The organism is Mesorhizobium sp. P2_E6 (genome assembly GCF_056403835.1).
Window position 1 is genome coordinate 230,171 of sequence record NZ_JBFUEQ010000002.1, and the last position, 53,740, is coordinate 283,910.

Genomic DNA, 53,740 nt, shown 5'->3' on the forward strand with positions numbered 1-53,740 from the left:
GCATTTCGGCGGAATCGGGTGCCGCAATGTTGCTCGACTCTGTGGAGGTCTGGGCCAAAGACGGCGCATTCCAGCCGAATCCATGTCGGCACCTTGAAGCGAACACAATCCACGTTAAGAAATTATTAAGTCTCTAACTGCCTGGGCTGCCTTTTGCGCACGAACGCAGCACCAGCTTCCTGGTTGCGGCGGTGTTTTGGCAATGCGGCATGTCCCCGGCGTTCTCACTTCCTCTTTCCTACTTGGCTTCGTTTCATTGATTGGTGCGACATCGCTGCAGGCCAGTCCGGCGGAAGCACAGTCGACATTGTTCAAGTCGCGATCGACGCAATCTTCCCTGCAAGGGCTGCGCTCTGCCACCGTCGGTGCAAGCACCAGCGTCCCCTACGGTTGGGTCGATTTCTGCCATCGCCGACCAAAAGAGTGCAAGGTGCCCGCTCTGCCTGCCGCGAATGTCAAGCTGACCGCGCAGAACCTGCGCATCCTCAAGCGGATAAATCAGAAGGCGAACAGCTTCATCAAACCGGTCAGCAATTTCGACCACTGGGGCACGATGGTGGACCATTGGGATTACCCCGTGGACGGCAAGGGCGACTGCAAGATCTACGCCCTCTACAAGCGCAAGCTTCTTCTGGAGGCGGGATTCCCCCGGCAGGCGCTGCTGATGACCGTGGTGCGCGACCTGGACAATGAAGGCCACACCATCCTGACGGTGAAAACCGATAAGGGCGATCTTGTCCTGGACAACCTGGTCGATGAGATCAGACCTTGGAATGCGACGGGCTATTACTTCCTCAAACGCCAGTCCCAGCAGAACCCAAACACATGGGTGTCGATCAACCAACGGGGCGGCACGTCGAAAACCCTTACGAATGTTTCCAAGCTGGTAGACTGAGCGGCCTGCCAGACCAGAGCGCTTCAGCTTTTTGAAAGTTCGGTGCCCGGCGACCGGCGGGCAATCCCTGCCTCACTCCTGCCTACTGCTTGCATGGAGGCTCGCCCGGGTGTCCGCAGGCAGGCTTCTTGTTGCCTCGCGGCGGCTGCTGATTGGGCTGTTGCGGCGGACGCCGCTCCTGGACCTGGGGCCTGGGCTGAGCATGGAACTCCGGCTTCTGCGGCTTGGAGAACACCCTCACGTTCGGCTTCTCCTGCAGCTTGAGTTGGCGCTGCGGATTCTCGTTCGGCTTGTTGACCTTGAAATTCCGCTGGACGTTGACTTGCGGGCCGGCGGAACCTCCACCGCCGTTCTGCGGCTTGCGGAACTTCTTGTTCCCGTTTCCCGGAGCCTGATCGCTCGGTCCGACAACGGCCTGGCCGGCGGACAGATCCTTGCGCGTCAACTTCTTCGGCTTGCCGCCACCCTGGTCGGAGAAGACAGCTGGATTGTTCTTCTTGATCCTCTCCTGCACGTTCGGGCGCTGCCCGGCCGGTGCACCGTTGACGGTCGGCAGCTTGTTGAGCTTGCCGTTCTTGCCCTGCCCATTGCCGGCTCCGTTCTGCTGGCCATTGCCCTGTCCGGTAACGGCAGCGCCGGCATTTCCCGTAGCTTGCTGGTTGCCGCCCGAGGTGCCTTGCTTGCCAAGCAGCTTCTTGGACTTGTTGTTTGGCAAATTCTTGTTGTTTGGCAGATTGTGGCCGTTGAGCACCGGCGGTTTGCCATTGACGAGTGGCAGCGTCTTGCCGTTCGCTCCCGGCAGGGTGTGATCAGTTGAGAGCGTCTTCGAGACCGGCTTTGCGCCGGAAGGCTGCCGGCCTTGCGTCATACCCTGGCCGAGTTTGCCCGGGGCGGAAGGGTTCTGGTTAGAGAGCACGGCCTTCTTATGCAGCAGCGGCGGCAGCGCCACCTTGGTCGCGAGCGCTGCGGCGCCCAGTCCAACAGCGGCGCCGGTCAGCTTCTGGCCGGTGGTGAGGCCGCCGCCCTGCCCTGCCTGATTGTTCTCGGTATTGATCGTCGTGTTGTTGATGACGGTCGTGTTGTGGATGTTGTTGAAGATGACGTTGTCGGGCGGCGGCGCAATGTCGTGCGGCGGGTTGACCCACACCGGCACCGGCACGAAGACCGGCACCGGCAGGACAAAGACATCGACTGCCGGCCGCGGCGGCGCCAACACGACAAAATCCGGCGGAGGCGGCGGCAGGAAGATCACCGCGACAGGCGGTGGTGGCTCAAAGTCGAAATCGGGATCGTCGAAATAGAGCACGGGCCGGTCGACATAGATGATCTCTTCCGGTGGCGGCGGCGGCACGTCGTAGTCATAGACGGCAAAATCCTCCGGCGGCTCCAGCGCTGCGTCGAAATGCTCCAGCCGGCGGCGGGCATCCCAGGCATGCGGGCCGTGCGGATAGCGATCGAGGTAGGACCAGTAGGCTTCCGGGGTGTCCCGGAGCCAGGTTTCGCGCCAAGTGATTGCTTCGCGCCGAGCAGCGATGATGGCACGCACGCGCTTGGCCATTGGATCGCGCGGGTAGGCGTCGACGAAATCCTCGTAACCGCTGAGCGTGTCGCGGTCGAGGGCCGCGACATAGGCATCGCGGGCGTCGAAGTCGTGGATCTCTCTGGTCCGGTTGGCTTGGGACTCAGCCTCCGAGACCCTGGGCGCGGGCGCGTCCGGAGCCCGGTCGAAGAAGACGAAGGGCGCCGTGATCTTTGAGGCGCTCCACGGAACCTCCGCGCCCTGGGTCACCTCGTTGACGCGCAGGCGCGTGCGATCGAAGACATCGTCAAGCGGCAGGCCGCCTTCGCGGATCATCTCCGCCAGCGCCTGGGCATAGGCACCGTATGGACCTTTGCCTTCAGGCGCGACCGTACCCGGGGCGGCATTGAACGCAACAAGCATGTTCGGATCGGGATCGACCAGTGCAAGACCTCCGGCCAGCGGCTGGTTCGTCTGCGGGAATGCATTCGGCCGCGCCGCATCGAGCACGACGATATTGACCTTCGTCGGCAGTCCAGCCAGCGACTTGGTGACATCGGAGAGCCGCATCCCCTGAAGCGGGACGTCGGTTGGATTGGCGATCTGGGCATCGACAGGCAAGAAGTAATTCTCGCCTTCGAACTGTACGCCCTGGCCGGCGAGATAGATGAAGACCACCGCGTCGGGACCGGCAGCAGAAACCTTGCCAAGGAAATCGCGTAGCGCGCCGCGCAGCGATTCCTGGTCGACGTCGCGGGCACCGACAACATCGAACCCTGCTGCCTGCAAGGTCTGGCCGATCAGCCCGGCATCATTGGCGGGCGTCGCCAGCGCACCAGACGGATAGGCCGCATTGCCGATGACGAAAGCGAGGCGTTTTTCGCTCTGCGCGAGGGCACCGGTCACCGAAGCGGCCACGAAAATGAAGAGGAGGAAGAAGCCTAGGAATTTCTGGAGCGTCCGCATTTCTGGCCACCAAATATGGAAACGGTGATGGAGCAGGATGGTTCCTTCCTCCAGTGATTTCCAAAATAGACGGGCGCAAAGAGGCGGCTTCGCGGCGCGATTTCGGCAAACCCGCCTGACGCCGAAACCTCAAGAAAATGTGATCATTTTCGGTTCGCGCGTGAACCGAAGGAAATGCGAACAGCGCTACCGCCTTCGTTTGGGCTTCTCCAGAAGCGCCACGGCCTCGACATGCGGCGACCACAGGAACTGGTCGATCGGCGTCACGCTTTTCAATGTATAGCCGCCGTCGAGCAGGATTCGCAGGTCGCGAGCCAGCGTGACCGGATTGCAGGATACGGCGGCGACAAACGGAACGTCCGAGCGTGCGATCTGCTTCGACTGGTCCTCGGCGCCGGCGCGTGGCGGATCGAACACCAGGCCGTCGAAGCCATTCAATTCCTTGAAGGTCAGCGGCCGGCGGAACAGGTCGCGGCGCTCGCCCGTCACCCGCTTCAGGCCGGTCGCGAAGCGCGAGCCCCGGTCGAGCGCCGAAAGGGCTGCCGCATCGCCTTCGACCGCATGGACCTCCGACTTCGCTGCCAGCCGCAAGGCAAAGCTGCCGCAACCGGCGAACAGATCGGCGACCTTCTTGGCGCGCTTCAGATGTCCGCCGACGATATCGGCCATGGTCTGTTCGGCGGCCTCGGTCGCTTGCAGGAAGGCGCCCGGCGGCACGGCGACAGCGACATTGCCGAACATGACCACAGGCTTCCTTGGCTCGATGATGATCTCGTCATCGATGGACAGCCTGGCAAATCCCTGAGCCAATACGAAGTTGGAGGCGATCCGACGCTGGTGTTCGCCCAGTTTGCCGGACTCGTAGACTGCGACGTCAAGGCCCGATCCGGTCACGGTGACCGCGAGCCGGAACGATTTGGTGGTGGCGCACACCAGTTCGGCGAGCGCCTTCAGCCGATCGAACGCGCTGACGATCTCGGGCAGCGAGATCGGGCATCCCGATATCGAGATGATTTCCGGCGACAGATGGCGATTGAAGCCGAGCAGCATGCCTGTGTCGGTGCGCCGCGCGGCGAGCACGACGCGGCGGCGCGTGTGCGGCGCGCAGGCGACCAGTTCGCCGATGTCGCAATCGATGCCCTTGCCCTTCAGCGCGTGCACCACCTTTTCGCGCTTCCATTGGCGATAGGCTGCGGCTTCGAAATGCTGGAGCGCGCAACCGCCGCATTCGGTGAAATGGCGGCAGGCGGGATCGATGCGCAGCGGCGAAGCCTCTAGCACCGCCATCAGCGTGGCACGGTCTTTTTCACGCGCGGCGGTGACGACCTCGCCGGGTAGTGTGAAGGGAATGAACAGATCGCCGCTCTCGGTCTCGGCGATGCCGTCGCCCTGGGCGCCAAGTTTCCTGATGCTGAACCGCGCGCTCATCTATCCTTGATCCCACCGAGCAGGAATTCGCGATTACCGTCGCCGCCTTCGATGGGCGACAAATGCAGGCCCAGCGAACGCCAGCCTGGAACAGCGTCCAGCCAATCCTGCAGCAGGCCGGCGACACGGGCGGCGTCGTAGGGATCCTTCAACAGGCCGCCCTTGCCGATCGCTTCGCGGCCGGCCTCGAATTGCGGCTTGACCAGAAACATGGCACAGGCACCAGCCTTCGCAAGGCCAAGCGCCGGCGGCAGCGCCAGTTTCAACGAAATGAAGCTGACATCGGAGACGACGAAATCCGGGATGCGGCCGGCCAGATCATCGACTGTGAGATCGCGCGCGTTCAGGCCTTCGATGACAGTTACACGCGGATCGCCGCCGATATCGGCATGCATCTGGCCGTGCCCGACATCGATGGCGGTGACGTGGGCCGCGCCGCGCTCGAGCAGGACCTGGGTGAAGCCGCCGGTCGAGGCGCCGATGTCGAGCGCTTCACGGCCGGCTGGATCGAGTCCGAAATGGTCGAGCCCGCCGATCAGTTTCAGCGCAGCACGCGACACATAGCCTTGCGCCGGATCATCGATGGCGATCAGGCATTGCGGCGAAACGTTCTGGCCGGGCTTTCGGGCTATGACGCCGTCCACCATCACCGTGCCACGCTCGACCGCGTCGCGGGCGCGCGAACGGCTGGCAAAAAGGCCCCGCTGGACGAGCAGGTCGTCGAGCCGCTGGCGGGGGCTGGCTGGCAAAGGCGAGTTCATCGGCCTTCATGGCGAAAGCCGGTCGCGAAGGCAAGGATATTGGGGCCGGACAAGGAACATCGTTGGAAAGCATGCGAACGCTTCAAGCCGCTGCGGCGCTTGCGAGCATCGCATCGGCCCGGCACAATGCTAAGCAGGAGTGCCGTTACTGTCCGAACGCGAGGAAGGACAAATGCTGAGGGGAACCTGCCACTGCGGTGCGACCCACTGGACCCTGGAGGGCGATCCCGGGCCGATCACGGCGTGCAGTTGCACGCTTTGCCGCCGCTATGGCGCGCTCTGGGCTTACGATTATGTCGACGAACGCATCCGCGTCGCGGGGCCGATGAAAAGCTACACGCGCGCCGGAAAGGATGCGCCCTCGCTTGAGATCCTGTTCTGTCCCACTTGCGCTTGCGTGCTCGCCTGGCGTGGCTTGCGCTCCAGCGCCACCGGCCAAACTCGAATCGCCGTCAATGTAAGGCTTGCGCCGCCGGAGGCCGTCGCCGACTTGCCAATCGACCATTTCGATGGGCTCGACACTTACGACGACCTGCCGCGCGATGGCCGCTGCGTGCGCGACATGTGGTTCTAAAGGGCGCCGCGCTTGGACGGCGGCATGCTCTAGAAAATGGTTCGCGAAACCCGGCGATCGACGGCTGGAGACAAACCGTCATCCCGATTTCCCGAAGCCTGCTCGCCCGGATGCTCGGTCGCAGGCGCAGGCGCCGGCACAGGGTCCGGCAGGACCACCAGCTGCGGCACCTGCTTGTAGGAAAATCCGCCGCGAATATCGCCCATCTTGCCGGCGATGATGCCCATGGCCGCCTTTTCGAGACTGCGATCATAGCGCGTTTCGGCGGCGGCCGGCGCGACGATGACCGCTGAAAGCGCCACGCCGCACAGAAGCGTTCTCATTGTTTTTGTCTCCCTGCCTGGTCACGATCTAGCAGGGCGCCGTTGAAAAACGGCCAAGAGACACGGTAAGCAAAGCGCCAAACGGCAGCGTTAACAATGCGTTAAAGCATCAAGCCGGCAAACTGATTCAAGCCCTTGAGATATTGATTCAGGCGCGCTGGGCGCGGGCTGTATGGCCAAGCGCGACGAACACCGTGCGCACGATGCCGGCGGCATCAAGCCCGGCATCGGCATACATCTTTTCCGGCTTGGCGTGGTCGGTGAACGCGTCGGGCAGCACCAGCGGGCGTACCTTCAGGCCACTTTCAAGCAAGCCCTCATGGGCGAGGAACTGCAACACATGGCTGGCGAAGCCGCCGACGGCGCCCTCTTCCACCGTCACCAGAACCTCGTGCGAGCGGGCCAGCCGGCGGATCAGATCCTCATCGAGCGGCTTGGCGAAACGGGCATCGGCGACCGTGGTGGAAAGCCCGGCCGCGCCAAGCTCCTCGGCGGCGATCAGGCAATCCTGCAGCCGCGTGCCGAAGGACAGGAGTGCGACCTTGGTGCCTTCCCTGACGATACGGCCCTTGCCGATTTCGAGCACCGCGCCGCGCTCCGGCATGTCGACGCCGACGCCGTTGCCACGCGGATAGCGGAAGGCGATCGGGCCGTCATCATAGCTTGCCGCGGTGCGCACCATGTGGCGCAGTTCCGCCTCGTCTGCTGCTGCCATCACCACGAAACCGGGCAAGGTTGCCAGGAAGGTGGTGTCAAAGGCGCCGCAATGGGTGGCGCCATCGGCGCCGACGAAGCCGGCGCGGTCGATGGGAAAGCGCACCGGTAGTTTCTGGATCGCGACGTCGTGGACGACCTGGTCGTAGGCGCGCTGCAGGAAGGTCGAATAGATCGCGGCGAACGGTTTGTAGCCTTCGGTGGCGAGGCCGGCGGCGAAGGTCACCGCGTGCTGTTCGGCGATGCCGACATCGAAGATCCGCGACGGAAACGCTTCGCCGAACAGATCGAGGCCGGTACCACTCGGCATGGCGGCGGTGACGGCGACGATGCGGTCATCCTCGCGACCCTCCTGGACCAGGCTTTCGGCGAACACCTTGGTGTAGGCCGGCGCATTAGCCGGCGCCTTGGCCTGCGCACCGGTGATGACATCGAATTTGTTGACACCGTGATATTTGTCAGCGGCGGCTTCGGCCGGCGCGTAGCCCTTGCCCTTCTGGGTGACGACATGGATCAGCACCGGGCCTTCGCCATTGTCGCGGACATTCTTCAGGACCGGGATCAGATGCTCGAGATTGTGACCGTCGATCGGGCCGATGTGATAGAAGCCCAGTTCCTCGAACAGCGTGCCGCCGGTGACGTAGCCGCGTGCATGCTCGACCGCCCGGGTGATCGCACGGTCGGCGCGCTTGCCGAGATAAGAGGTCAGTTTCTTGCCGAAGTCGCGCAGGCCGACATAGGTCTTGCCAGAGGCCAGACGTGCCAGATAGGCGCTCATGGCACCGGTCGGCGGCGCAATCGACATGTCGTTGTCGTTGAGGATGACGATGAGCCGGGCATCGAGCGCGCCGGCATTGTTCATCGCCTCGTAGGCCATGCCGGCCGACATGGCACCATCGCCGATAACGGCGATGACATTGTTGCGGCCGCCGGAGAGATCGCGGGCGGCGGCCATGCCAAGGCCGGCCGATATCGATGTCGAGGAGTGAGCGGCGCCGAAGGGATCGTATTCGCTCTCGGCGCGGCGGGTGAAGCCCGACAGCCCGCCCTCCTGACGCAAGGTGCGGATACGGTCACGGCGGCCGGTCAGGATCTTGTGCGGGTAGGCCTGGTGGCCGACATCCCAGATCAGCCGGTCATCCGGGGTGTTGAAGACATAGTGCAGCGCGACCGTCAGTTCGACCACGCCAAGGCCGGCGCCAAGATGGCCGCCTGTGTGTGACACGGCGTCGATCAGTTCGGCACGAAGCTCGGATGCCAGTTGCGGCAATTCGCTCTCGGCAAGCGTGCGCAGGTCGGCCGGGATGCGGACCTTGTCGAGAAGGGGCGTATGCGGCGTTGAATTCACGGGTAGGCCTGCTCAGGCTTTCTGTTCATGGGCGGGATAGGCCGGCCGCCGGCGAAAGTAAATGCGTGTCTGTGACGCGGATCAGGCTTTAGGTCCCAAAACCCGGCCACTTTTGGGCGACATGCATCAGCTTTCCGGCAACGGGATGAATTCTTCCTCATCTCCGGGAACGATATCGAAGCGGCCGGTCTTCCATTCCTGCTTGGCCTGCTCGATGCGCTCCTTGGAGGACGAGACGAAATTCCACCAAATGTAACGCTTCGAGCCGAGCGAGGCGCCGCCGAACAGCATGAAATGGGCGCCGCCTTCCGACGATACGACGATCTCGTCGCCTGGCCGGAACACCAGCAGTCGCTCGGCTGGAAAAACATCGCCTGAAATCGAAAACGTCGCCTTCGAGCGTGTAGATGGCGCGCTCTTCCGCATCGGCCGGGATTTTCACGCTGGCGCCCGGCGCCATCCTAAGGTCGGCATAAAGCGTCTCGGAGTGAGCCCTCACCGGCGACCGCAGTCCCTGGAAGTCGCCGATGACGACGCGACCGCTGACGCCTTCGGCATCGATCTCGGGGAGCCGCAAGGCAGCGGTGTTCTCGAAAACCGGAGCCACTTCCTCCTTGCCGTCCGGCAGTGCCAGCCATGTCTGCAGGCCGGAGACCGACATCGGCGCGCCACGCAATTCCTCCGGCGTGCGCTCGGAATGGACGATGCCGCGGCCAGCGGTCATCAAATTCACGTCGCCGGGCTGGATGACCATTTCGGTGCCGAGTGAATCGCGATGCCTGATCTTGCCGTCGAACAGATAGGTCACCGTCGACAGCCCGATATGCGGATGCGGACGGACATCGAGCGCCTGGCCCGCGCGCAGGATCGCCGGGCCCATGCGGTCGAAGAAGATGAAAGGCCCGACGAGCCGCCTTTTGGCGGTCGGCAATGCGCGGCGTACCTGGAAACCGCCAATGTCCTTGGCGTTCGGAATGACCATCAGCTCGATCTGGTCGCTGGCAAAGGCGTCGCCGACTTCAGGGTCTTTCCCGGGGAAGAAGCTCATGGACTCTCCTTGTCAGCGGCCGTCGCTGGTTGTCGGATCAGGCAAAACGGATCGCCGATTTTGCCCGCGCCTTGGCGGCCACCTCTTCGCGATTGCGAGGATGCTGATGGGTTTCGAGGGAATCGAGAAGCTCACGCGCCGATGCCGCGATGGCTTCGACCGCATGATCGAAGGCGTGCTGGTTCTGCTTCGAAGGTCGCGTCGTTCCGCTCAATTTGCGGACAAACTGAAGTGCGGCGTCGCGCACCTCGTCATTGGTTGCCGGCGGATCAAAATTGAACAGGGTCTTGATGTTTCTGCACATCGTTTCCGAACCTCCTCTTGTCCTGAAGCCGTTTCAATCGGGACGGCTACTATCCTCGACCATGATCATGTCCAAAAGCCGGTGAGGCAAGACCATCGTTCGGGAGCATGACTCAGTCGGCGTCGAGCGGCTCCGTTCCAACCGGCTTGCCGTCGCGCGACAGCCTGATCTTCTCGACCTTGTCCTCGGCGGCCTTCAGCAGCCGGTCGCAATGCGCCTTCAGCGCCTCGCCGCGCTCATAGATCCTGATCGACTGGTCGAGCGGCACGTCGCCACGCTCCAGATCATCGACGATCTTTTCCAGCGCATCGAGTGCCTGCTCGAAGCTCATCGCCTTGACGTCTTCGTTGGTCTCACCAGCCATCATTCATCCTTTCATCAGTCGCCCGACATGGGCGGCGACCGAAAATGCCAGTCCCTGCAGATCGTAGCCACCCTCTAGCAGGCTGACGAGCCGGTTGCCGCTGTGGCGCGTGGCGCGCTGCATAAGCTGGCCGGTCGCCCAGTCGAAATCATCCTCTGTCAGGTTGATTTCGGCCAGCGGATCGCGATGGTGCGCGTCGAACCCCGCCGAAATGATGATCAGGTCGGGCGCGAAATTGTCGAGCGCCGGCAGGATACGCGACAGCAAGGCATCACGAAAAACCTCGCTGCCGGTCTGCGGCGCCAGCGGCGCGTTGACGATGTTGCCGGCGCCGGTTTCGCTCTTCGCCCCGGTGCCGGGATAAAGCGGCATCTGGTGCGTCGAGCAATAGAGCACCGACGGATCGTCCCAGAAAATGTCCTGCGTGCCGTTGCCGTGATGCACGTCCCAGTCGACGACCGCAACGCGCTCGACGCCATGTTTCTTCTGCGCGTAGCGCGCGGCGATCGCCGCCGTGTTGAAGAGGCAGAAGCCCATGGCCGTGGTTTTTTCGGCATGGTGGCCGGGCGGCCGTGCGGCGACGAAGACATTGTCGGCGCGGCCGGCAAAGACATCGTCTACGGCGGCGTTGGCGGCGCCGATCGCGGTTATGGCCGCTTGCCAGCTCTTCGGGCTGACTGACGTGTCGGCGTCGATGCGGGCGATGCCCTCGTCGGGAATGGCGGCGCGGACGCGGGCGACGAAATCGGCGGGATGCGCGTAGAGAATGGTGGCCTCGTCGCCTTCAGGCGCCTTGATGCGATCGAGCCCGACAAAAGCCTCATCGTCGAGCACCCGTTCGATGGCGCGCAACCGGTCCGGCCGCTCGGGGTGACCGGGCGGCGTGATGTGTTCAAGGAAGATCGGATGGGTATAGAGACGAGTGGCCATCTCCCCTATCTAGTGCCCCGACGTCGCGATGGCCATGCGTTGTGGCCTGATGGCTGGGGAAAATCACACATGCGTCCATCGGTGTCGCTGCAGGCATTGGCGTCGTCAGCGCTTCGGCGTAAGGTCGCTGCCACTGCCTGGTGCCCGCCGCAAGCGGGAGAATCGGGAACACGGTTGAACTCCGTGGCGTGCCCAACGCTGTAAGGGGGACCGCGCCGGTAAATGCCACTGTCGATAACGGGAAGGCACCGGACGCGGGTTGATCCCGAGCCAGAAGACCGGCCTGGCAGGCATCGTCATCCGCATGGTCAGGCGGATGAAATGGATTGCAATCGCAAGGGGACACGCGATGCCGGAACACATGACCGCCTCTGTTGGCGACGGATTTGACCAGAATGCGCGCGATGCGGTCTATCGCGCCATGTTCACGCGGCGCGACGTGCGTAGCCATTTCCTGCCAACCGCGCTCGACGATGAGGTGCTGGCGCGGCTGCTGCTTGCAGCTCACCATGCGCCCTCGGTCGGCTTCATGCAGCCTTGGAATTTCATCGTTATTCGCGATGCCGAGCGACGGGAAAAAGTGCGTGACCTGTTCCTGGCGGCGCGTGAACAGGAACTGCCGGCCATCGCGGAAGAGCGACAGGCGCTTTACCGCAAGCTCAAGCTGGAAGGCATCTGCGAAAGCGCGCTCAACATCTGCATCACCTGCGACCGGCAGCGCTCGAAGGGTTCGCCACTGGGGCGCTGGCACAATCCGGAGATGGACCTCTACAGCACGGTCTGCGCGGTGCAGAATTTCTGGCTGGCGGCGCGCGCCGAGGGTGTCGGAGTCGGCTGGGTCAGCATCATCGAGGCGCAGGCATTGAAAAGCCTGCTGTCAATTCCCGAGCATGTGACGCCGGTCGCCTATCTCTGCGTCGGCCGTGTTTCTGAGTTCGCGCCAAAGCCGGACCTCGAAGCACATGGCTGGGGCCGCCGCTTGCCACTGCCGGAACTGATCATGAGCGAGACCTTTTGCGGGCAAGGTGAAGCGTCGCTCAAATCGACCGTGGCGCGCCTCAACGGCTTCGATGCCGCGCCGGCGACCACTGCCGATCAGCGCGTCGCGCCGGCCGTGCCCCAGCGCGAACCGCCGAAGGAGGCCAGCGCCTTGTCCTTGAGTTCCCTGAACTTCGACGACGCCTCGGCCAGCCGGGCGTCCCAGGCGGGATCGGGCACCTGGCCCTCGATGGTCCTGAAATAGACCTGCATCAGGCAGGCGATGGCGAAGGGTTCGATGAACGCCGCCTTGAAGGCCCAGGCGAAGACGATGGCGAGCACGAAAGCCCAGCCGGCAAGCTGCCCGGGCATGAGGAAAAGAATGGCGCCGGCAGGCGCCAGCATCAGCAGGAAGATGACAAACGAGACGCCCCACATGATGACCGCCAGCCAAACGGCGTTCTTGATCATGATCTTGCCGTTCTGGGCATAGAGCACGACGCCTTGCCGCGCAGTCTCGAACGGCGAGGTTGAATTGATGCGGATGTTGTAGCCGAGGATGATCTCGTCGACATAGGTCAGCGACAGGCGGATCACCGTGTTGACGAAGCTGACCAGGCCGCCCAGGCCCGGGATCGGCAGGAAAGCGGCGATGCCGCCGAGCAGCCCGGTGATGGCGCGAATGGCGCCCTTGACCAGCTGGTCGACGACGAAAAGGATGTTGGCCTCGGCAAAACGCTGGGTCACGATGTCCTTGGCATAGGCAATCTGGTCCTGGCCGTCGGGAATGTCGCGGCCGTCGACCAGATGGACCATGACGGCGATATGGCCGGCCTTGACGACATAAAGGATGTATTCGCGGATCCAGTAGACGGCGATCAAGACGATGCCGAAGCCGACCACACCGCCCCACAGGGCAAAGGACAACGGCCCGTCGGGATCGGTGGAGATATGGCCAATGCCGTAGCCAACGGAGGCGCCCGTGCCGGTCGCCACGATATAGGCCAGCGTGATGCCGAAATAGACGATCATGCGGAAGACGATGAAGGGCCAGGTCCGCATCATGATGGACACCGACCTGCCGATATCGAAATCCCACATGCCCCGAATCTCCGCTCAGAGATGGCGCGAGAGGATGCGCTGAAACCGGCTGTTGTCAATCGTGGGAGTGGCGCGCCAGACCAGCAATGGGGATTTCAGGCCGGCTGCGAATCCTGCTTCTTGAGCAAGCCTTCGAGCAACTGCTTGAAGGCCGCCACCACCTTCTTCGACGTCGCTTCGGGGTCGCTCGAATTGGCGATCCGCTGCGCTGCCTGGCTGCTCGCCCCGTTGATCAGCCGCGAGGCGGTCTCGGGGTCGAGGCTGGGAACGACCACGCCCTCCTCCTGCAGCCTGGTCAGATGATCGGTCATTGAACCGACACATGCATTGGCATTTGGCCATTGTGCAGGATCCCCCAGCACGGCCGGGCCATCCCGGAACATTATGCGCTGGATTTCCGGCTCCAACGCCATCTCGATATAGGTCGTGCATTCGTCGACGAAATGCTGCCAGCGGGTCGGTGCTCTCGACGCCACTTCGTTCACGCGCGCCGCCATCTCGCCGTCGATTTCGGCGATGACCGCCTGCAGCAAGCCCTTCTTGTCGCCGAAGTGATGATAGAGTGCGCCGCGCGTCAGCCCGGCCGATGCGGTGAAATCATCCATCGACGACTGGGCATAGCCGATCGTGCCGAAAGCGTGGCGGGCGGCCGCGATCAGCTTGGCGCGCGTCTCGGCGATCATCTCCTTGCGAGGTTTGTGCATGGCTTCTGGACCTACTAACATACGCTTCGTATGCCAATTGACATACGCGGCGTATGATCTATCTAACAATCATACGCATCGTATGTAATTGTCGAATCCGTCTTTGTCGAGGAACCGGACCATGCAAAATCCCTATTCGGAGATCTTTCGCGCCCCTGGCGCCAAGGGCTTTGCAGCAGCGGGCTTCATGGCGCGGCTGCCGATCGCGATGGCGCCAATCGGCATCGTGGCGATGCTGTCGCAGACGCGTGGCGAATACTGGCTGGCCGGCGCGGTCTCCGCGACATTCGCGCTGGCCAACGCTTTCGTGGCGCCGCAAATATCAAGGCTTGTCGATCGCCTTGGCCAGACGCGGATCGTCGTGCCCACCACGATCATCTCGGTGCTCGCTTTCGCCGTCCTGATTGCTGCGGCCAACCAGGACTGGCCGGTATGGATGCTGTTCGTGTCGGCGCTACTGGCGGCGGCGATGCCCAGCATCCCGGCAATGGTGCGCGCTCGCTGGACCGAGATTTTTCGCGGACGGCCAGAGATGAACACCGCATTCGCCTTCGAGTCGGCGGCGGACGAGCTGGTCTACATTGCCGGCGCATCGCTGTCGGTCGGCCTGAGTGCCGCCCTGTTCCCGGAAGCAGGGATGCTGGCCAGCACGCTGTTTCTCGCCTTCGGCTCGACGGCGTTCATCCTGCAGCGTTCGACCGAGCCACAAGTGCGGCCGGTGGAACACGGCTCGCGCGGCTCGGCAATCCGACTGCGGCCGGTACAGATCATCACCTTTGCCCTGATCTTTATCGGCGCGACCTTCGCGACGACGGAAGTGAGCACCGTGGCGATCACCAAGGAACTTGGCCAGCCTGGCGCCGCAAGCCTCGTCATCGGTGTCTACGCGCTGGGATCGTTCGTGCTCGGCATCATCGTCGGCGCGCTCAACCTGAAAGCACCGCTGCAACGCCAGCTTGCCGTCGCAATCGCCATCATCGCGCTCAGCACCTTGCTGCCGCTCACCGCCGGCACGGTGCCGCTGCTGGCGTTGACCGTGTTCGTCAGCGGCGTGGCGATCTCGCCGACCTTCATCACGGCGTTCGGTCTGATCGAACGGCATGTGCCGGAGGCGATGCTGACCGAGGGCATCACCTGGGTGACCACCGGGATCGGCATCGGCATGGCGCTGGGCTCGTTCGCGGCCGGCTCGGTGGTGGATGCGTTCGGCGCCCAGAACGGATTCTGGGTGTCGGTTGCGGCCGGCACGATCGCACTGGTCACCGTGTTGCTTGGTCAGCGCAGCCTGGCCACGCCTGAATGCCACCTGGATGGCTGCGAAGCAGCCGTCGTTCCCGCCGGATGATCCCCGAAGCGCCCGGTTTCGAACGGACCGGGCTCTATCCCCAGCGGTTGCCCTTCAGAGAATCTCGGTCTTGGCGATATGGATGCCAAAGCCTTCGAGACCGACATAGTGCCGCTCGCGCGAAGCGATCAGATTGATCGAGGAAATGCCGAGATCCTTGAGGATCTGCGCACCGAGGCCGATTTCGCGCCATTCATTCTCACGGCGGCGCGCCTCTTCGTGATCCTCGCGGTCGCCGCTCGCCGGCCGCTTGCGCTCCTGGTGGGCAACGCCGACCGAGCCCTCGCGCAGGTAGACGATGACGCCACGCCTGCGCTCGCCCATCGCCTTCATGATGCCGTCGAGCCGGTGGCTGGTGCCGAACACGTCGGTCACCACATCCTCGGAATGCAGGCGCACCGGCACCTCCTCGCCGTCGCGGATGTCGCCGAAGACAATGGCGACGTGATGCATGGGGTCCCAGGGCAGCGTGTAGGTGAAGACCTGCGCCTTGCCGCCGAGCGTGTCGATTTCCGAGCAAGCCACGCGTTCGACCAGCGTTTCCTTGCGTTGCCGGTAGGCAATGAGGTCGGCGACCGAAACCTGTTTGAGACCATGCTCCTCGGCAAAGGCCGAGACCTGCGGGCCACGCTTGACGGTGCCGTCGTCATTGACCAGTTCCGAAATGACGCCGACCGGTGCCAGACCGGCGAGCTTGCATAGATCGACCGCGGCTTCGGTATGACCCGAGCGCATCAGCACGCCGCCTTCGCGCGCGATCAGCGGGAAAATGTGGCCGGGGCGGACGAAATCCGAGCCGCCGACATTGCCGTTGGCGAGATTGCGCACGGTGAGCGTGCGGTCCTCGGCCGAAATGCCTGTTGTCGTGCCGTGCTTGAAATCGACGCTGACGGTGAAGGCCGTGGTGTGAGCGGAATCATTGTCGGCCACCATCGGCGCCAGGTTGAGCCGCTTGGCCTCCTCGCGCGGCATCGGCGTGCAGACGATGCCGGAGGTGTGACGGATGATGAACGCCATCTTCTCCGGCGTGCAATGGACGGCGGCGACGATCAGGTCACCCTCGTTCTCGCGTCCATCATCGTCCATGACAACGACGATCTCGCCGCGCTCGAAAGCGCGCAGGGCTTCGACGATTTTCTTCTGGTCGTAAGGCATAGGCGCTCGTTTCACTCGCAGGGAAATAAGGGAGTAGGGCAGTACGGGAGTAGGGAAAAGGAAAAAATGGCTGTCTCGGGTGGGTAGCGTAACATATTCCCCTACTGCCCTACTCCCCAACTCCCTTACCTGTCTGTCCCCGATGACGCAGATAATGATCGGCAATGGCGCAGGCAACCATCGCCTCGCCGATCGGCACGGCGCGTATGCCGACACAGGGATCGTGACGCCCCTTGGTCATGATCTCGACGTCGTTGCCGTCCCTGTCGATCGACTTTCGCGGCGTCAGGATCGACGAGGTCGGCTTGACGGCGAAACGGGCGATGATCGCCTGGCCGGTCGAGATGCCGCCGAGGATACCGCCGGCATTGTTGGACAAGAACACCGGCTTGCCGTCATTGCCCATGCGCATCTCGTCGGCATTCTGCTCGCCGGTGATCCGGGCGGCCTCGAAACCGTTGCCGATCTCGACGCCCTTGACAGCGTTGATCGACATCAGTCCGGAGGCAATGTCCTGGTCGAGCTTGGCGTAGATCGGCGCGCCGAGGCCGGCGGGAACGCCGTCGGCAACGATCTCGATCACCGCGCCGACCGAGGACCCCGCCTTGCGGATGCCATCGAGGTACTGGATAAAGACGGGAACGGACGCCGGATCGGGAGTGAAGAACGGATTTTCCGCGTCACCGATGAAGTTCCAGTTCCAGTTCGCGCGGTCGATGGACTTTTCGCCCATCGACACCAGCGCGCCGCGCACCACCATGCCAGGCACCACCTTGCGGGCGAGTGCGCCGGCCGCGACGCGTGCCGCCGTCTCGCGGGCCGAGGAGCGGCCGCCACCGCGATAATCGCGCAAGCCGTATTTGACGTCATAGGTGTAGTCGGCATGGCCCGGCCGGTATTGGCGGGCGATCTCGCCATAGTCCTTCGAGCGCTGGTCGACATTCTCGATCAGCATCGAGACCGGCGTGCCGGTGGTGATCATCGTCTCGCCGTCCTCGTCGAAGATGAAGCCCGACAGCACTTTGACTTCATCGGGTTCGCGGCGCTGGGTGACGAAGCGTGACTGGCCCGGCCGGCGCTTGTCGAGCTCGGCCTGGATGTCTCGCAGAGTGAAGCGGATGCCGGGCGGACAGCCGTCGACCACACAGCCGAGTGCGGCGCCGTGGCTTTCGCCCCAGGTGGTGACGCGGAAAAGGTGGCCGAACGTGTTGTGAGACATGAAATGACCCTGCCCGGCATCGGAGCCAGCTTAGCACATGACCCGAAAAACGAAGCCGTTCTCGCAAGGGATCATGCGCAAATCAAAAAGTGCCACAGCGTCCTTCGCGCTCCAGGAGGACGCTCGGCGCCGTGGCCTGCCTTCTATTGGCGTTTTTCACAGTGGTCAAACTGTGATCTGGCGGATTTAGTTTTGACACATTCGGTTGGTTTCTGCTCTCTTCCATTCGCCTGCCGCCGCCCATGCCGGTGCAATGATAACGAGGAACGATTATGCGTACCCTGATTGGCGCCGTAGCCGCTACGCTGCTGCTTTCCACCGCCGCTTTCGCCGGCCAGACCGAAGGCCTGATCAAGAAGATCGACAAGGACACGGCGACGCTGACGCTGGATGACGGCAAGTCCTACAAGCTGAATGCCGAGACAGACCTCGACTCGCTGAAGCCGGGCATGGATGTCGTCATCGCTTACGATGAGACCAATGGCGAAAACATCGTCACCGACATGCAATTGCCCGACACCGAATAAGCGCCTTCCGGCCCCGCACGGCGCGCTTGCCAACGCCGTCCGTTGGTAGCAATCTCTGCGCGCAGATCCAGCCATCAAGTGGAAGATGCGAGCGGAGACCGAACAATGTGCAGCGACTGCGAAGGCGAAGGGGTCGACCGGAGGGATTTCCTCAAGGTCGGCGCGGCGGGGCTCGTTGCGATCGGTCTTGGTGGAGCTTCGTGGTCCGCGCGTGCGGCAGAGAGTGCTACACCGGCATCGTCCCCTGATGCAGCGCTCGCCGCGCTGAAATCCGGCAACGAGCGCTATGTCAGCCACCCGGAACTGTGCTCGATCGACCTTGCCGCGCAGCGGAAGGCTGTCGCCGGGCATCAGGCGCCTTGGGCTACCATCATCAGTTGCGCCGACAGTCGCGTTCCGCCCGAGTTGATCTTCGGCGGCCAAGGCGTTGGAGAGCTATTCGTCGCCCGGAATGCCGGCAACCTCGCCGACACTGCGACGCTCGGCACGGTCGAATACGGCGCGGCGGTGCTCGGCTCGCCATTGATTGTTGTCCTCGCGCACACAAGCTGCGGTGCCGTCAAGGCGGCTTGCGACGTGGTCACCAAGAACGCGACCTATCCGGGCGCGATCGGCCCGATGATCGAACCGATCCTGCCTGCGGCGATCGCGGCGCGGAGCGAGGCAGGCGATTTCGTCGACAACACCGCCAAGGAGAGCGCGCGCAGGACTGTGCGGCGCCTGGCTGCTTCAAGCAAGCTCCTGGCCGATCTCACCGGGGCCGGGAAGCTGAAGATCGTCGCGGCAATCTATGATCTTGAAACGGGTGTGGTGACCTTCATCGAATGACACGTTCATCGGAACGACCGGGTCAAGAGTTGGGAGCCTTCCAAACCCTGGGATGAACAAGCGTCCTGGCTAGGCAAGTGTCCTGGCTAGGACTGCGACAGCCACTCCAGGCGGTCACCCTGCAGCCTGAGCACGCGGTCCTGTGGTATCTCCAGGTTCGCTGCCTCGTCCTCCGCCACTCCAAGCACGAAGCGAAACAGAGCCCGCATGACCCCGCCATGCGTCACGCAGATCGTCTGGCGTTGGATCGCGTCGAACCAGGGTTTCACCCGTTCGAGCAGCATCTGGTAGCTCTCCGCGCCCTCGCCGGGCGGCTGGAAGTTCCATTTGTCCAGCGCGCGTGTCCGGCGCGCGCCTGGATACCGCGTCTTGAGCTCGGCATAGGTAAAACCCTGCCAATCGCCGAAATTGACTTCCACCAGGCGAGGATCGGTTCGATAGGCATCCGGATCGAGCTTCATCGCGGCGCGGATGCGCTGCATCGTCTCGCGCGTCCGCTTCATTGGGCTGGCAACGAAATCGAAATCCGCGGGATTTCGCACCACTTCGGCCAGCCGATGACCGTTTCCGGTCGCCTGCTCGCGGCCAAGCGCATTGAGGTCGGTGTCGGCCTGCCCCTGAAGCCGGGATTCGGCGTTCCACGCGGTCTGGCCGTGGCGCACGATATAAACCAGCGGGTACATCAGGTCTTCCGGTACGGGGTCGGGACGACGACGGTTGGTGGATGTTAATCCTTGACCGTCGAAATATCCGGCGCGTCGACCGCCTTCATGCCGACGACGTGGTAGCCTGAATCGACGTGATGCACTTCACCGGTGACGCCACGCGACAGATCGGACAGGAAATAGACGCCGGAATCACCGACTTCCTCCTGCGTCACCGTTTGCTTCAGCGGCGAATTGTATTCGTTCCACTTCAGGATGTAGCGGAAGTCGCCGATGCCTGATGCGGCAAGCGTCTTGATCGGGCCCGCGGAAATGGCGTTGACGCGTATCTTCTTGGCGCCGAGGTCGACCGCGAGATAACGCACGCTGGCCTCGAGCGCCGCCTTGGCGACACCCATGACGTTGTAGTGCGGCATGACCTTTTCGGCGCCGTAATAGGTCAGCGTCAGCAGCGAGCCACCATTGCTCATCAATGCTTCGGCGCGCTTGGCGATGGTGGTGAAGGAATAGACCGAAATGTCCATGGTGCGCAGGAAATTGTCGCGCGTCGTCTCGACGTAGCGGCCGGTCAGCTCGTCCTTGTCGGAAAAAGCGATGGCGTGGACGAGAAAATCGAGCTTGCCCCAATGCTTGGCGACATTGGCGAAAACGTCGTCCAGGCTCGCCGGATCGGTGACGTCGCAATGGCCGGCGACAAAGGCGCCAAGTTCGGCCGCCAGCGGCTCGACACGCTTCTTGAACGCCTCGCCCTGATAGGTGAGCGCGATCTCGGCGCCATGATCGACACAGGCCTTGGCGATGCCATAGGCGATCGATCTGTTGTTGGCGACGCCAAGAATAAGGCCGCGCTTGCCGGCCATAAGGCCCTGTCCACCCGCCATGTCAGCGCTCTCCGCAAGATTTTTCAGCTTTGTGGAGTGCCCTATCGCACAGGCACACTGCCCCTTCAAGCGCTCAAACCGGACAGTTCGGGGGACAAAAGCCGCCAATCAGCCTTTTTGGCTGCGCAGCAGCGATTCGAGCGCGCTATCGCCGCCTTCCGGCAGCATGATCCGCACATGGGCGTAGAGATCGCCATGGCCGCCGGCTTTCTCCGGCAGGCCCCTGCCCTTCAGCCGCAGCACCTTGTCCGAGTTCGACCAGGCGGGAACGTTGACCGCGAGCTTGCCGGTCGGCGTCTCGACGGGCACCTTGGCGCCGAGCACCGCATCCGCCAGCGTCACCGGCAGATCTGCATGCAGGTCGCGGCCCTCGATGCGGTAGCGCGGGTGCCGGCGCAGATGGACCTTGACCAGCGCATCGCCCGGCTGGCCCGGCCCTTGCTCGCCCTGCCCCTTCAGCCGGATGGTCTGGCCGTCCTCGACATAGGCCGGCAGCTTGACCGCCACCTTGCGGCCGTCGGGGAACATCGCCGTCACCTTTTCGGCGGTTGCCGCCTCCTCGATGGTGACGTCGAGCTTCACGTTCAGGTCGGCGGCGGTCGCCGGCTGGCGGCGGTCGCCCGCGCCGGGGCCGCGCGCGCCCGAAAAAGCATCGCCGAAAATCTGGCTGAAAATATCGCTGTTGCCGTCGAACGGATCACCGCCCGGACGGCCGGAGCGGAATTCGAAGCGTGAACCGCCGGCCCCTTGCTGCCGGCGAAACCCGCCAAAGGGATCACCGCCACCAGCGGCGCCCTCAAAGCCTTGGAAACGCGGCTTGCCGTCGGCATCGATCTCGCCGCGATCGAACGCGGCCCGATTCTTTTCGTCACCGACGATCTCGTAAGCCTGGTTGGCCGCGGCAAAACGGTCCTTCGCCTTGGGATCATTCGGATTCTGGTCCGGATGATGCTTCTTGGCGAGTTTCCGGTACGCCGATTTTATGTCCTTGGCCGATGCGTTCTTGGCAACGCCCAGCACCTCATAGGGGTCGCGCATGCTTACTGCCCTGGAAAAGGAGTGAGTCTCTGGTTGCCCCCTATATGCGCTCGCATAGGAAGAAATTCCAGTGGCCGAGCACCATATCAAAAACGGAAGATCAGAGCGCCTTGAAGTCCTGCATGTGCCAGCCGCCGGCGCTGGCCAGGCAAAGTTCGCCTTCGAACATGGCAACGCCATCAAAGCTCTCGCGCGAGGCCCTGAAACGGCGGCATGTCTGGCCCTTGTCCTTCAATTCCGCCAGTTCGGTGATGGAGCCTCGCGACCCGGTGCCGGCATTCGCCCACGGCACGGCCTGCCCGCCGAGCTGCTCGATATCGGCCGAGGACACCGCATTGCCGATCGTCGTCTGGTCGGAGTCGCGATCCGAACTGACCGGCGCGGAGGGGACGGACGTGCTGCTGGTCAGGATCGAGCGGTCGACTTCTGCCTTTTCCAGACTGAAGCCACCCGCGCCGCAGGCGGCAAGCGGCAGAGCGATCATCATGATCGCGGCTTTGGCGCTGGCTGAAGCAATTAGGCCGCTTTGCCTGCTGTCAAAAGCTTGCGCGATACGCGACAATCTGCAACCTCCCCCGCCTCGTAACGATTTGAGAAAAACTATGAGTGACACAGAGTTAACAAGCAGTGACTTTACCGAGGCGGCGGAGCCGTTTCGCCTCTTTGCCGCATGGCTGGAGGACGCCACCAAGAGCGAAATGAACGACCCAAACGGCGTGGCGCTGGCGACCGTCGATGCCGACGGCATGCCGGATGTGCGAATGGTTCTGCTCAAGGGGTTCGATGAAGGCGGGTTTGTGTTCTACACGAATTTCGAGAGCGCCAAAGGCCAGGAGATTCTTGGCAGCATGAAGGCGGCGATGTGCTTCCATTGGAAGTCGCTGCGCCGCCAGGTGCGCATTCGCGGCCCGGTAGAGATCGTCAGCGACGCCGAAGCCGACGCCTACTACGCGACGCGGCCACGCGGCAGCCGTATCGGCGCCTGGGCCTCGAAACAGTCGCGGCCGCTGGAAAGCCGCTTCGCACTGGAAAAGGCGGTGGCCGAATACACGGCGCGCTATCCGATCGGCGAAATCCCACGGCCAAAGCATTGGTCGGGCTTCCGCATCGTGCCCACGACCATCGAGTTCTGGCATGACCGGCCGTTCCGGCTACATGACCGGGTGGTCTTTTCGCGTGATGCAAAAGGCGGTTGGGACAAGACGAGGCTTTATCCCTAAAAGGGAGGTTTAGGCCTTCTTCCTGGTCATGAATGCCGTGAGCGCGGCGCGCGCCTCGTCTGATTTCAGCCGTTGGCGAAAATGTTCGCTTTCCTCGCCTATGCGGGCGAGGAGGTCGTCGCGCGAGCCGCGCATCAGGTCGCGCGCGATCTTCAAGGCCTGCGGAGGCTTGGCCGCGATCTGGCCGGCCGCCGTCAGCACCGAGGCCTCCAGCGCGTCTTCCTCGACCACATCGTAGATCAGGCCGGCGGCCTTCGCGCGTTCGGCCGAAAAGCCCTCGCCGAGGCCGAGCAGCGCGAAAGCTGCCTGCTGTCCCAGGATGCGCGGCGCCAACAGGCTGGAGCCCGCTTCGGGCACCAGGCCGAGATCGACGAAAGGCGTCCTGAACACGGTGCGTGGCGTGGCGAAGGTCAGGTCGCAATGCAGGTTGAGCGTCGTGCCGATGCCGACCGCGATTCCGTCGACGCCGGAGACGATGGGTTTCTCGACCCTGGCCAGCGCCATCAGGAAGTCCCAGACCTCGGTGCCGCCGTCGCCACCGGTGGCAACGACCATGAAATCGGCAAGGTCGTTGCCGGAGGAGAAGGCGCCGGGCACGCCAAGGAAGACATGGACGCGGATCGCCGGGTCGCCATCACCTTCTGCCAGAGCAGCCGACATTTTTGCATACATGGCGCGCGTCAAGGCGTTCTTCTTGTCGGGGCGGTTCATGCGGATGATCTGGATGGCGCCCTGGCGCTCGACGAGGATATGGTCTGTCACGGGTTTTTCCTTGTGAACGTCAGGCAGAGATGAGCGCCTTGCCGGCAGCGGCGAGGCTTTCGGCGCCATCGACAACGCGGTCCTTCAGGGCACTGACCTCGCCGAGCAGGTTTTCGGCGAAGAAGCGGCAAAGCGCGATACGGCCTTGATCGGCAAGCGCGCCCTGCGCCAGATAGGCCCCGCCGGCAGCCAGCGAGATCAGCTTGAGATAGGGTGTAGCACCCGCCAGCGCCTCGTCCGCCCGGCCGTCGGCCGACAGTCTTTGCAGGAAGCGGGTCGTTTCGCTGAGTTCGCCGAGCGCCTTGTCGAGAGCATCGGCGGTGCGGCCGAAACCCTCGAGATTCGATGTCCGCACGGCATTGGCGACCGCCGCCAGTTCGTCGATGAAGCCATGGACGTGTTCGCCGCCGCCGAGCGGCAGCTTGCGCATGACCAGATCAATCGCCTGGATGCCGTTGGTACCCTCATAGATCGGTGCGATGCGCGCATCGCGGTAGAATGCCGCCGCGCCGGTCTCCTCGATGAAGCCCATGCCGCCATGCACCTGGAGGCCGAGCGAGGCAACCTCGACGCCGACATCGGTCGAGAAAGCCTTGGCCAGCGGCATCAGCAGATTGGCACGGTCGCGCCAATGCGCCGCCTCATCGCCGACCGATACGCGCGCCAGGTCGATGGCATGGGCGCAGCAGTAGCTGATGGCGCGGGCCGTCTGCGTCAGCGCCTTCATGGTCAGGAGCGTGCGCTGCACATCGGGATGATGGACGATCGGCGCCATGCCGGCGCCGGCGTAGCTTGCCGCCTTGCCTTGCCGGCGCTCATTGGCATAAGCGATCGCCTTCTGCGTGGCGGCTTCAGCGACCGCGACACCCTGCATGCCGACGGAAAGACGGGCGTTGTTCATCATGGTGAACATGCAGGCCAGGCCCTTGTTCTCCTCGCCGATCAGCCAGCCGATGGCGCCAGGCGCAGCGCCCCCGAAGCCATCGCCATAGATCATGGTGCAGGTCGGCGAGGCGTGTATGCCGAGCTTGTGCTCCAGGCCGGAGCAGAAGACGTCGTTGCGCGCGCCCAGCGATCCATCGTCGCCGACCAGGAATTTCGGCACCAGGAACAGCGATATGCCGCGCGTGCCGGCCGGCGCATCGGGCAGCCGTGCCAAAACCAGATGGATGATGTTGTCGGTAAAGTCGTGCTCGCCATAGGTGATGAAGATTTTCTGGCCGAAGATGCGGTAGGTGCCGTCACCCACCGGCTCGGCGCGGGCGCGCAAGGCAGCGAGATCCGAGCCGGCCTGCGGCTCGGTCAGGTTCATCGTGCCCATCCATTCGCCGGAGACGAGCTTTTCAAGATATTTCGACTTGAGTGCCTCAGAGGCGTGCTTGTCGAGCGCCTCGACAGCGCCCATGGACAGCGTCGGGCCGATGCCGAAGGCCATGGCGGCTGAGTTCCACATTTCGAGCGCTGCGACGCCAAGCATGGTCGGCAACGCCTGGCCGCCATACTCCTCGGGCCCGGACAGCGCATTCCAGCCGCCGTCGATCCATCGGCGATAGAGTTCCTTCCAGCCGCGCGGCGTGGTGACGATAGCGTCCTTCAGCACCGCACCTTGCTCATCGCCGATCTTGTAGAGCGGCGCGACTTCGTCGGTGGCGAAGCGGCCGGCCTCGCCAAGAACGGCATCGACCAGATCCTCGCCGAGATCGCCGAACGTGCCGGCATCAAGGGCGGACTTGAGACCAGCCACGTGCTTGAGCGTGAAAGCGATATCCTCGACCGGTGCCCGATACATGCCGCTCCCTCCTCCTGATATAGGCCCACCGATCCTAGGACCCGCACTGCCGCAAAACCATCCGCCTTTCAGCGGCGGCCTACCATCTTCTTTTTACGTAAACGTCAAACTTTGTCACGTGGATTTTGCAATCGCGCCGACACGTATTAAATTCAATCGACGCCGGATCAAGTCGACCGGCGACAGACCCGAACCGACAGACCGGAACCACCCATGCTTGCCAGACCTGATGCCTATCGATGCATCGAATGCGGCCTGCCCTATCGCGCGGCAGGGTTCTCGTACCATCAGGGCAGACTGGAAAACGGCGCCGCCTACTGGTCGGATCGCGGCATATTGTGCTCGCCGCAATGCTCCCTCGCACATCACCGCAAACGCGCCGCCGAGGGCACGCTGCCGCAAGAGCCGGCGCCAGACCCGTTTGAATTTCAGCCACTCATCAGACGATAGCTTTGCCGGCGCCAGCCCCGCGGAAGCATTTCCTTAACCATAGCGGTCCAGGATTTGTCTTTGGTTAACGGGGATTCCCTGTTTGAAAACGCCGGCGCATCTTCTACGCCGCTCAGCGATCGCTCTCGCGGCGATGATGGCTCTGATATCAGTGGCAAAAGCCTCGGATTTTTCCGAGCCGTGGAAGAACGCTGACCGCGCCCTGGTCGTCGACGCCTACGAGTACAATTCCATCGACTGGGCCCAACTTGCCACCGACAAGCGGATCGTCGGCTTCATCAACAAAGCATCCGACGGCATGCCGCCACCCTATTTCTGTTTCGGCGACGACACCGATGTGAAGCTCTGCAAGGCGCTGTGGAAACGCCACGCGGTGACGCGCGAACTGTTCCAGACACGCAAGGTGGTCGCCAAGGCGCTCGGCCTGAAATGGGGCGCCTATCACCTCGCCCGCCCCGGCAATCCGGTCGAACAGGCCAATAATTTCCTCGATTTCGCCGAACCCGCGCCGGACGATCTGCTGGCTCTCGACATTGAAGGCAATGATCCTTCGCAGTGGATGTCGCTCGAAGATGCCGAGGAGTTCGTGCGCCAGGTGCATCGGCGCATCGGCCGCTTCCCTGTGCTCTACTCCAATGGCAAGACGGCCCAATACATTGCCGACAACAGCTACAGATACCGGCTCTTGTCGCGGTTGCCGCTCTGGTATGCCCGCTACAAGCCCGACATCGACGTGCATTTTCCGATGGGCAACTGGCAAGGCTACGCGCTGTGGCAGTTCTCGGCGCAAGCCAATTGCGGCCGGCTCCGCTGCCCTTACAGGGTCGCCGGCACGCCCAAGGACATCGACGTCAATGTCGCGCCGACGGACGCGGCCACGCTGCGCGCGCAATGGCCTTTCGGTGGTCTCATCGACGTGCCGCCTGACTATCTCGCCTCGATACCGTTGCCGGTGTCACGCGAAGCCGGCCTCGCCGGCAATGTCACGATCACCTACGCGTCGGTGGCGGCACCGCCGACCTTCGAGGATATGGTCGCGGCGCTGGGTACGCGGTGGACGAAGTTCCGCGACGGATTCCGCATGCCTGTCGTGAAGACGGTGCCGCGGCGGCCGAATTTCGGCATTGTCCAATATGTCGCCTGGAAGCGGACCGAACAGCGTTCGCCCTTGCAACTCGACGCCGCCTTTGCCGCCGCCGATCCGCTCAGCACCGCTTCGACCGAGATCGACCGCGGGCTGCGATAAGCAACCGTCGCAGAACTTTAATCTGCCTGCTCGCGTGCCACAGCCTGCCAGCCAATGTCGCGGCGACAGAATCCGTGCGGCCAATCGATCCGGTCGAGCGCGGCATAGGCGCGTTTCTGCGCCTCGCCGACCGTAGCGCCTGATGCCGTGACGTTGAGGACGCGGCCGCCATTGGCAACCAGCGCGCCGCCGTTTATGGCCGTGCCGGCGTGGAAGATCTGGGCGCCGTCATCCGCCGCGTCTTCGACGCCGCGGATGACCGATCCCTTTTCCGGCGTGCCTGGATAGCCCCTGGCCGCCATGACCACGATCAGTGCGGCCTCGTCGCGCCAGCGCACCGAAGTGTGTGCAAGCTGGCCGTCGGTTGCTGCATTGAGCAGGACCAGCAGATCGTCCTTCAGCCGCATCATCAGCACCTGGCATTCCGGGTCGCCGAAACGGGTGTTGTATTCGATCAGCTTCGGTCCCTTGTCAGTGATCATCAGCCCGGCGAAGAGGATGCCGGCGAAGGGCGCCCCGAGCTGGGCCATGCCACGCATGGTTGGCTCGATGATCTCGCGCATGGAGCGTTCGATCATCTGCGGCGTCATCACCGGGGCCGGCGAATAGGCTCCCATGCCGCCGGTGTTGGGGCCGACATCGCCGTCGCCGACGCGCTTATGGTCCTGCGCGGTGCCGAAGGGCAGCGCTGTGGTGCCGTCGCAGAGGCAGAAGAAACTTGCCTCCTCGCCGGTCATGAATTCCTCGACCACCACTTCCGCGCCTGCGGCGCCGAAGGACCCGTCGAAACAGGCATCGAGCGCCGCCCGTGCTTCGTCCAGCGTCATGGCGACGGTGACGCCCTTGCCTGCCGCCAGGCCATCTGCCTTGATGACGATCGGTGCGCCGGTCTTTTCGACATAGGCCTTGGCGGACGCCAGATCGCCAAAACGGCCATAGGCGGCGGTGGGGATGTCGTATCTGGCGCAGAGATCCTTGGTGAACCCCTTCGAGCCCTCCAGCCGGGCGGCAGCCTTGGAGGGTCCGAAGACGCGAATGCCTTGCGCACGCAGATCGTCGGCGATGCCGGCGACCAGCGGCCCTTCCGGTCCAACCACGACGAGGTCGATGTTCTTGTCCTTGCAGAAGGCGGCAACGACGGTGTGATCGGCAATGTCCAGCTTCACCAACTCGGCCTCGCCGCCGATGCCCGGATTGCCGGGAGCCGCATAGAGCTTTGTCAGCAGCGGCGACGCGGCGATCTTCCAGGCGAGCGCATGTTCGCGGCCGCCGGAGCCGAGAAGAAGAACGTTCATGGCCACCTCGTGATGCCTATTAACCTGCAAGCACCCGCTATTGCTCTCTGCACGATGGGTCAAGGCATCAGGGTGCTTTGATCGGAATTGCGCACGGGAACGTTACCCCTGCCGAAGATCGGCGGCGCACACCGCGGACGATTTTCTGGCAAGTCCCTTCAGCCCTGGAAGATGACCGGGAACCAGTCCTCGCGCAGCCTCTGTCCCGGCTGCATGCCATGGCCATGATAGGGCGGCGAGGTCCGTCCTGGCCGCTCGACATAACGCGCATCGTCGCCGACCCAGCGCAGCGACAGCGCCCGGCGCCGTGCCGAGGTCATGTTGCCGCGCGCGCCATGCGCGGTCCTGAAGTCGAACAGGATGGCGTCGCCAGGTTCCATTTCCCATTCGAGCACCTTCATCGACGGGTCCTTGTCCGGGTCCGGCACCGGCAGGTAGTCGCCGTCACCGGCATAGAAATTGCTGTCGTCGAGCCAGCGCACCGGCAGGATCATCTTGTCCCATTTGTGCGAGCCGGCGATCAGGCGCAGCGTCGCCTCCTTCACCGGATCGATGGGGATCCAGAAGCTCACCGTCTGCTGGCCATCAACGAAGTAGTAGGGGATGTCCTGGTGCCAGGGCGTCGGCTTCTGCGTGCCGGGTTCCTTGACCAGAACGTGATCGTGGAAGAACTGCGCGGTGCGCGACTGCATTACCTCCGCCGCCAGTTCGGCGGCGGGCGAATCCCGCACCACGCTGACGAATTCGGGAATGCGCTCCCAGTTGCAATAATCATCGAAGAAACTGCCGCGGCCATTGGCGATATCAGATGCGGTGGCGCTGCGGTTCTGCATGTTGCGCTCGATGCCGGCGGCAATCGTGTCGACCCAGTCCTTGAAGGCGCCGCGGATGCAAACCGCACCGTCGCGCTGGTAATCGGCGATCGTCTTTGCGTCGATGGCCTGGGCGTCGATTGTCTGGGTCTCAGTCTGGGAAGCCATCGCGTTCTCCTCTTGGAATGACCGACTATCGCAACCCGCTTTCATTCAGTAAAATAATAACTTCTCATTTGATATATAGGATCACTCTATGAATGTGACCCTCACGCAGCTGCGTTATCTGGTCGCCGTTGCGCGTCATGGCAGCGTCACCGGCGCCGCGAAAATGCTGAACGTCTCGCAGCCTTCGGTTTCGGTGGCCATTGACGCCGTCGAAAAGAATTTCGGCCAGAAGCTGTTCGTCCGCCAGCGGGGCAGCGGCGTGTCGCCGACGTCGTTCGGCCGCGCTGTCGTGGCGAAGGCAAGACAGGTTCTCACCGAAACGGACGAACTCGTCGGCCTGGGTTCAGGCAAATCGGCCGTCGGCGGCGAACTGGTGCTGGGATGTTTCGAGGACCTAGCGCCCTTCTTTGCGCCGGCCCTGATCCGCGCCTTCTCCGAACGCTATCCGGCCGTGAAAATCGTCGTTCGCGACGAGACGTTCGAAACGCTCGGGCGGCGGCTCGGCGACGCCGCCATCGATCTCGGCCTCACCTACGACCTCAGCCTGCCGACACATTTCGCCCGCATCCTACTGCGCGAGCTTCGGCCGCATGCGCTGTTGCCGGCAGGTCATGCCCTGGCGGATCGTTCCGAGGTCAGCCTTGCGGATCTGGCCGCCTATCCGCTGATCACGACAGACCAACCGCACAGCTGGCAGCACATGCTCGACCTGTTCCGCAGCCGCGGTCTCTCCCCGGTGGCGGACACAACGACGAGTTCGTTCGAACTCCAGCGCAGCATGGTCGCCAATGGCTTCGGCGTCGCCGTCAGCTACACCCGCCCGCATGGCGACCGCAGCTATGACGGCCTGCCGCTCCTCTGCAAACGGTTGTCCGATCCGCTGCCCATGCAGCGGATCCTGCTCACCTATGACACGCACCAGCGCGTTTCCAATGCGGCGCTGGCGTTCATCGAGGTCGCGAAGGATTGGTTCGCCTCTCATGACATCTTCGCGTCCGCAAGCGAGACTGCTTGACGGCCTTCCAGTCTGCTGCCAATCCAGCAGCATGGAACCGATCCAGTCGAAAGCGGCCCAGGGCCGTGTCGCCGATGCACCGAACGGCCATTGGGTCTATCGCGTGCTGCCGCGCTCGATATGGCCCTATGCGCAGCTTGCCCGGTGGGACAGGCCGATCGGCTGGCAATTGCTTTTGTGGCCTTGCTGGTGGTCGGCGGCACTTGCGGCGAGCGCCTATCCGCGTCCCGGCGATCCGCTGCTCTCGCTGCTGCCGGCGCCATTGTATCTCGTGCTTTTCCTGATCGGCGCCATCGCCATGCGCGGCGCCGGCTGCACCTACAACGACCTCGTCGACGAGGACATCGACAACAAGGTCGAGCGGACGCGGTCACGGCCGCTGCCGTCGGGCAAGACCACGCGTCGGCGGGCATGGGTGTTTCTTGTCCTGCAGGCGCTGATCGGCCTGGTGGTGCTCATCCAGTTCAACAGTTTCGCCATTCTGCTCGGCATCTGCTCGCTGGCCATCGTCGCCGTCTATCCGTTCATGAAGCGGATAACCAACTGGCCACAACTGGTTCTCGGCCTTGCTTTTTCCTGGGGTGCACTGATGGGATGGGCAGTCGAGTTCGGCGACCTCGATGGACCCGCCATCATGCTCTATATCGGCTCTATCCTGTGGGTGATCGGCTACGACACGATCTATGCGCATCAGGACAAGGAAGATGACGCCATTGTCGGCGTGCGCTCGACGGCGCGCCTGTTCGGCGACAACACCAAGTCATGGCTTGTCGGGCTCTATGGCGGCACGCTTGTGTGCTTCGCCATCGCCTTCGCGTCGGCTCAGGCTCCAGTGGTGGCGCTGGCCGGGCTGATCGCCGCCGGCGCCCATATGGCCCGGCAGATCGCCGTACTGGATATCGACAATCCGGACCAGTGCCTGCGGCTGTTCCGTTCGAACAACCAGGTCGGCTGGCTGATCTTCCTTGGCCTGATCGGCGGCGCAGTGTGGGTGGCATTGAAGCCGCTGGTTTAGCGGCTTTCTTCCTTCTCACCCCACAGGGGAGAAGGAAGAACGCGCCAAGCTCTTTCTACTCCCGCGAAATAATCTCCTGGCCGTCGATGACCAGCCTGAGACCGAGATCGCCGGCCCTGCGGCGGGCGAGGAAGCGCGGGCGGCGCATGTGCGAAACGCGGCCCTTGCGACGATCCTGCGGCGGCAGCGTCTTGATGGCGGCGCCGAGCGATTCTTCCAGGGTACGGGCAACGCCGTCCGACTCGATCAAGAGCATCGGCAGACGGTAGGCGTCGGCCCAGGCCCGCCAGTCGGCGGCGACATCTTCGAGATCATCGGCCACCAGCAGCGGCACCGACAGCATCGGATCGTTGTGCAGGAGTTCCAGCGTCACCGTAACATTGCCGTCCGGATCCTCCATCGCACGGGCGGCGACGCCGCGAAACGCATTGGCTGGCAGCGCGATGATCGCCGGCAAACCGCTCATCTCGAGCATGCGGCGGATCACTGCGCCCCGCTTGTCGATGGTAAAGGTCACGTCGCCGTAGTCGTCGCGTGTGGCGTAGCTCACCACTTGCGGCAGGCGGAATGGGTCGAGACGCATGTTGCGTCCGGCCCAGACTGGCTTCAGTCCGGTGTTCATAGAGTGCCTTCCTGTCTGTCTCCTGAGAGCCGGTGTCCGGTTCTCTCCGGGCCGGTTTTTCCAGCCTCGTTTGTGAGCAGACAGTAGCGTGGGCTCCTTACCGCCCCGCTTAAGAAAGTCGGTTAAATTTTGCTGATCTGCGGGATGGTTATCGGAATGCCACCAGCCACAAGATGCCGAAAGGATCAGATAACCTTACCGGGATTCATGATGCCGGCTGGGTCGAAGGCAGCCTTCACCCGGCGCATCAGGTCGATCGCCATCGGTGCCGCTGTGGCGATCAGTTCGTCCCGCTTCAACTGGCCGATGCCATGCTCGGCCGAGATCGAACCGTGCAGGCTGCGCACCACGTCATGCACGGCCTTGTTCATCGTATGATAGAGAGCGAGAAACGCCTCGTCGTCGCCGTCGACGGGCCGCGAGATGTTATAGTGCAGATTGCCGTCACCCATATGGCCGAAGCAGACCACGCGGGCGCCGGCACTCACCGACGCCACCGCGCCGGCGGCCTCCTCGATGAAGCGCGGGATCGAAGCGATCGGCACCGAAATGTCGTGCTTGATCGAAGCGCCCTCCGGCTTCTGCGCCTCGGGCAGCAGCTCGCGGAAGTTCCAGAAGGCATCGCCCTGCCCAAGACTTGCGGCAATGACTGCGTCGCCGACGAACTCCTGTTCGAGACCAGTCGAGAGCACCTCCTCGATCAATGCCCGCGAATCCTCCGATGAGCGGCCGGACGAAATCTGCATCAGCACATACCACGGCCAATCTTCGACCAGCGGCCGCACCACGCCCTGGGTATGCGCCAGGGTGAAGTCGTACGGGCGCTTGCCGATCAGTTCGAAGGCGGTGAGCGCTGCTCCGGCGCGGTCCATCGCCAGGCTGAACAGGGAGAGCGCTGCTTGCGGCGATGACAGGCCAACGAAAGCCACCTCGCGCCCTTTCGGCTTCGGGAACAGCTTGAGCACGGCGGCTGTGATGACGCCTAGCGTGCCCTCGGCGCCGACGAACAGGTTCTTCAGGTCGTAGCCGGTGTTGTCCTTCTTCAGCTTGCGCAAATCGTCGAACACCTCGCCGGTCGGCAGCACCACTTCAACCCCAAGGCAGAGTTCGCGCGCATTGCCATAGGCAAGCACGCCGGTGCCGCCGGCATTGGACGACAGGTTGCCGCCGATCTGGCAGGAGCCCTGCGCGGCCAGCGACAGCGGAAACAGCCGGTCGACGCTATCAGCCGCTTCCTGCAGCGTCTGCAGGATGACGCCGGCTTCGACCGTCACCGTGTTGGACAAGACATCGATCTCGCGGATGCGGTTCAGCCGCGACAGCGACAGCACGATCTCGCGGCCGGATCTATCCGGCACCTGGGCGCCGACCAGTCCGGTGTTGCCACTTTGCGGCACGACTGGCGTTCCCGTCTCGGTTGCCAGCCGCATGATCTGGCTGACTTCCTCAACGCTGCCCGGCCGCAGCACCAGCGACGTCGCGCCATGCCAGAGCCCGCGTCGCTCCGTGAGGTAAGGCGCGATATCCTGCTCGTCGCGCAACGCGTATTTGTCACCGACGATCGCCGCGAAGCGATCGATGAGAGCGGGATCGAGTTTCTCTGATACTTCGGTCATGGGGAAAACTACGTTGCTGCCAAGATGTTGTCACGAGGGGCGGCGGCGCGCGAGAGCCGATCGTTGATCGCCTCGCCAAGCCCGTCGAAGGGAACAGGCTCAACGGCGATAATCCGTGCGCCGCTGCTGTCGAGTACCTGCATATGAGCGAAAAGATTGCTCGCCGCTTCGCGCAGGTCGCCTGTCTCGGACAGGTTGACGAACGCGGCGGCATGTCGCCAGCCTTCGGCTCGCTGGCTGCCGAAGCCGAGCAGGGCTTCGCCCTCACCAACTGTTCCGGCGTTGAGCCGCATCGCGGCGTCAGGCGCATAGTGCGAGGCAAGCATGCCCGGTGCCTCGACGCCGGCGGCGCCGCCGCGCAAGAGCCCCATGCCGATGGCCGCCTCGATGTCTTCGGCGGCAATGCCGCCAGGCCGGAGCAGCCGCAATCTTTCCCCTTCGGCCTTGACGATGGTCGATTCCAGCCCGACTGGCGTCGCCCCGCCATCGACCACCAGCTTTATGCGTGCGCCGAGATCCGCCGCCACCGCTTGCGCCGTGGTCGCGCTGATCTTGCCGGATGAATTGGCGCTGGGCGCGGCAAGCGGCCGGCCAAGCCGGGCGATGAGCTCGCCGCCAAAGCCTCTTGGCATGCGCAAGGCAATCGTATCGAGCCCGGCCGTGACCAGCGGGTGGATGCCGTTGCCGGGCCGCTGCGGCAGCACCAGCGTCAGCGGACCCGGCCAGAACGCAAGCGCCAGTTTCTTCGACAGCGGATCAAACAGCGCTATGCGCTCGGCCATCGCCATGTCGGCGACATGGGCAATCAGCGGGTTGAAGCGGGGCCGCCCCTTGGCTTCGAAAATGCGCGCCACGCCGATGCCGTTGGTGGCGTCGCCGGCAAGCCCGTAGACGGTTTCGGTCGGGATGGCGACGACGTCGCCGTCCCGGAGCAGCGCCAGCGCCCGCTCCAGCGCCTCGCTGACGGCAAGTATTTCAGCCACTCTCATCACCTCGCAGATGACGGCTGCGTAGTACGATGGCGGCTGTTGGGCAAGTCGGCTGTTGCGACAAGTCGCTGTCGGGCAATCTGGGCATTGGCGATTTATCAATCGCTAAAATGCTACGTTCACGCGAAAGCCGGCATCAATTCCGGCCCGCTACTGTGCGGCTTCTGGGCAAAGGGGAGCGATCATGGTGTCTGTGCGTATGCTGCTGGGTATTGTCGTTGTGGTGGCGGCCGGCGGGGCACAGGCCTCGTCGCTGGTTTTCCCCGGCGTGCCCTCTTCGACGCCATCCATCATCAAGCTCGATGCCGCCAAACCCCTGAAGACCGCCGAAACCGCCAAGGCCAGCAATGTGCAATCGGTGGTGGGGCTCGGCGAAGCGCAGCCCGACGTCACTTATGAAAAGGTGTCGGCGATCACGGACAAGCCGGAGGCCAGGCGTGGGTTTGAGCAGAACCCGATGGTCATTCGCGGCGGGATCGTCGGTCCGGCCTTCTCGGCGCCGGCGCCAAGCGCCGCCTCGGCGAAAGCCGAAGCACCAGAGACGGGCACCGCGCCGGCGACAGGTACTGCGCCGGCGACAGGTACTGCGCCGGCAACGGCTACAGCCTCCGCCGCGCCTGCGGGAGACGCCGGGACAAACTCGGCCTCGCCGCCGAAAGCACCCGCACGAGCAACAACCCAGCCCGCTCGCGGGGTCAGCAAAGCCAATTAGAGGCTGGACCGCGACTTGACGGCGGTCTGGCGCCCAGCGCACCATTTGCAGGCAGACCCGTCGCGGTTCTTCGCCGCCGGGTGCCACTGTCCGAATTTCGTCAAGCGGCCATGGTAGACGGGTTTTTGTCATTTGGGGTAAGGGGGCTGATCATGAGAAAATTCAAAATTGTTACTGCGGCCGGGCTTCTGCTGGCGTCCTTGTTTGGCGCCGGCGCGGCCCAAGCCGATGACATGCTGGGATCCTATGTCGCGCGCATTTCCGATCGGGATCATCAGGCGAGTGACGGCTATGCACTGGAGACTGCCGCGCAGATGGTACGGCAGGACCGCGCCAACTGGCACAAATTCCACCGTCGCGACCGCGACGACGAGGGTGATGGCTGGTTCAGGACCAACGACCAGCGCGCCGATTTGCAGCGCATGCTGGAGCGCTCCGGCGCGATGAGCTCCTCGACCAAGCGCGCCATCGTCAATGGCGAGCCGCTGATCCAGGTCGACGTCTACGAAAACAGCGTGCGTGTCAGCATTCTGGAAGACTGACCCGTCAGCTTCCGGGAAGCCTGACCCAGTCAGCTTCCGGGAAGACTGATAGGTCCGCATCTGACAGAAAAGGCGGCGCGTCAGCGCCGCCCTTTCATCAATCAATAGATCGGCGGCCTAAAATCAGGCGGCTTCTTCCTTGTCTTCGCCTTCTTCGGACTCGTCGTCTTCGGATTCGTCTTCTTCGGATTTCTCGTCGTCGCCTTCAGCCTTCACGCTGTCATCGGCGTCGTCTTCGTCCTCATCGTCTTCGTCTTCTTCGTCTTCATCATCATCGGAGAGCGTGGCGGCTTCGGCGTCGTCAGACTCTTCGCCTTCTTCATCGTCGCCGTCTTCGTCATCATCCGACAGATCGGCCGCTTCGACCGTGGCGGCGGCAGCGTGATCGAGGGCGGTTTCGGAAGCGGATTCAAGCGCCTCGGCGGGAGCCGGGGTTTCTTCTGTCACTTCGATTTCGTGATCGGAATTCATGGAAGCCTCCGTGGGTTGGGGAACATGTCCCTTTTGCCACGGAGAGGTCATCGTCATATGACTGTAAGCCGGCTCGAAGGACCCATCTTCAGAATTTTTCAGGCCTCAACCAGCGATCTTCGAGAAGTCCGCGACCTGACCGGTGGCCGCCCGGATGCGGGCGAGGAGCGCCAGGCGGTTGGCGCGCACGGCCTCGTCCTCATCATTCACGAGAACATGCTCAAAGAATGAATCAACCGGTTCGCGCAACACGCTAAGCGCCAGCAGCGCGCCGGAAAAGTCTTCGTTTTGAATCGCTTCGCCGGCTTGCTTCTCAGCCTGATTCACCGCCGCAAACAGTGATTTCTCAGCATCCTCGCGAAACAGCGCCGGCTCAACAGTCTTGGCGACCACCGTTTTCTTCTTCTCCTCGGCGGCCAGGATGTTGGCCGCGCGCTTGGTGCCGGCGAGCAGATTCCTGCCGTCCTCGGTGTCGAGGAAAGAACCAAGCGCCTCGACACGGCGCACGATCTGCAGCAGGTCGTCGGACTGCGGTGTGATGACGGCGTCGATCAGATCATGCCGCGCACCCTGGTCACGGAGGTAGACTTTGAGGCGATCGTGGAAGAAGGCGAGGAGGTCGGAAACCCTCCCGACGATGGGGGCCAGCGCCAGTCGAGTATCATTTTCGATCAATATTCTAACCACCCCGAGCGCTGCCCGACGCAACGCATAGGGGTCCTTCGATCCCGTCGGCTTTTCGTCAATGGCCCAGAAGCCGATAAGCGTATCCAGCTTGTCGGCAAGCGCGACAGCGACCGATACCGGATCGCTCGGCACACGGTCGGAAGGACCTTGCGGCTTGTAGTGTTCTTCCGCCGCCGCGGCGACCGAAGCATGCTCGCCCTGCAGCAGCGCGTATTTTCGGCCCATGGCGCCTTGCAGTTCGGGAAATTCGCCGACGACTTCGGTGGTGAGATCGGCCTTCGCAAGGACAGCGGCGCGGCGCGCCAGCACAGGATCGGCGCCGACGATCGGCGCCAATTCCTCGGCGAGCCGGGCAATCCGCTCCACCCGCTCACCTTGCGTGCCGAGCTTTGCATGGAAGGTGACGCCGAGATGGTCGAGGCGCGCCATGCGCTGGTCGAGCGGCTTCTTGAGATCGAGCCCGAATTTTTCCGCCGATGCCGAGAGCTGATGGAGGTCCGGCAAATCGCCCTGGTCGGTCGTCCAGAAATAGAGCGCATCGGACAGCCGGGCGCGCACCACCTTGCCGTTGCCGTGGGCGATCTCCTTGCCGCCATCCTTGGCCTCGATGTTGGCGGTGAGGATGAAGCGATTGGAAAGACCCTCGGCAGCACCCTGCGGCCGCGTGACAAAGCATTTCTGGTTGGCGCGGATGGTCAACCGGATCACTTCGGCCGGAATGGCCAGGAAAGCCTCCTCGAACTCGCCCATCAGCACGACCGGCCATTCGACCAGCCCGGAGACTTCCTCCAGCAGCCCTTCGTCCTCGACAAGATCGAGCCCGTTGGCGAAGGCGAGATTGCGTGCGTCGGCAAGGATGATCTCCTTGCGCCGGTCGGCGTCGAGCACGACCTTGGCCGCCTCCAGCTTTGAGACATAGTCGTCGAAGCGGCGCACCGTAATGGCGCCAGGCGCGTGGAAGCGGTGGCCATAGGTGATGTTGCTCGAACGGATGCCGTCGATCTCGAAATCGACCACCACCGGTTCCTCGGTCTCCGGGCCGAAGGTGCACAGGATCGATTGCAGCGGCCGCACCCAGCGCAGCGAACCGGGCTTGGCCGAGGCCGGCCCCCAGCGCATCGATTTCGGCCAGGGGAAGCCGCGGATGATGCCCGGCACCAGCTCGGCGATGATCTCTTCCGATGCCCTGCCCGGCTTCGAGATGTGGGCGACGTAGAAATCGCCTTTCTTAGGATCGGAATGGACATGCGCCTCGGCGATCGACGAAAGCCCGGCCTTGCGCAGGAAACCTTGCACCGCCTGTTCGGGCGCCGTCGTCGACGGTCCCTTGATCTCCTCGCTTATATCCTTCGAGCGCGCGGTCAGGCCCCTGATATCGAGCGCCAGACGCCGCGGCGTCCAGTACTCGCGCGCTGCCTCATAGGTCAGCCCCGCCTCGACCAGACCGTCGGTCAACATCTTCCTGAGATCACCCGCCGCCTTACGCTGCATGCGCGCGGGGATTTCCTCGGAGCGAAGTTCGAGCAACAAATCCGGCATCAGAGTTTCTCCACCCGCACGCCTTCTCCCTCTTTGCGCGTCCTCGCGCCTCCGGCGCTGCGGGCGCGCGGCTGTGCGGGGATTTCCTCGGAGCAAAGTTCTAGAAGCAGGTCAGGCATGGATGAGGCTCACGCGGCAAGATGGTCCGCGCGGGGCATAGCAACTCGGCTGGCCGCTGTCACCCTTTCCGGAAATTTTGGCCGCCCTGTCGGGACGAGGCGAACCCGCCCGTCCTTGGATCAAAGATTTCCATGAACCGAACGCAGCGCTGAAGCGACCCACGCTCAGGTAGGGAACTATTGGCTGAACGACCATGAAAACGGCATCCAGACTTCTGCAGATTGTAGCACTCACCGCCTGCTTCACCGCGCAGGCTCACGGTGCGTTCTCGATGCCGGGCGTTCGGCAGGCATTGCGCACGATCGACGGTGCCACTGGTCAGAACGTATTGCCGATCAACGCTTGCCTCAAGGTGATGAAGCGAGCCTGAACTCAGGCCGCCAGTCCGCCAGCCTGTGTCTTCAAAAACGCCTCGCCGCAGGCCTTCGCCAGATTGCGCACCCGCAAGATGTAGCTCTGCCGTTCCGTGACCGAAATCACGCCACGCGCGTCGAGCAGGTTGAAGACATGGCTGGCCTTGATGCACTGGTCGTAGGCCGGGAAAACCATGCGGTGCATTGGCAGATTGTCGTTCGACGCCGGTGCACCGGCATCGAGCAGCGCCTTGCATTCGGCCTCGGCGTCCTCGAAATGGCGCAGCAGCATCGCCGTGTTGGCGTATTCGAAATTGTGGCGCGAATACTCCTGCTCGGCCTGCAGGAAGACATCGCCGTAGGTGACCTTGTCGGCCCCTTCGCGGCCGTTGAAGTTGAGGTCGTAGACATTGTCGACGCCCTGCACATACATGGCCAAGCGCTCCAGCCCATAGGTCAGTTCGCCCGCCACCGGGGCGCACTCAATGCCGCAGACCTGCTGGAAATAGGTGAACTGCGACACTTCCATGCCGTCGCACCAGCATTCCCAGCCCAGCCCCCAGGCGCCCAGCGTCGGGCTTTCCCAGTCGTCCTCGACGAAGCGGATGTCATGCAGCAGCGGATCGACGCCGATCGCCGCCAGCGAGCCGAGATAAAGCTCCTGCAGGTTCGGCGGATTCGGCTTCAGGATCACCTGGTACTGGTAATAATGCTGCAGCCGGTTCGGGTTCTCGCCATAGCGGCCATCCTTGGGGCGGCGCGACGGCTGGACATAGGCGGCGTTCCAGCGTTTTGGCCCGAGCGCGCGCAGCGTGGTCGCTGGATGAAAGGTGCCGGCGCCGACCTCCATGTCGTAGGGCTGCAGGATGACGCAACCATAGTTCGCCCAATAATTGTGCAAGGTCAGGATCAGCCCCTGGAACGAGCGGCTGGGATGCATATGGGCGGGGATTTCAATCGTCGGGATTTCAATCGTCACGGGGGCCTCGGCAGCAAAGGCTAGCTTGCCGGCACGTCCTAGAGACCCGGCGGCGTAGCGTCAAGCAAGGCGCACCGGTGCGGACCTAGCGAGCCCGCCGATGATGTTGAAAGCTTTGCGAGCGACTGGCCCATTGCCGGCCATGGCCGCCTGCGGTCTGCTCATGCCGCAAAGTGTCAGGACAACAGGTTCAATCATGCCCAGTTCCACCATCATCCGTCCCATCGCCCGGCAGGATTTCGACCAATGGCTGCCGCTGTGGGACGGTTACAATGCATTTTACGGCCGCTCGGGCGAGACGGCGCTGGCAAGCGAGATCACCGCGATGACATGGTCGCGCTTCTTCGATGCCTATGAGCCGATGCATGCGCTGGTTGCCGAGAGCGAGGGACAGCTTTTCGGCCTCGTGCATTACCTCTTTCACCGCAGCACCACGGCGATCTCGCCCAATTGCTACCTGCAGGACCTTTTCACCACAGAGGCCTCGCGCGGCAAAGGCATCGGCCGGGCCCTGATAGAGGGCGTCTACGAGCGTGCCCAGGCCGCCGGTTCGGGGCGGGTGTACTGGCTGACGCATGAGACCAATCACACGGCGATGAAGCTCTATGACAAGGTCGGCGAACGCTCCGGGTTCATCGTCTACCGGAAGATGTTCTGAGGCAGTTTCCGGCGCACTGGCGCGTGTTGAGTTTTAGGACGGATGGACGTCCAAACGAAAACGGGGCTCCGAAAGAGCCCCGTTTGCATTTCAAGAAGCGATTTCACCCCTTCGGGGCTGGCACCGGCTCGGGCTTGACCTTCGGGGTTTCCTGCGCGGTGTTGGACTCGATGGGCGGCAGGCCCTTCATCAGCTTCTGCTGCAATGTGGCCAGCACATCGGGGTCCGGCTTCAGGTCGCGCGCCTGGTTCCACTGGAAGGTGGCTTCCAGCTTGCGGCCAACACGCCAGTAGGCGTCGCCGAGGTGATCGTTGAGAACCGGATCTTCCGGCTTCAGCGACACCGCGCGTTCCATCTCGCGCACCGCGTCATCGAACCGGCCGAGGCGGAAATAGGCCCAGCCCAGGGAATCGACGATGTAACCGTCGCTCGGCCTGAGATCGACGGCCTTCTGGATCATCGCCAGGCCTTCCTTGAGGTTCGTATTCATGTCGACCCAGGAATAGCCGAGATAGTTCAGCACCTGCGGCTGGTCGGGGAACAGTTCCAGCGCCTTGCGGAAGCTCGGTTCGGCCTTGGGCCATTCCTTTAGCCGCTCATAGGCGATGCCGCGTTGGTAAAAGATGTTCCAGTTGGCGGCAGTCGGCGTCTTCAGCACCGTGACTGCCTTGTCGTAGAGATTGGCCGCCGAGCGGAAATCATCCTTCGACGAATAGACGCCGCCGAGCGCCAGATAGGCGCGCATGTCGTCGGGATGCGCGTCGACGAAAGCCTTCAGATGGGTGATCGCCTCGTCCTGACGATTGAGATCGGCAAGGTTGAGGCCGAGTTGCAGGTCCGAAAGCTCTTTCAACGGCGAAGAGTCGGGGATGCGCCGATAGAGCGCGATGGCGCCCTCGCCGTCCTTCAACTGTTCGGAAACGGCCGCGAGTTGCACCAGGGCTGCGTCGCTGTCAGGCTTCAGGGCCAGGGCATACTGCAGGTAAAGACGGACGAATGGCTCGCCACCGCCGCGATTGAGCGCCGTGGCGAGATTAAGCAGTATCTCCGACGCGCCGTCCGACGGGCCGGCAGCGAAAGGCGCAATTTTGTCACCCTTGCTGATCTTGTCGCGCAAGGCGACGATTTCCAGCTTGCCCGGCGCAAACGCCTCGGCCTGATCGAGCACCGACAGTGCCTTGTCCTTGTCGCCCTTGCGAGCCAGGAACGACGCGTAGGCCTGGGCGTTGCGCATCCAGGTTTCGGGAGCCGCACCACCGGCGGCCGTATCCTGCATCGTCGCGGCGTAGATCGCCTCGGCCTTTTCGGGCATGCCCGACGCGTCGGCGATCAGCGCGCGATGGAAGGACTTGAACAGACCGAACCAGTCCGGCCCCTGCAGCTTGTCGATGGACGCCATCGCATCGCTGGCTTGGCCGGCGCCTTGTTGGGCCCAGCCGGACATGACGCCAGAGATCAGCCGGTCGAGATCGGATTCCAGCGACAGCTTGAGCCAGTACTGTGCTTTGGCGAAATCCTTCTTGTGGAAGGAATCGACCGCCAGCGCCAGGCGCGAGAAGCGCTCGACATCGGGAACTTCCTTGAGCTTGTCGGCATAGACCAGGGATTCGTCGAAGCGCCCTTGAGCGATCAGCGACAGCATCAGGCTCTGCTGCAGGCCGGTGTCGCTCGGATTGAAGGCCAATGCCTGCTTGTAATAGGCGATTGCGCTGTCGAGGTCGTTGTCGCCTTCGGCGATCCGGGCGGCCAGATAGGCACCCGAGAACGACGTGATCTTGACCGGTTCGGCGGTTTGCTTGGCATAGGCCGGCAAAGCCGAGATCGCCATGCCTGTCACAATTGCCAGCCTTGTCAGCCAGCGCGCACGTCCTTGCTGCATCGTATCCCTTTCAGCCAGGCGCCATCTCCGCGTCAGCGGGATTGGCGTAGACTCGATCTTTCCGGGCAAAGCATGGCCTTTTTGGGGTCGCGCTTCAATCCGCCTCGAATTCACAATCCGGGCACCCGATTAACAAACCATGGCGACCAGGGACAGTTTTCCGTTTTCGAGTTCCGGTCATGGCCCCGCGCGGAGCCGATCATATCACATCTTCGGTCCGCTGGGACTCCGATATCAGCACTTGCCCGGCAAGGCAGGCCGCTGCACCTGCGTGTCGCGATAACCGAAGGCGTTCACGGCATGGAGGATGTTGAAGGCGAGGATTTAGAGCGCCGCTTCGACTTCACCGCCCTAAGCCCCCCTGGTGAGGAACCTTCCACCGCCCGACATGCGTTTGATCGTCCCGAAGGGGTGCTCATCGGTACATCGTCGGATCGTCATCAGGCCGGGGTCGGCTTAAGTTCTCGCCTCCATTCAGCCCCGCGAGAAGCGGAGCGTACGCGGCGAGCCTGCGGGATACGAACTCGGTAAAGAGCCGCACGCGCTTCGTCTTGCGTGTCTCCCCCTGCGTGAGAAGCCAGAGCGTTCCGTACATGTGCAGATCGGTACCCGGCACCCTCACCAGTAGGGGGTCGGCATCGCCAACGAAGCACGGCAGTGTCGTCATCCCGAGCCCTTGCCGTGCAGCAACGATCTGCGCCTCGGCGTCCGTGGTCCTGAATGGAACCCCCGTGGTGCGAACCTCACCCTCTCTGGCCCAATCCGGAATTCCATGAATGCTTATGACGATCCAGCGGATGGGATCAGGCGCGCCCGCACGCCACGCGGCTAGTCGATCGCGAGACATAAAGACGCCGCCGAACAGCTCCGGTCCCTTCAGGCCGTGAAGATTGAGCGGCAGGGTTTTGCGGTCGTAGACGACGCGGATCGCGACGTCGGCCTCTCGGTTGGTCAGATTTGCCAGCTCGCCGGACGACAAGATTTCCATCTCGATGTCCGGATGCAGACGCGCGAAATCGGCGAAGTCCGGCATGAGCAGGTGTGTCGCGAGGGGCGGTGCCAGCGTCACCCGCAGCAGCCCGCGCACGCTCTGGTCGCGCCCGAAGACGCGCGTCTCCAGCAGGTGCGACGACGCTTCCATCTGGTCCGCAAACTCGAGGACCTCCTCGCCCGCAGCCGTTAGGCGGTAGCCCGACGGCAACTTTTCGAACATGTGCACCCCGAGGCGTTCCTCGAGCTGGGCGATGCGTCGCAGCACGGTCGAGTGGTTCACACCGAGGCGCTCGGCGGCAGCCCGCACCGAGCCTCCACGCGCGACGGCAAGAAAGTAGCGAACGTCATCCCAGTCGATCATGGTGCAATCTCGCACCGCGCGGTGCGCCTTCCAAAGCCCACATCTACCACATCGAACAGCATCTCGTTTGCGGGTAGCACGGCGATGATCATAACCCCTGCCGACAAGCGCGGCCCAATCCTGAATGGCGCACACCGGTCGTCGCGGCTGGCGTTCGTCGTCCAGCCGGATCGATTTTGCACCACCGATGTGCGCGTTTCCGCACTCAAAGGCTGACCCCGGCAGACTTATTTCGAGGCTCTCGGGGTTCTTCCCGAACGACCAAAGGCAGAGCCTGAAAGGAAAAATCGTGGGAAAACTGGACGGTAAGGTTGCGGTCATCACGGGCGGATCGAGCGGCATGGCGCTGGCGAGCGCCAAGCGGTTCGTTGAAGAAGGCGCCTATGTTTTCATCACGAGCCGAGGGCAGGAGGCGCTCGACGAGGCGGTCAAGCTGATTGGCCGGAACGTGACCGGCGTGCGTGGCGACGCGGCCAATCTCGACGACCTCGACCGCCTGTTCGATACAGTCAAGCGGGAAAAGGGCAGGATCGACGTCCTGTACGCGAGCGCCGGCATGGGCGAAGCCGTCCCACTGGGGGAGATTACCGAACAGCATTTTGATGCGGCCTTCGGCCTGAATACGCGCGGCACGCTGTTTACAGTTCAGAAGGCGTTGCCGCTGTTCAACGATGGCGGATCGATCTTCATGACCGGGTCAGTTGCTTCGGTGAAAGGTTTTCCTGGTTACGGCGTGTATGCGGCGAGCAAGGCAGCGTTGCGCTCATTCGCACGCACCTGGCTCAACGAACTGAAGGGCAGGAATATCCGGGTGAACGTGCTGAGCCCGGGGCCGATCGCCACACCGATGCAGGACCAAGTTCTCACCGAGGAGGCCAAGCGGATGTTCGAATCTCTGATCCCGCGGGGAAAGATGGGGCGTCCTGAGGAAATTGCGGCGGTCGCGCTGTTTCTTGCTTCAGACGATTCGAGCTTCGTGAATGGGGTGGAGTTGTCTGTCGACGGCGGCTTCTCGGCCATCTGAAATCGCGCCCGATCACGGAAGCGGCTGACCGTCCGGCCGCGAAGTCGTTCACGGCCGGACGTCTACGCAAAGGTCGCCACACAGCAGAACGGATAGCCGGCGCCGTTGAAGGCCGGGGAATCATTATCGACACGGATCGGAGAAGTATTATGAGCTATGCGATTGTAGGATTCGGTAAGATAGGCCAGGCCCTCGCCAACGCCTTCGCCCGTAAAAACATCGACGTGACCGTCGCGAGCCGCCGGCCGCCCGAGGCGTTGGCGCCGCAGGCTCGGGCGATTGGACCCACGGTCGTCGCCGAGTCGCTGCGGGATGCACTCGAGGCCGACACAATCATCTTGGCGGTCCCGTTCGGGGAACATCGCGAGGTTGCGAAGGCCCTGCCGAGCTGGAAAGGCAAGACGGTCATCGACGCGATGAACGCGTTGGTTCCCCTTGGGGAGCTGGACGGCCTTCCGTCCTCCGCCTTCGTTGCGAAGTCGTTCACCGGCGCCAAGTTCGTGAAAGGTTTCAATCATCTGGTTGCGGCCACCCTGGCTGCCGATCCGATCGTCGAAGGCGGCCACCGGGTGGTCTTCCTGTCGAGCGACGACGAGGACGCGATCGCTCCCGTGGCGGATTTGGCCAAACAACTCGGGTTCGCACCCGTCAAGCTGGGAAAGCTCAACGAGGGTGGCGCGCTGGTGCACGCACGCGGCCGCATTTGGGGCCGGCTGATCTTCCAGGACCTGTTCAAGAAGGAGCAGTAACGGATTTACTGTCCACTGTCGAAACGCCAGCCGCTCAGTTCACCCGGCTGATGCAGAAATCGATGACGTCGATCAGCGCCGATTTCTGCGGCGTCGCTTCCAGCGGCGCCAGCGCGTCGCGGGCGATCTCGCCGAAGTGGCGGGCACGCCCGATCGTGTCGGCGATCGCGCCGTGGCGGGTCATCAGGCCGATCGCCTTTTCCAGGCCGGCGTCATCGACGACATTGTCCTCGATGGCACGCTTCCAGAAGGTGCGCTCGGCCTTGGTGCCGCGCCGGTAGGCGAGGATGACCGGCAAGGTCACCTTGCCCTCGCGAAAGTCGTCGCCGACATTCTTGCCCAGATCCTTGCTGGTGCCGCCATAGTCCAGCGCATCGTCGATCAGTTGGAAGGCAAGGCCGAGGTTCATGCCGTAGGAGCGCAGTGCGGCACGGTCGTTGCGTGTCGCCTGGGCAATGACCGGGCCGACCTCGGCAGCGGCCGAAAACAGCGCCGCGGTCTTGGCCTTGATGACGGCGAAATGCTCGTCCTCGGTGGTTTCGAGGTTCTTGGCGGCGGCGAGCTGCATCACCTCGCCCTCGGCGATGATCGAGGCCGCACTCGACAGGATGTCGAGCGCTTCGAGCGAGCCGACATCGACCATCATGCGGAAGGCCTGGCCGAGCAGGAAGTCGCCGACCAGGACGCTCGCCTGGTTGCCCCAGATCATGCGCGCGGTCTTCTTGCCGCGCCGCATGCCGCTTTCGTCGACGACATCGTCGTGGAGAAGCGTTGCCGTGTGCATGAATTCGACCGCCGTTGCGAGCTTGACGTGGCCCTCGCCGACATAGCCGAACATCTGCGCGGCGGCGAGCGTCAGCATCGGCCGCAGCCGCTTGCCGCCGGACGAGATCAGATGGTTGGCAACCTCCGGAATCATCTCGACGTCGGAGCCGGCCTTGGACAGGATCAATTCGTTGACGCGACCCATGTCGGCGGCCGTCAGATCGATCAAATCCTTGATGGAGGCGGGTTCCCGCTTCCCGTTTTCGATGTTGAGAACGACACCCATGACAATCACTCCCGTCTTGGTATAACGCGTGCGACGGCACCCTTGGTCCCTACAGGGACTCTAGGGCGCTAGACACGGCCACGGCAAGTGGCGAATTGGCGCGGCGGCGATGACAGCCTGTCAACCCTGCCGAAAGAGCAGGTCTGCTTGGTGACGGAAATCCGCCTGCCCGTTTACATATGCGCCGCAAACTGAGAGTTTCGCCCGATGATAGAGCTCATTCGCACCAACGACGCCGTCATCATCTCCTTTGTCGAATCGCTGATGCGCGATGCCGGCATCGGCTGCTTCGTCGCCGACCAGAATATGAGCGTGCTCGACGGCTCGCTCGGCATCCTGCCGCGACGCATCATGGTCGATGCCGACCAGGCCGACGCGGCACGACGCATCCTGACGGATGCCGGCATCGCCAACGAGATCCGCGGGAAATAATGTCCGCCGCGCCGGCCACCCTTGCCCCGGACACGCCGGCCCATACGGTCGATGCCTTCCATCGCGGCCGGTTCTGGCTCGTGCAGCCCAAGCAAGGCGGCCATCGCGCCGGCATGGACGCCATGATGCTGGCGGCGTCCGTGCCATCCTCCTTTGGCGGACGTCTCGCCGATTTCGGCGCCGGCGCCGGGGCCGCCGGCCTTGCGGTGCTGTCGCGCTGCCCGGCGGCCGCGGCCGTGCTCGTCGAACGGGCGCCGGAAATGGCTGCTTTCGCCGCAGCAACGCTTGCCCATCCCGGCAATGCCCATCTCAGTGACCGTGCCTCTGTGCTCATCGCCGATGTCACCGTATCGGGACGGGCGCGGGCGGCGGCCGGCCTCGCCGACAACGACTTCGACTTCGTCATCATGAACCCGCCTTTCAACGCTGCACGGGACCGTGCCACGCCCGATCGCCTGAGAAAGGAAGCCCACGTCACGGAGGACGGACTGTTCGAGAGCTGGATCCGAAGTGCTGCCGCCGTGGTCAGGCCGCGCGGCGGCCTCGCAGTCATCGCCCGGCCCGAGCAGCTCGGCGCCATTCTCGATGCGCTCTCCGGCCGCTTCGGCGATGCCGAGATCCTCGCTGTCCATCCCCGCCCCGACGCGGCGGCGATCCGCATCGTCGTCAGGGCTGCGCTCGGGGCGCGGGGGAAGCTCGCCATTCGCCCTCCCTTGATGCTTCATCCGCAATCGGGCGACGGACCTGATGAGCGCAGCGAAATGATTGCCAACGGCCTCGCCTCGCTGTTCGGAGACTGAGCTATTCTTACCGGCCGCATTGCCGTTGGCCGGGGAGTTCCTACATGCCTGCAACCTATCGACCGGAGACCGCGCCCTCGTGAAACGACTAATCAACCGCCTGCTGCCGAAGTCCTGGCGCTCAACCGTCGTCACCATTCCGGTCATCCGGCTGCACGGCACCATCATGCCGGGGGGTGGCCAGTTCCGGCCGAGTCTGTCGCTGGCCTCGACCGCCGGCCTTATCGAGAAGGCGTTTTCCTACGACGCGCCGGCGGTCGCCATCTCGATCAATTCGCCGGGCGGCTCGCCGGTGCAATCGCGGCTGATCTTCAAGCGTATCCGCGACCTGGCGAGCGAAAAGAACAAAAAGGTGCTGGTCTTCGTCGAAGACGTCGCGGCATCGGGCGGCTACATGATCGCGGTCGCCGGCGACGAGATCTTCGCCGATCCGTCCTCCATCGTCGGTTCGATCGGCGTGGTGTCGGCCTCGTTCGGTTTCCCGGAACTGATGAAGAAGATCGGGGTCGAGCGCCGTGTCCACACCGCCGGGCAGAACAAGGCTGTGCTCGATCCGTTCAAGCCGGAGAAGAAGGAAGACGTCGAGCGCCTGAAAGCGCTGCAACTCGAGGTGCACGGCACGTTCATCGACCTCGTCAAGGAAAGGCGCGGCGCGAAGCTGAAGGACGATCCGGACCTGTTCACCGGTCTGTTCTGGACCGGCATGAAGGGTCTCGAACTCGGCCTGGTCGATGCACTCGGCGACATGCGCACGGTGCTCAAGACCCGGTTCGGAGCGAAGACCCAGCTCAGGCTGGTCACGGCGCCGCGCGGTTTCCTCAGCCGCTTCGGCCTATTCGGCTCGAGCAAGGGCTTTTCAGCGCCCGATATCGCCGCGGCAGCCGCCAGCGGCGTGATCGATGCGGCGGAAGAGCGCGCGTTGTGGGCACGGTTCGGGCTTTGAAAAACCGGCAAAACCGTCTAGCATGAGAGCTTGAAGTCTTATGCATGTCGCTTTCCTAAAACCGGATCCACTTTTGGGCGACATGCATGAACCGACCCGACCGGCCGCCGCCCAGCGTGGGAGGAGTTTTGACATGCCGCAGATCATTTTCTTCACCGTCGTTGGCGTCGCCGCCTATTTCGGCTACCGCACCTTCATCCGGGAAGCCGAGCGCGTGACCGCCAAGGTGCGGCGCACGGAAAAGCAGGCAGCCAACGGTGCCATGGGTACGCTGGTCAAGGATCCGAAGACCGGCGAATACCGGCTGGCCAAGGACTGAGCATCATCCCGCATACGACTGACGCCGTGGACACCGAGATCGGGTCGCGCATCTGGCATGCGCACGCCAAGATCAATCTGGCGCTGCATGTCACCGGCAGGCGCCCTGACGGCTATCACCTGATCGAAAGCCTGGCGGTGTTCACGCGTTTTGGCGACCGGGTCGAAATCGCGCTCGCCGACAGCGACGATTTTACCGTGTCTGGCCGCTACGCGCAGGCCGTTCCGCTCGACGCCAGCAATCTCGTGCTTAAGTCCCGCGATGCGCTGCGAAGAGAGGCTGGGGCCAAGAGAACCCCGCCGGTCGCCATCCGGCTCGAAAAGAACCTGCCGGTTGCCTCCGGCGTCGGCGGCGGCTCGAGCGATGCGGCAGCCGTGCTGCGCGGGCTGGCGGAGACATGGGCCCTAGACATGGACAGCACTGAGCTGGCGCGGATCGGCCTTTCGCTTGGCGCCGATGTGCCGATGTGCCTGGCGGCCAAGCCGCTGGTCGCGCGTGGCATCGGCGACGAACTGTCGATGGTGCCGGATTTTTCGGCGTTGGGGCTGGTGCTGGTCAATCCCGGAACGGCCGTCTCGACCGCCGAGGTGTTTGCAGCGCTTTCCCGTCGCGACAATGAGCCACTGCCGCCGCTGCCGCGCAGCATCGACTTCCATAGCCTGCGCAACTGGCTGGAGATCACCCGCAATGATCTTGAGCCTGCGGCGCTGGCGATGCAGCCCGCCATCGGCAGAGCGCTTTCCTGGCTTAACAAGGCTGGATCGGGTTTCTCCCGGATGTCCGGATCCGGCGCGACATGCTTCGGCCTGTTCGAGACCGGCAATGTCGCCAAGCGCGCTGCCGCGGACATCCGCAGCCGCCAGCCCGACTGGTTCGTCGCCGCGACGCGCAGCATGACATCGGAGGCTGGCTGAGATGGCCAGGATTGACGAGAGCCGGCCTTTCATCCCGATCCGCATCGCGGTGCTGACCGTCTCGGACACACGCAGCCTCGCCGACGACAAATCCGGCCAGACACTGGCCGACCGCATCACGGAAGCCGGCCACGTCCTCGCCGCCCGCGATATCGTCACCGATGACCGCGAAAAGATTCGCGACAAGGTGCTCGGCTGGTCGCGGGACGCTGCGATCGACGTCGTCATCACCACTGGCGGCACCGGGTTTACCGGCCGCGACGTGACGCCGGAAGCGCTGGAGCCGATCTTCGAAAAGCGCATGGACGGCTTTTCGGAAGTCTTCCACCGCATCTCCTACGACAAGATCGGCACCTCGACGATCCAGAGCCGGGCGACCGGCGGGGTCGTCAACGCCACCTTCGTCTTCGTGCTGCCGGGCTCGCCCGGCGCCTGCAGGGACGCCTGGGACGGCATCCTGAAGGCGCAGTTCGACTACCGGCACATGCCCTGCAACTTCGTCGAGATCATGCCGCGCCTGGACGAGCATCTGCGGCGCGGTTAACGCCAAACAGCAAGCAGTTCAAGCGCCCGACCTCGGTTTCGCCAGCAGAACACCGCGTGCGCCCTTCGAAGTGTCATTCGCCGCGCGTTGGATGCCTGTCGAGATGAGCTGGGATGGTTCCCTCTCAGCGGATGACCGGCTCGCCATGAAAGCGCCGGCGTGAGGGCGGCGATACGCCGAAGCCGACCTCCATCATCAATCTCGGCGTGCGCGCCGGCACCGTGCCCATGTGGAAGCCAAACGGATCCTCGACGAAGCCGAGACCGGCTTCACCGGTCAGCGTCACCGGGCTGTGCTCGCCATAGACATCCAGAACCTCTTGTGCGGGATGGCCGACCAGCAAAGTGAGCTGATGCTTGAGGCTGCGGCGCTTGTGACTGCCGCGGACATAGACATGCGGGCCGGTGTCGGCGTCGACCGGCTTGAGATAGAAGAAGAATTTCAGCATGCGCCAGTCGTCGAGGTCGAAATGATACTTGCCGAGCGAGGCAAGGTTCTTGTCGGCGTCCGAAGCCTCACCCGTCGGAAAACTCCACCAGACGCGCGTGGTGATGAGTTTTGCCTGGCCGCCGAGATAGTGCGCCGCAATATCCAGAAGCAGCGGATCGCGCTGGATGGCGAGTGCCGCCCGGCAGTCGAGGATGCGCTCGAAAAAATGTCCGCTGAGCAGCGAGCGGCCGAAGCGCTTTTCGGCCTCGGCATGTTCACCCGGCATGAATTCGAGACGGCGATCGAAATTGCCAAAGCAAGGCGTGCGCTGGGCGAAACTGGCGATCTCTTCATGAATCGCCGGCGGCAGCACCAGGCCCGAAAACAGCCCGTTGGAGCGCAGTGCGTCGACCACGGCTTCGCGGTCGACGCCGGCAAACATCGTATCCCCCGAATTTTGGGCCGGACGAGCGCGTTTTGCACCCAGCCAATGCATCCGGCGTCCTGGCATTGTGCGCGCCAGCACGAACATCGGCAGCCAGGCAGGGTTTTCGCGCAGGTCCGTCAGATAGGTCGGAATGCGCACGGCGATGCGGCGCAGCAGGCTGCCGTTGCGCGCAACGGCTTCAAGACTGGCAGCGCCGGATTTGTCGGGGGTTGAAAGCTTCATCGGGTCCTCGGCTATGAGCGTGGCGCCGATGCCGCATCGGAGCTCATCACTCGGTATGACCCCAACCCAATCCACCCGTCTGACCGGGAAACTAACCTCACGTCAGATTTTGTGCAATGCACAATGAACAGAGCAGCCGCAAAAAGATCACTCCGGGGAGCGCTGCTTCGGCGGTGCCACCCAGATTTCGGCGTCGAGCCGCTTTGCCGCGAGGCCGCGTGCGATGGCCTCGGCGCTGCCGGCCCGCTTCGACGCTGCCGCGGCCTGAAGCTTGCTGATCAGCAATCCATCGGCCAAGGCGCGGTTTCCCGAAAACACCCGGGCCAGGAACGGTGTGCGGCTGCCCCGCGCCCGCGAGAAGCGTGCCGCCATGGTCTGCCTGGCCGTGTGGGCAACGACCGCATCGATCCAACCATCCATCAGCCGCGAGCCCGGCTCCAGGAGCAGCAGCCAGTCACCCTTGGCCTGCCGGATGCCGGCAGCGATACCGCCAGTTACGCAGTGACAGCCGGCATGCTCGGCAACGCGATGCGTCTGGTCGGTTGAACCCGTGTCACAGACGATGACGTCACGCACCACGCCCTCGACCGCGCCGCCAATCAGCGAGGCGAGCGTGCGGGCGAGGCCCTCCTCGTCATTGCGGGTTTCGATCAGGACACTGAGCATCATTAGCCGAATAGCGGAAAGCCGAACGCAGCGCCAGTTTTTGCAATGCACCATTGAAAGTTCTTGCTTTGTTCTCATCGACGAAATAGGAATAATTTCATGAACAGAGCGATTCGACACAACATGGACAGTCCCTGGGAGCGGGCGAAGATGGAACAGATCGTGCGCGCCGACATTGCAGCTTTCGGAGCTGGAAGAGCCGAGATGGCCAATGCGATGATCGAGCAGAGTGGCGTGCGTGTCCGTCCGGACCGCAATCGCGGCAGGTCGGCGGGCATCAATCCATCCGGCCGGTTCGAGCCGGTCAGCCGGCATGTCTTCGATGATGGCTGGAATTCGCTGGAGGAACTGCCGCCCTTCAAGACCGAGGTGCAGGTCGAGAAGCCACGCACCATCATCACCCGCAACGAATCGCCCGACATCTCCTTCGACCGGTCGATCAATCCCTATCGCGGCTGCGAACATGGCTGCGTCTATTGCTTTGCCCGGCCGACGCACAGTTTCATGGGCCTGTCGCCGGGCCTCGATTTCGAATCGAAGCTGTTCGCCAAGCCGGATGCGGCGCGGCTACTCGACAAGGAACTGTCGAAGGACAGCTACCAGCCGCGCACCATCGCGATCGGCACCAACACCGATCCGTACCAGCCGATCGAGAAGCAATACCGGATCATGCGCGAGATCCTCGAAGTGCTGGAAGCGCGCGGCCATCCGGTCGGCATCGTCACCAAGTCCGCTTTGGTGATGCGCGACATCGATATCCTGTCGCGCATGGCCGAGCGCGGGCTGGCCAAGGTGGCGCTGTCGGTGACGACGCTCGACCGTATGCTGGCGAGGACGATGGAGCCCCGCGCCTCGACGCCGACCAAGCGGCTGGAGGCGATCCGACGGCTTTCGGATGCCGGTATTCCGGCCTCGGTCATGGTGGCGCCGATCATCCCCGGCCTGACCGACCAGGAGATGGAACGCATCCTCGATTCGGCACGCGCCGCTGGTGCGCGCGAAGCGGGTTATGTCGTGCTGCGCCTGCCGCTGGAGGTCAGTCCGATCTTCAAGGACTGGCTGCTGCGCCACTATCCCGACCGCTACCGCCACGTGATGTCGCTGATCCGCTCGATGCGCGACGGCAAGGACTACGATTCGGAATGGGGCAAGCGCATGAAGGGTGCTGGTCCCTACGCCTGGCAGATCGGCCGGCGCTTCGAGATCACCGCCAAGCGGCTCGGCCTCAACGTCGAACGGCGCACGCTTCGGACCGATCAGTTCGTGGCCGGCGGCAAGGACCAGGTGCAGC

54 protein-coding genes, 2 pseudogenes and 1 riboswitch (1 of these 57 only partly in view) are annotated in these 53,740 nt (G+C 63.4%); of the genes and pseudogenes, 24 read left to right on the forward strand and 32 right to left on the reverse strand.

Translation table 11 applies throughout. The features are described from left to right. Nucleotides 1-202: 202 nt before the first annotated feature. Nucleotides 203-895, forward strand: a complete 693-nt coding sequence (locus AC1D08_RS05775) for a transglutaminase-like cysteine peptidase (protein WP_457153668.1) — start codon at nucleotides 203-205, stop codon at nucleotides 893-895. Between the two features lie 82 nt (nucleotides 896-977). Here the strand turns inward: AC1D08_RS05775 and AC1D08_RS05780 are convergent, their stop codons facing one another. From AC1D08_RS05780 to AC1D08_RS05790, 3 genes are all read right to left on the reverse strand, one after another. Beyond that, on the reverse strand, nucleotides 978-3,380 hold the full coding sequence (locus tag AC1D08_RS05780) for a caspase family protein (protein WP_457153667.1): 2,403 nt from the start codon (nucleotides 3,378-3,380) through the stop codon (nucleotides 978-980). Nucleotides 3,381-3,566: 186 nt separating this feature from the next. Then, nucleotides 3,567-4,808, reverse strand: coding sequence for a class I SAM-dependent RNA methyltransferase (locus tag AC1D08_RS05785; RefSeq protein ID WP_477422731.1), 1,242 nt, complete (start codon nucleotides 4,806-4,808; stop codon nucleotides 3,567-3,569). After that, a complete protein-coding gene (locus AC1D08_RS05790) occupies nucleotides 4,805-5,569 on the reverse strand; it encodes a TlyA family RNA methyltransferase (protein ID WP_457153171.1) in 765 nt (254 codons plus the stop codon). Before AC1D08_RS05790 ends, AC1D08_RS05785 begins: the two co-directional genes overlap by 4 nt. Nucleotides 5,570-5,741: 172 nt before the next feature. On the opposite strand from AC1D08_RS05790, the gene AC1D08_RS05795 reads away from it, so the two are divergent. Next, nucleotides 5,742-6,143, forward strand: coding sequence for a GFA family protein (locus AC1D08_RS05795; RefSeq protein WP_457153172.1), 402 nt, complete (start codon nucleotides 5,742-5,744; stop codon nucleotides 6,141-6,143). 29 nt (nucleotides 6,144-6,172) lie between these two features. Here AC1D08_RS05795 and AC1D08_RS05800 read toward each other — a convergent pair whose 3' ends face one another. The 6 genes and pseudogenes from AC1D08_RS05800 to AC1D08_RS05825 all read right to left on the reverse strand — a co-directional run bounded on the left by AC1D08_RS05800 (nucleotide 6,173) and on the right by AC1D08_RS05825 (nucleotide 11,174). Continuing rightward, nucleotides 6,173-6,466 carry a hypothetical protein gene (locus tag AC1D08_RS05800; protein WP_457153173.1) on the reverse strand — a complete coding sequence of 98 codons (294 nt, stop codon included), beginning with the start codon at nucleotides 6,464-6,466 and terminating at the stop codon, nucleotides 6,173-6,175. Between the two features lie 148 nt (nucleotides 6,467-6,614). Next, nucleotides 6,615-8,528, reverse strand: a complete 1,914-nt coding sequence (gene dxs / locus AC1D08_RS05805; RefSeq protein ID WP_457153174.1) for a 1-deoxy-D-xylulose-5-phosphate synthase — start codon at nucleotides 8,526-8,528, stop codon at nucleotides 6,615-6,617. Nucleotides 8,529-8,654: 126 nt separating this feature from the next. Next, nucleotides 8,655-9,576: pseudogene (locus tag AC1D08_RS05810) on the reverse strand (pirin family protein). Between the two features lie 37 nt (nucleotides 9,577-9,613). After that, nucleotides 9,614-9,880, reverse strand: coding sequence for a DUF2277 domain-containing protein (locus AC1D08_RS05815; protein ID WP_095091923.1), 267 nt, complete (start codon nucleotides 9,878-9,880; stop codon nucleotides 9,614-9,616). Between the two features lie 112 nt (nucleotides 9,881-9,992). Then, a complete protein-coding gene (locus AC1D08_RS05820; protein ID WP_013532792.1) occupies nucleotides 9,993-10,244 on the reverse strand; it encodes an exodeoxyribonuclease VII small subunit in 252 nt (83 codons plus the stop codon). Between the two features lie 3 nt (nucleotides 10,245-10,247). Continuing rightward, the gene (locus tag AC1D08_RS05825) at nucleotides 10,248-11,174 is read right to left on the reverse strand and encodes a histone deacetylase family protein (protein WP_457153175.1); all 927 of its coding nucleotides are present in this window, start codon (nucleotides 11,172-11,174) and stop codon (nucleotides 10,248-10,250) included. A 121-nt stretch (nucleotides 11,175-11,295) separates the two neighbouring features. After that, nucleotides 11,296-11,475, forward strand: a riboswitch (cobalamin riboswitch). Between the two features lie 60 nt (nucleotides 11,476-11,535). Between AC1D08_RS05825 and bluB the strand changes: the two are divergent. Continuing rightward, a pseudogene (gene bluB / locus AC1D08_RS05830) lies at nucleotides 11,536-12,153 on the forward strand (5,6-dimethylbenzimidazole synthase); the annotation flags it as partial. A gap of 116 nt (nucleotides 12,154-12,269) precedes the next feature. Here bluB and AC1D08_RS05835 read toward each other — a convergent pair. Together AC1D08_RS05835 and AC1D08_RS05840 are read right to left on the reverse strand one after the other, a co-directional pair. After that, nucleotides 12,270-13,253 carry a hypothetical protein gene (locus AC1D08_RS05835; protein ID WP_457151494.1) on the reverse strand — a complete coding sequence of 328 codons (984 nt, stop codon included), beginning with the start codon at nucleotides 13,251-13,253 and terminating at the stop codon, nucleotides 12,270-12,272. A 95-nt stretch (nucleotides 13,254-13,348) separates the two neighbouring features. Beyond that, a complete protein-coding gene (locus AC1D08_RS05840; RefSeq protein ID WP_457151493.1) occupies nucleotides 13,349-13,957 on the reverse strand; it encodes a TetR/AcrR family transcriptional regulator in 609 nt (202 codons plus the stop codon). Nucleotides 13,958-14,078: 121 nt separating this feature from the next. On the opposite strand from AC1D08_RS05840, the gene AC1D08_RS05845 reads away from it, so the two are divergent. Further along, the gene (locus AC1D08_RS05845; protein WP_457151492.1) at nucleotides 14,079-15,302 is read left to right on the forward strand and encodes an MFS transporter; all 1,224 of its coding nucleotides are present in this window, start codon (nucleotides 14,079-14,081) and stop codon (nucleotides 15,300-15,302) included. A 54-nt stretch (nucleotides 15,303-15,356) separates the two neighbouring features. On the opposite strand, the gene ribB is transcribed toward AC1D08_RS05845, so the two are convergent. Together ribB and aroC are read right to left on the reverse strand one after the other, a co-directional pair. Next, a complete protein-coding gene (gene ribB / locus AC1D08_RS05850) occupies nucleotides 15,357-16,457 on the reverse strand; it encodes a 3,4-dihydroxy-2-butanone-4-phosphate synthase (RefSeq protein WP_095091919.1) in 1,101 nt (366 codons plus the stop codon). A 109-nt stretch (nucleotides 16,458-16,566) separates the two neighbouring features. Beyond that, nucleotides 16,567-17,676 (reverse strand): chorismate synthase, encoded by a 1,110-nt coding sequence (gene aroC, locus AC1D08_RS05855; protein WP_457151491.1) that lies wholly within the window; start codon nucleotides 17,674-17,676, stop codon nucleotides 16,567-16,569. Nucleotides 17,677-17,948: 272 nt separating this feature from the next. Between aroC and AC1D08_RS05860 the strand changes: the two genes are divergently transcribed. Continuing rightward, nucleotides 17,949-18,203 (forward strand): DUF1344 domain-containing protein, encoded by a 255-nt coding sequence (locus tag AC1D08_RS05860; protein WP_095091917.1) that lies wholly within the window; start codon nucleotides 17,949-17,951, stop codon nucleotides 18,201-18,203. A gap of 105 nt (nucleotides 18,204-18,308) precedes the next feature. Next, the gene (locus AC1D08_RS05865; protein ID WP_457151489.1) at nucleotides 18,309-19,031 is read left to right on the forward strand and encodes a carbonic anhydrase; all 723 of its coding nucleotides are present in this window, start codon (nucleotides 18,309-18,311) and stop codon (nucleotides 19,029-19,031) included. An 86-nt stretch (nucleotides 19,032-19,117) separates the two neighbouring features. On the opposite strand, the gene AC1D08_RS05870 is transcribed toward AC1D08_RS05865, so the two are convergent. The 4 genes from AC1D08_RS05870 to AC1D08_RS05885 all read right to left on the reverse strand — a co-directional run bounded on the left by AC1D08_RS05870 (nucleotide 19,118) and on the right by AC1D08_RS05885 (nucleotide 22,177). Then, nucleotides 19,118-19,714, reverse strand: a complete 597-nt coding sequence (locus AC1D08_RS05870) for a histidine phosphatase family protein (RefSeq protein ID WP_457151488.1) — start codon at nucleotides 19,712-19,714, stop codon at nucleotides 19,118-19,120. A 44-nt stretch (nucleotides 19,715-19,758) separates the two neighbouring features. Continuing rightward, on the reverse strand, nucleotides 19,759-20,577 hold the full coding sequence (fabI, locus tag AC1D08_RS05875) for an enoyl-ACP reductase FabI (protein WP_477422735.1): 819 nt from the start codon (nucleotides 20,575-20,577) through the stop codon (nucleotides 19,759-19,761). A 108-nt stretch (nucleotides 20,578-20,685) separates the two neighbouring features. Continuing rightward, entirely contained in the window at nucleotides 20,686-21,615 is a 930-nt protein-coding gene (locus AC1D08_RS05880) for a DnaJ C-terminal domain-containing protein (protein WP_457151486.1), read from the reverse strand. A gap of 100 nt (nucleotides 21,616-21,715) precedes the next feature. After that, the gene (locus AC1D08_RS05885; RefSeq protein WP_457151485.1) at nucleotides 21,716-22,177 is read right to left on the reverse strand and encodes an RT0821/Lpp0805 family surface protein; all 462 of its coding nucleotides are present in this window, start codon (nucleotides 22,175-22,177) and stop codon (nucleotides 21,716-21,718) included. Between the two features lie 40 nt (nucleotides 22,178-22,217). Here AC1D08_RS05885 and pdxH point away from each other — a divergent pair, with 40 nt between their 5' ends. Further along, nucleotides 22,218-22,835 carry a pyridoxamine 5'-phosphate oxidase gene (gene pdxH / locus AC1D08_RS05890; protein WP_457151484.1) on the forward strand — a complete coding sequence of 206 codons (618 nt, stop codon included), beginning with the start codon at nucleotides 22,218-22,220 and terminating at the stop codon, nucleotides 22,833-22,835. A gap of 9 nt (nucleotides 22,836-22,844) precedes the next feature. Here pdxH and AC1D08_RS05895 read toward each other — a convergent pair whose 3' ends face one another. Both AC1D08_RS05895 and AC1D08_RS05900 read right to left on the reverse strand, forming a co-directional pair. Beyond that, nucleotides 22,845-23,597: a crotonase/enoyl-CoA hydratase family protein gene (locus AC1D08_RS05895; RefSeq protein WP_457151483.1), complete on the reverse strand. Its 753-nt coding sequence runs from the start codon at nucleotides 23,595-23,597 to the stop codon at nucleotides 22,845-22,847. 19 nt (nucleotides 23,598-23,616) lie between these two features. After that, complete coding sequence (locus tag AC1D08_RS05900; protein ID WP_477422738.1) at nucleotides 23,617-25,386, reverse strand: acyl-CoA dehydrogenase; 1,770 nt, start codon at nucleotides 25,384-25,386, stop codon at nucleotides 23,617-23,619. 213 nt (nucleotides 25,387-25,599) lie between these two features. Between AC1D08_RS05900 and AC1D08_RS05905 the strand changes: the two genes are divergently transcribed. Together AC1D08_RS05905 and AC1D08_RS05910 are read left to right on the forward strand one after the other, a co-directional pair. Continuing rightward, the gene (locus tag AC1D08_RS05905; RefSeq protein WP_457151481.1) at nucleotides 25,600-25,836 is read left to right on the forward strand and encodes a hypothetical protein; all 237 of its coding nucleotides are present in this window, start codon (nucleotides 25,600-25,602) and stop codon (nucleotides 25,834-25,836) included. Nucleotides 25,837-25,969: 133 nt separating this feature from the next. After that, nucleotides 25,970-27,082, forward strand: coding sequence for a glycoside hydrolase family 25 protein (locus tag AC1D08_RS05910; protein WP_457151495.1), 1,113 nt, complete (start codon nucleotides 25,970-25,972; stop codon nucleotides 27,080-27,082). A gap of 17 nt (nucleotides 27,083-27,099) precedes the next feature. On the opposite strand, the gene purD is transcribed toward AC1D08_RS05910, so the two are convergent. Continuing rightward, the gene (purD, locus tag AC1D08_RS05915; protein WP_477422740.1) at nucleotides 27,100-28,377 is read right to left on the reverse strand and encodes a phosphoribosylamine--glycine ligase; all 1,278 of its coding nucleotides are present in this window, start codon (nucleotides 28,375-28,377) and stop codon (nucleotides 27,100-27,102) included. Between the two features lie 158 nt (nucleotides 28,378-28,535). Next, nucleotides 28,536-29,357, reverse strand: a complete 822-nt coding sequence (locus tag AC1D08_RS05920) for a phytanoyl-CoA dioxygenase family protein (RefSeq protein ID WP_457151479.1) — start codon at nucleotides 29,355-29,357, stop codon at nucleotides 28,536-28,538. An 88-nt stretch (nucleotides 29,358-29,445) separates the two neighbouring features. On the opposite strand from AC1D08_RS05920, the gene AC1D08_RS05925 reads away from it, so the two are divergent. Next, nucleotides 29,446-30,372, forward strand: a complete 927-nt coding sequence (locus tag AC1D08_RS05925) for a LysR family transcriptional regulator (protein WP_477226006.1) — start codon at nucleotides 29,446-29,448, stop codon at nucleotides 30,370-30,372. A gap of 31 nt (nucleotides 30,373-30,403) precedes the next feature. Beyond that, a complete protein-coding gene (ubiA, locus tag AC1D08_RS05930) occupies nucleotides 30,404-31,387 on the forward strand; it encodes a 4-hydroxybenzoate octaprenyltransferase (protein ID WP_095091905.1) in 984 nt (327 codons plus the stop codon). A gap of 55 nt (nucleotides 31,388-31,442) precedes the next feature. Here ubiA and AC1D08_RS05935 read toward each other — a convergent pair whose 3' ends face one another. The 3 genes from AC1D08_RS05935 to AC1D08_RS05945 form a co-directional block, all read right to left on the reverse strand. After that, the gene (locus AC1D08_RS05935) at nucleotides 31,443-32,009 is read right to left on the reverse strand and encodes a DUF6101 family protein (protein ID WP_095091904.1); all 567 of its coding nucleotides are present in this window, start codon (nucleotides 32,007-32,009) and stop codon (nucleotides 31,443-31,445) included. Between the two features lie 185 nt (nucleotides 32,010-32,194). After that, nucleotides 32,195-33,625 (reverse strand): FAD-binding oxidoreductase, encoded by a 1,431-nt coding sequence (locus AC1D08_RS05940; protein ID WP_457152828.1) that lies wholly within the window; start codon nucleotides 33,623-33,625, stop codon nucleotides 32,195-32,197. 8 nt (nucleotides 33,626-33,633) lie between these two features. Then, on the reverse strand, nucleotides 33,634-34,614 hold the full coding sequence (locus AC1D08_RS05945; RefSeq protein ID WP_457152829.1) for an L-threonylcarbamoyladenylate synthase: 981 nt from the start codon (nucleotides 34,612-34,614) through the stop codon (nucleotides 33,634-33,636). 184 nt (nucleotides 34,615-34,798) lie between these two features. On the opposite strand from AC1D08_RS05945, the gene AC1D08_RS05950 reads away from it, so the two are divergent. Beyond that, nucleotides 34,799-35,326: a hypothetical protein gene (locus tag AC1D08_RS05950; RefSeq protein ID WP_457152830.1), complete on the forward strand. Its 528-nt coding sequence runs from the start codon at nucleotides 34,799-34,801 to the stop codon at nucleotides 35,324-35,326. Nucleotides 35,327-35,478: 152 nt separating this feature from the next. Continuing rightward, nucleotides 35,479-35,868 carry a hypothetical protein gene (locus tag AC1D08_RS05955; RefSeq protein WP_457152831.1) on the forward strand — a complete coding sequence of 130 codons (390 nt, stop codon included), beginning with the start codon at nucleotides 35,479-35,481 and terminating at the stop codon, nucleotides 35,866-35,868. A gap of 123 nt (nucleotides 35,869-35,991) precedes the next feature. On the opposite strand, the gene AC1D08_RS05960 is transcribed toward AC1D08_RS05955, so the two are convergent. Both AC1D08_RS05960 and glyS read right to left on the reverse strand, forming a co-directional pair. Then, the gene (locus AC1D08_RS05960) at nucleotides 35,992-36,339 is read right to left on the reverse strand and encodes an ATPase (protein ID WP_457152832.1); all 348 of its coding nucleotides are present in this window, start codon (nucleotides 36,337-36,339) and stop codon (nucleotides 35,992-35,994) included. 105 nt (nucleotides 36,340-36,444) lie between these two features. Then, nucleotides 36,445-38,565: a glycine--tRNA ligase subunit beta gene (glyS, locus tag AC1D08_RS05965; RefSeq protein WP_477422742.1), complete on the reverse strand. Its 2,121-nt coding sequence runs from the start codon at nucleotides 38,563-38,565 to the stop codon at nucleotides 36,445-36,447. A 313-nt stretch (nucleotides 38,566-38,878) separates the two neighbouring features. On the opposite strand from glyS, the gene AC1D08_RS05970 reads away from it, so the two are divergent. After that, entirely contained in the window at nucleotides 38,879-39,055 is a 177-nt protein-coding gene (locus AC1D08_RS05970) for a hypothetical protein (protein ID WP_167392422.1), read from the forward strand. 2 nt (nucleotides 39,056-39,057) lie between these two features. Here AC1D08_RS05970 and AC1D08_RS05975 read toward each other — a convergent pair whose 3' ends face one another. Beyond that, nucleotides 39,058-39,978 (reverse strand): glycine--tRNA ligase subunit alpha, encoded by a 921-nt coding sequence (locus AC1D08_RS05975; protein ID WP_095091899.1) that lies wholly within the window; start codon nucleotides 39,976-39,978, stop codon nucleotides 39,058-39,060. Between the two features lie 235 nt (nucleotides 39,979-40,213). On the opposite strand from AC1D08_RS05975, the gene AC1D08_RS05980 reads away from it, so the two are divergent. Further along, nucleotides 40,214-40,675: an N-acetyltransferase family protein gene (locus AC1D08_RS05980; RefSeq protein WP_477422744.1), complete on the forward strand. Its 462-nt coding sequence runs from the start codon at nucleotides 40,214-40,216 to the stop codon at nucleotides 40,673-40,675. A gap of 103 nt (nucleotides 40,676-40,778) precedes the next feature. Here the strand turns inward: AC1D08_RS05980 and AC1D08_RS05985 are convergent, their stop codons facing one another. Further along, on the reverse strand, nucleotides 40,779-42,554 hold the full coding sequence (locus tag AC1D08_RS05985) for a tetratricopeptide repeat protein (protein WP_457153151.1): 1,776 nt from the start codon (nucleotides 42,552-42,554) through the stop codon (nucleotides 40,779-40,781). Nucleotides 42,555-42,969: 415 nt separating this feature from the next. After that, the gene (locus AC1D08_RS05990; RefSeq protein ID WP_457153152.1) at nucleotides 42,970-43,908 is read right to left on the reverse strand and encodes a LysR family transcriptional regulator; all 939 of its coding nucleotides are present in this window, start codon (nucleotides 43,906-43,908) and stop codon (nucleotides 42,970-42,972) included. 289 nt (nucleotides 43,909-44,197) lie between these two features. Between AC1D08_RS05990 and AC1D08_RS05995 the strand changes: the two genes are divergently transcribed. Continuing rightward, a complete protein-coding gene (locus tag AC1D08_RS05995; RefSeq protein ID WP_457153153.1) occupies nucleotides 44,198-44,932 on the forward strand; it encodes an SDR family NAD(P)-dependent oxidoreductase in 735 nt (244 codons plus the stop codon). 149 nt (nucleotides 44,933-45,081) lie between these two features. Further along, the gene (locus AC1D08_RS06000) at nucleotides 45,082-45,681 is read left to right on the forward strand and encodes an NADPH-dependent F420 reductase (protein ID WP_457153154.1); all 600 of its coding nucleotides are present in this window, start codon (nucleotides 45,082-45,084) and stop codon (nucleotides 45,679-45,681) included. Nucleotides 45,682-45,715: 34 nt separating this feature from the next. Here AC1D08_RS06000 and AC1D08_RS06005 read toward each other — a convergent pair whose 3' ends face one another. Then, entirely contained in the window at nucleotides 45,716-46,732 is a 1,017-nt protein-coding gene (locus AC1D08_RS06005; protein ID WP_457153155.1) for a polyprenyl synthetase family protein, read from the reverse strand. A gap of 207 nt (nucleotides 46,733-46,939) precedes the next feature. Here AC1D08_RS06005 and AC1D08_RS06010 point away from each other — a divergent pair, with 207 nt between their 5' ends. From AC1D08_RS06010 to moaB, 6 genes are all read left to right on the forward strand, one after another. Then, nucleotides 46,940-47,164, forward strand: a complete 225-nt coding sequence (locus tag AC1D08_RS06010) for a putative signal transducing protein (protein WP_091576439.1) — start codon at nucleotides 46,940-46,942, stop codon at nucleotides 47,162-47,164. After that, nucleotides 47,164-47,964, forward strand: coding sequence for a tRNA1(Val) (adenine(37)-N6)-methyltransferase (locus tag AC1D08_RS06015; RefSeq protein WP_457153156.1), 801 nt, complete (start codon nucleotides 47,164-47,166; stop codon nucleotides 47,962-47,964). Before AC1D08_RS06010 ends, AC1D08_RS06015 begins: the two co-directional genes overlap by 1 nt. Nucleotides 47,965-48,043: 79 nt before the next feature. Further along, the gene (locus AC1D08_RS06020) at nucleotides 48,044-48,907 is read left to right on the forward strand and encodes a S49 family peptidase (protein WP_477225998.1); all 864 of its coding nucleotides are present in this window, start codon (nucleotides 48,044-48,046) and stop codon (nucleotides 48,905-48,907) included. A gap of 133 nt (nucleotides 48,908-49,040) precedes the next feature. Further along, entirely contained in the window at nucleotides 49,041-49,226 is a 186-nt protein-coding gene (locus tag AC1D08_RS06025; protein WP_027023000.1) for a membrane protein, read from the forward strand. A gap of 26 nt (nucleotides 49,227-49,252) precedes the next feature. Next, nucleotides 49,253-50,140 carry a 4-(cytidine 5'-diphospho)-2-C-methyl-D-erythritol kinase gene (locus tag AC1D08_RS06030; RefSeq protein ID WP_457155269.1) on the forward strand — a complete coding sequence of 296 codons (888 nt, stop codon included), beginning with the start codon at nucleotides 49,253-49,255 and terminating at the stop codon, nucleotides 50,138-50,140. A gap of 1 nt (nucleotide 50,141) precedes the next feature. Continuing rightward, nucleotides 50,142-50,684 (forward strand): molybdenum cofactor biosynthesis protein B, encoded by a 543-nt coding sequence (gene moaB, locus AC1D08_RS06035; protein ID WP_095091890.1) that lies wholly within the window; start codon nucleotides 50,142-50,144, stop codon nucleotides 50,682-50,684. Between the two features lie 124 nt (nucleotides 50,685-50,808). On the opposite strand, the gene AC1D08_RS06040 is transcribed toward moaB, so the two are convergent. Both AC1D08_RS06040 and AC1D08_RS06045 read right to left on the reverse strand, forming a co-directional pair. Beyond that, entirely contained in the window at nucleotides 50,809-51,783 is a 975-nt protein-coding gene (locus AC1D08_RS06040; RefSeq protein ID WP_457154156.1) for a hypothetical protein, read from the reverse strand. A 147-nt stretch (nucleotides 51,784-51,930) separates the two neighbouring features. After that, entirely contained in the window at nucleotides 51,931-52,449 is a 519-nt protein-coding gene (locus tag AC1D08_RS06045; protein WP_457154159.1) for a glycosyltransferase, read from the reverse strand. Between the two features lie 150 nt (nucleotides 52,450-52,599). Here AC1D08_RS06045 and AC1D08_RS06050 point away from each other — a divergent pair, with 150 nt between their 5' ends. Next, a protein-coding gene (locus AC1D08_RS06050) for a PA0069 family radical SAM protein (protein WP_457154158.1) crosses the window boundary here: on the forward strand, nucleotides 52,600-53,740 show its 5' portion. 14 nt of this gene lie beyond the right edge of the window; the window shows 1,141 of its 1,155 coding nt (coding positions 1-1,141); the start codon lies at nucleotides 52,600-52,602; the stop codon falls past the right edge of the window.

What these genes read in the sequence shown, in the direction of transcription:
- AC1D08_RS05785 (WP_477422731.1), bottom strand. Translation starts at nt 4,808, where the DNA reads ATGAGCGCGCGGTTCAGCATCAGGAAACTTGGCGCCCAGGGCGACGGC.
- AC1D08_RS05970 (WP_167392422.1), top strand. Translation starts at nt 38,879, where the DNA reads ATGAAAACGGCATCCAGACTTCTGCAGATTGTAGCACTCACCGCCTGC.
- AC1D08_RS05950 (WP_457152830.1), top strand. Translation starts at nt 34,799, where the DNA reads ATGGTGTCTGTGCGTATGCTGCTGGGTATTGTCGTTGTGGTGGCGGCC.
- AC1D08_RS05910 (WP_457151495.1), top strand. Translation starts at nt 25,970, where the DNA reads ATGATGGCTCTGATATCAGTGGCAAAAGCCTCGGATTTTTCCGAGCCG.
- AC1D08_RS05935 (WP_095091904.1), bottom strand. Translation starts at nt 32,009, where the DNA reads ATGAACACCGGACTGAAGCCAGTCTGGGCCGGACGCAACATGCGTCTC.
- moaB (WP_095091890.1), top strand. Translation starts at nt 50,142, where the DNA reads ATGGCCAGGATTGACGAGAGCCGGCCTTTCATCCCGATCCGCATCGCG.
- AC1D08_RS05775 (WP_457153668.1), top strand. Translation starts at nt 203, where the DNA reads ATGCGGCATGTCCCCGGCGTTCTCACTTCCTCTTTCCTACTTGGCTTC.
- aroC (WP_457151491.1), bottom strand. Translation starts at nt 17,676, where the DNA reads ATGTCTCACAACACGTTCGGCCACCTTTTCCGCGTCACCACCTGGGGC.
- AC1D08_RS05960 (WP_457152832.1), bottom strand. Translation starts at nt 36,339, where the DNA reads ATGAATTCCGATCACGAAATCGAAGTGACAGAAGAAACCCCGGCTCCC.
- AC1D08_RS05870 (WP_457151488.1), bottom strand. Translation starts at nt 19,714, where the DNA reads ATGTACCCGCTGGTTTATATCGTGCGCCACGGCCAGACCGCGTGGAAC.
- AC1D08_RS06010 (WP_091576439.1), top strand. Translation starts at nt 46,940, where the DNA reads ATGATAGAGCTCATTCGCACCAACGACGCCGTCATCATCTCCTTTGTC.
- AC1D08_RS05790 (WP_457153171.1), bottom strand. Translation starts at nt 5,569, where the DNA reads ATGAACTCGCCTTTGCCAGCCAGCCCCCGCCAGCGGCTCGACGACCTG.
- AC1D08_RS05845 (WP_457151492.1), top strand. Translation starts at nt 14,079, where the DNA reads ATGCAAAATCCCTATTCGGAGATCTTTCGCGCCCCTGGCGCCAAGGGC.
- AC1D08_RS05825 (WP_457153175.1), bottom strand. Translation starts at nt 11,174, where the DNA reads ATGGCCACTCGTCTCTATACCCATCCGATCTTCCTTGAACACATCACG.
- AC1D08_RS05865 (WP_457151489.1), top strand. Translation starts at nt 18,309, where the DNA reads ATGTGCAGCGACTGCGAAGGCGAAGGGGTCGACCGGAGGGATTTCCTC.
- AC1D08_RS06000 (WP_457153154.1), top strand. Translation starts at nt 45,082, where the DNA reads ATGAGCTATGCGATTGTAGGATTCGGTAAGATAGGCCAGGCCCTCGCC.
- AC1D08_RS05840 (WP_457151493.1), bottom strand. Translation starts at nt 13,957, where the DNA reads ATGCACAAACCTCGCAAGGAGATGATCGCCGAGACGCGCGCCAAGCTG.
- AC1D08_RS06040 (WP_457154156.1), bottom strand. Translation starts at nt 51,783, where the DNA reads ATGAAGCTTTCAACCCCCGACAAATCCGGCGCTGCCAGTCTTGAAGCC.
- AC1D08_RS05985 (WP_457153151.1), bottom strand. Translation starts at nt 42,554, where the DNA reads ATGCAGCAAGGACGTGCGCGCTGGCTGACAAGGCTGGCAATTGTGACA.
- fabI (WP_477422735.1), bottom strand. Translation starts at nt 20,577, where the DNA reads ATGGCGGGTGGACAGGGCCTTATGGCCGGCAAGCGCGGCCTTATTCTT.
- AC1D08_RS06045 (WP_457154159.1), bottom strand. Translation starts at nt 52,449, where the DNA reads ATGCTCAGTGTCCTGATCGAAACCCGCAATGACGAGGAGGGCCTCGCC.
- AC1D08_RS05800 (WP_457153173.1), bottom strand. Translation starts at nt 6,466, where the DNA reads ATGAGAACGCTTCTGTGCGGCGTGGCGCTTTCAGCGGTCATCGTCGCG.
- AC1D08_RS05905 (WP_457151481.1), top strand. Translation starts at nt 25,600, where the DNA reads ATGCTTGCCAGACCTGATGCCTATCGATGCATCGAATGCGGCCTGCCC.
- ubiA (WP_095091905.1), top strand. Translation starts at nt 30,404, where the DNA reads ATGGAACCGATCCAGTCGAAAGCGGCCCAGGGCCGTGTCGCCGATGCA.
- AC1D08_RS05955 (WP_457152831.1), top strand. Translation starts at nt 35,479, where the DNA reads ATGAGAAAATTCAAAATTGTTACTGCGGCCGGGCTTCTGCTGGCGTCC.
- AC1D08_RS06005 (WP_457153155.1), bottom strand. Translation starts at nt 46,732, where the DNA reads ATGGGTGTCGTTCTCAACATCGAAAACGGGAAGCGGGAACCCGCCTCC.
- AC1D08_RS05900 (WP_477422738.1), bottom strand. Translation starts at nt 25,386, where the DNA reads ATGTATCGGGCACCGGTCGAGGATATCGCTTTCACGCTCAAGCACGTG.
- AC1D08_RS05835 (WP_457151494.1), bottom strand. Translation starts at nt 13,253, where the DNA reads ATGTGGGATTTCGATATCGGCAGGTCGGTGTCCATCATGATGCGGACC.
- AC1D08_RS05925 (WP_477226006.1), top strand. Translation starts at nt 29,446, where the DNA reads ATGAATGTGACCCTCACGCAGCTGCGTTATCTGGTCGCCGTTGCGCGT.
- AC1D08_RS06015 (WP_457153156.1), top strand. Translation starts at nt 47,164, where the DNA reads ATGTCCGCCGCGCCGGCCACCCTTGCCCCGGACACGCCGGCCCATACG.
- AC1D08_RS05820 (WP_013532792.1), bottom strand. Translation starts at nt 10,244, where the DNA reads ATGGCTGGTGAGACCAACGAAGACGTCAAGGCGATGAGCTTCGAGCAG.
- AC1D08_RS06025 (WP_027023000.1), top strand. Translation starts at nt 49,041, where the DNA reads ATGCCGCAGATCATTTTCTTCACCGTCGTTGGCGTCGCCGCCTATTTC.
- AC1D08_RS05940 (WP_457152828.1), bottom strand. Translation starts at nt 33,625, where the DNA reads ATGACCGAAGTATCAGAGAAACTCGATCCCGCTCTCATCGATCGCTTC.
- AC1D08_RS05860 (WP_095091917.1), top strand. Translation starts at nt 17,949, where the DNA reads ATGCGTACCCTGATTGGCGCCGTAGCCGCTACGCTGCTGCTTTCCACC.
- AC1D08_RS05880 (WP_457151486.1), bottom strand. Translation starts at nt 21,615, where the DNA reads ATGCGCGACCCCTATGAGGTGCTGGGCGTTGCCAAGAACGCATCGGCC.
- AC1D08_RS05920 (WP_457151479.1), bottom strand. Translation starts at nt 29,357, where the DNA reads ATGGCTTCCCAGACTGAGACCCAGACAATCGACGCCCAGGCCATCGAC.
- glyS (WP_477422742.1), bottom strand. Translation starts at nt 38,565, where the DNA reads ATGCCGGATTTGTTGCTCGAACTTCGCTCCGAGGAAATCCCCGCGCGC.
- ribB (WP_095091919.1), bottom strand. Translation starts at nt 16,457, where the DNA reads ATGCCTTACGACCAGAAGAAAATCGTCGAAGCCCTGCGCGCTTTCGAG.
- AC1D08_RS05815 (WP_095091923.1), bottom strand. Translation starts at nt 9,880, where the DNA reads ATGTGCAGAAACATCAAGACCCTGTTCAATTTTGATCCGCCGGCAACC.
- AC1D08_RS05990 (WP_457153152.1), bottom strand. Translation starts at nt 43,908, where the DNA reads ATGATCGACTGGGATGACGTTCGCTACTTTCTTGCCGTCGCGCGTGGA.
- AC1D08_RS05945 (WP_457152829.1), bottom strand. Translation starts at nt 34,614, where the DNA reads ATGAGAGTGGCTGAAATACTTGCCGTCAGCGAGGCGCTGGAGCGGGCG.
- pdxH (WP_457151484.1), top strand. Translation starts at nt 22,218, where the DNA reads ATGAGTGACACAGAGTTAACAAGCAGTGACTTTACCGAGGCGGCGGAG.
- AC1D08_RS05980 (WP_477422744.1), top strand. Translation starts at nt 40,214, where the DNA reads ATGCCCAGTTCCACCATCATCCGTCCCATCGCCCGGCAGGATTTCGAC.
- AC1D08_RS05780 (WP_457153667.1), bottom strand. Translation starts at nt 3,380, where the DNA reads ATGCGGACGCTCCAGAAATTCCTAGGCTTCTTCCTCCTCTTCATTTTC.
- purD (WP_477422740.1), bottom strand. Translation starts at nt 28,377, where the DNA reads ATGAACGTTCTTCTTCTCGGCTCCGGCGGCCGCGAACATGCGCTCGCC.
- AC1D08_RS05975 (WP_095091899.1), bottom strand. Translation starts at nt 39,978, where the DNA reads ATGCATCCCAGCCGCTCGTTCCAGGGGCTGATCCTGACCTTGCACAAT.
- AC1D08_RS05795 (WP_457153172.1), top strand. Translation starts at nt 5,742, where the DNA reads ATGCTGAGGGGAACCTGCCACTGCGGTGCGACCCACTGGACCCTGGAG.